51 protein-coding genes (1 of these 51 running past the window's edge) are annotated in these 57671 nt (G+C 43.3%); 33 read left to right on the top strand and 18 right to left on the bottom strand.

Going from position 1 to position 57671, the window contains the following annotated elements:
- The 3 genes from BMX95_RS28575 to BMX95_RS28565 all read left to right on the top strand — a co-directional run.
- Positions 1–2047, top strand: the 3' portion of a protein-coding gene (locus BMX95_RS28575; RefSeq protein WP_081200121.1) for a B12-binding domain-containing radical SAM protein. Its footprint begins 152 nt before the window's first position; only the last 2047 of its 2199 coding nucleotides appear in the window; its start codon lies off the left edge, out of view; it ends in the stop codon at positions 2045–2047.
- A 384-nt stretch (positions 2048–2431) separates the two neighbouring features.
- The gene (locus BMX95_RS28570; protein ID WP_081200123.1) at positions 2432–4393 is read left to right on the top strand and encodes a T9SS type A sorting domain-containing protein; all 1962 of its coding nucleotides are present in this window, start codon (positions 2432–2434) and stop codon (positions 4391–4393) included.
- Positions 4394–4457: 64 nt separating this feature from the next.
- Positions 4458–8195, top strand: coding sequence for a T9SS type B sorting domain-containing protein (locus BMX95_RS28565; RefSeq protein WP_081200125.1), 3738 nt, complete (start codon positions 4458–4460; stop codon positions 8193–8195).
- A 64-nt stretch (positions 8196–8259) separates the two neighbouring features.
- Here the strand turns inward: BMX95_RS28565 and BMX95_RS28560 are convergent, their stop codons facing one another.
- Together BMX95_RS28560 and BMX95_RS28555 are read right to left on the bottom strand one after the other, a co-directional pair.
- Positions 8260–10773: a glycoside hydrolase family 95 protein gene (locus tag BMX95_RS28560; protein WP_081200127.1), complete on the bottom strand. Its 2514-nt coding sequence runs from the start codon at positions 10771–10773 to the stop codon at positions 8260–8262.
- Between the two features lie 108 nt (positions 10774–10881).
- Positions 10882–11814, bottom strand: coding sequence for an SMI1/KNR4 family protein (locus BMX95_RS28555; protein ID WP_081200129.1), 933 nt, complete (start codon positions 11812–11814; stop codon positions 10882–10884).
- A gap of 120 nt (positions 11815–11934) precedes the next feature.
- Here BMX95_RS28555 and BMX95_RS28550 point away from each other — a divergent pair, with 120 nt between their 5' ends.
- A complete protein-coding gene (locus BMX95_RS28550) occupies positions 11935–13116 on the top strand; it encodes a hypothetical protein (RefSeq protein ID WP_081200131.1) in 1182 nt (393 codons plus the stop codon).
- A gap of 18 nt (positions 13117–13134) precedes the next feature.
- On the opposite strand, the gene BMX95_RS28545 is transcribed toward BMX95_RS28550, so the two are convergent.
- Positions 13135–13461 carry a hypothetical protein gene (locus BMX95_RS28545; protein WP_081200133.1) on the bottom strand — a complete coding sequence of 109 codons (327 nt, stop codon included), beginning with the start codon at positions 13459–13461 and terminating at the stop codon, positions 13135–13137.
- 29 nt (positions 13462–13490) lie between these two features.
- Here BMX95_RS28545 and BMX95_RS28540 point away from each other — a divergent pair, with 29 nt between their 5' ends.
- The 6 genes from BMX95_RS28540 (at position 13491) to BMX95_RS28515 (ending at position 20688) form a co-directional block, all read left to right on the top strand.
- Positions 13491–14222, top strand: a complete 732-nt coding sequence (locus BMX95_RS28540) for an Imm49 family immunity protein (protein WP_081200135.1) — start codon at positions 13491–13493, stop codon at positions 14220–14222.
- 65 nt (positions 14223–14287) lie between these two features.
- Positions 14288–14656 carry a DUF2200 domain-containing protein gene (locus tag BMX95_RS28535; RefSeq protein ID WP_081200137.1) on the top strand — a complete coding sequence of 123 codons (369 nt, stop codon included), beginning with the start codon at positions 14288–14290 and terminating at the stop codon, positions 14654–14656.
- A 98-nt stretch (positions 14657–14754) separates the two neighbouring features.
- A complete protein-coding gene (locus BMX95_RS28530) occupies positions 14755–17133 on the top strand; it encodes a TonB-dependent receptor (protein WP_165758906.1) in 2379 nt (792 codons plus the stop codon).
- Between the two features lie 4 nt (positions 17134–17137).
- On the top strand, positions 17138–18058 hold the full coding sequence (locus BMX95_RS28525) for a DUF4249 domain-containing protein (RefSeq protein WP_165758907.1): 921 nt from the start codon (positions 17138–17140) through the stop codon (positions 18056–18058).
- Positions 18059–18160: 102 nt separating this feature from the next.
- Entirely contained in the window at positions 18161–19465 is a 1305-nt protein-coding gene (locus BMX95_RS28520) for a BamA/TamA family outer membrane protein (RefSeq protein WP_081200143.1), read from the top strand.
- Positions 19466–19476: 11 nt separating this feature from the next.
- Positions 19477–20688, top strand: a complete 1212-nt coding sequence (locus BMX95_RS28515) for a BamA/TamA family outer membrane protein (RefSeq protein ID WP_081200145.1) — start codon at positions 19477–19479, stop codon at positions 20686–20688.
- Positions 20689–20699: 11 nt separating this feature from the next.
- On the opposite strand, the gene BMX95_RS28510 is transcribed toward BMX95_RS28515, so the two are convergent.
- Together BMX95_RS28510 and rluF are read right to left on the bottom strand one after the other, a co-directional pair.
- Positions 20700–21833 carry a DUF4932 domain-containing protein gene (locus BMX95_RS28510; protein WP_081200147.1) on the bottom strand — a complete coding sequence of 378 codons (1134 nt, stop codon included), beginning with the start codon at positions 21831–21833 and terminating at the stop codon, positions 20700–20702.
- Between the two features lie 224 nt (positions 21834–22057).
- On the bottom strand, positions 22058–23119 hold the full coding sequence (rluF, locus tag BMX95_RS28505; protein ID WP_081200149.1) for a 23S rRNA pseudouridine(2604) synthase RluF: 1062 nt from the start codon (positions 23117–23119) through the stop codon (positions 22058–22060).
- A 141-nt stretch (positions 23120–23260) separates the two neighbouring features.
- Between rluF and BMX95_RS35575 the strand changes: the two genes are divergently transcribed.
- Positions 23261–23452, top strand: coding sequence for an NAD-dependent epimerase/dehydratase family protein (locus tag BMX95_RS35575; protein ID WP_081200151.1), 192 nt, complete (start codon positions 23261–23263; stop codon positions 23450–23452).
- A gap of 374 nt (positions 23453–23826) precedes the next feature.
- Positions 23827–24261, top strand: coding sequence for a hypothetical protein (locus BMX95_RS28495; RefSeq protein ID WP_081200153.1), 435 nt, complete (start codon positions 23827–23829; stop codon positions 24259–24261).
- Position 24262: 1 nt separating this feature from the next.
- On the opposite strand, the gene BMX95_RS28490 is transcribed toward BMX95_RS28495, so the two are convergent.
- Complete coding sequence (locus BMX95_RS28490) at positions 24263–25651, bottom strand: alpha/beta fold hydrolase (RefSeq protein ID WP_143067621.1); 1389 nt, start codon at positions 25649–25651, stop codon at positions 24263–24265.
- Between the two features lie 80 nt (positions 25652–25731).
- Between BMX95_RS28490 and BMX95_RS28485 the strand changes: the two genes are divergently transcribed.
- Positions 25732–26406 (top strand): ArsR/SmtB family transcription factor, encoded by a 675-nt coding sequence (locus BMX95_RS28485; protein WP_081200225.1) that lies wholly within the window; start codon positions 25732–25734, stop codon positions 26404–26406.
- Here BMX95_RS28485 and BMX95_RS28480 read toward each other — a convergent pair.
- Positions 26403–27068, bottom strand: a complete 666-nt coding sequence (locus BMX95_RS28480) for a Type 1 glutamine amidotransferase-like domain-containing protein (RefSeq protein ID WP_081200155.1) — start codon at positions 27066–27068, stop codon at positions 26403–26405. The two genes, BMX95_RS28485 and BMX95_RS28480, sit on opposite strands and share 4 nt — an antisense overlap.
- A 111-nt stretch (positions 27069–27179) precedes the next feature.
- Here BMX95_RS28480 and BMX95_RS28475 point away from each other — a divergent pair, with 111 nt between their 5' ends.
- Positions 27180–28352, top strand: a complete 1173-nt coding sequence (locus BMX95_RS28475) for a hypothetical protein (RefSeq protein WP_081200157.1) — start codon at positions 27180–27182, stop codon at positions 28350–28352.
- Positions 28353–28374: 22 nt separating this feature from the next.
- Here the strand turns inward: BMX95_RS28475 and BMX95_RS28470 are convergent, their stop codons facing one another.
- Positions 28375–28920, bottom strand: a complete 546-nt coding sequence (locus BMX95_RS28470; protein WP_081200227.1) for a dihydrofolate reductase family protein — start codon at positions 28918–28920, stop codon at positions 28375–28377.
- A 353-nt stretch (positions 28921–29273) separates the two neighbouring features.
- On the opposite strand from BMX95_RS28470, the gene BMX95_RS28465 reads away from it, so the two are divergent.
- Both BMX95_RS28465 and BMX95_RS28460 read left to right on the top strand, forming a co-directional pair.
- Positions 29274–29969, top strand: coding sequence for a tetratricopeptide repeat protein (locus tag BMX95_RS28465; protein WP_081200159.1), 696 nt, complete (start codon positions 29274–29276; stop codon positions 29967–29969).
- Between the two features lie 281 nt (positions 29970–30250).
- A complete protein-coding gene (locus tag BMX95_RS28460) occupies positions 30251–30814 on the top strand; it encodes an RNA ligase 1 family protein (RefSeq protein ID WP_081200161.1) in 564 nt (187 codons plus the stop codon).
- Positions 30815–30911: 97 nt separating this feature from the next.
- On the opposite strand, the gene BMX95_RS28455 is transcribed toward BMX95_RS28460, so the two are convergent.
- On the bottom strand, positions 30912–31469 hold the full coding sequence (locus tag BMX95_RS28455) for a carboxymuconolactone decarboxylase family protein (protein WP_081200163.1): 558 nt from the start codon (positions 31467–31469) through the stop codon (positions 30912–30914).
- A 341-nt stretch (positions 31470–31810) separates the two neighbouring features.
- Here BMX95_RS28455 and BMX95_RS28450 point away from each other — a divergent pair, with 341 nt between their 5' ends.
- From BMX95_RS28450 to BMX95_RS28420, 7 genes are all read left to right on the top strand, one after another.
- A complete protein-coding gene (locus BMX95_RS28450; protein ID WP_165758908.1) occupies positions 31811–34327 on the top strand; it encodes a tetratricopeptide repeat-containing sensor histidine kinase in 2517 nt (838 codons plus the stop codon).
- Between the two features lie 13 nt (positions 34328–34340).
- Positions 34341–36302: a sigma 54-interacting response regulator gene (locus BMX95_RS28445; protein WP_081200167.1), complete on the top strand. Its 1962-nt coding sequence runs from the start codon at positions 34341–34343 to the stop codon at positions 36300–36302.
- A 195-nt stretch (positions 36303–36497) separates the two neighbouring features.
- Positions 36498–36719, top strand: a complete 222-nt coding sequence (locus tag BMX95_RS28440; RefSeq protein WP_081200171.1) for a 2TM domain-containing protein — start codon at positions 36498–36500, stop codon at positions 36717–36719.
- A 9-nt stretch (positions 36720–36728) separates the two neighbouring features.
- Positions 36729–37286, top strand: coding sequence for a cupin domain-containing protein (locus BMX95_RS28435; RefSeq protein ID WP_081200173.1), 558 nt, complete (start codon positions 36729–36731; stop codon positions 37284–37286).
- 25 nt (positions 37287–37311) lie between these two features.
- Entirely contained in the window at positions 37312–37869 is a 558-nt protein-coding gene (locus tag BMX95_RS28430) for a carboxymuconolactone decarboxylase family protein (RefSeq protein ID WP_081200175.1), read from the top strand.
- A gap of 68 nt (positions 37870–37937) precedes the next feature.
- Entirely contained in the window at positions 37938–38672 is a 735-nt protein-coding gene (locus tag BMX95_RS28425; RefSeq protein ID WP_081200177.1) for a putative quinol monooxygenase, read from the top strand.
- A gap of 18 nt (positions 38673–38690) precedes the next feature.
- Positions 38691–39500, top strand: coding sequence for a DJ-1/PfpI/YhbO family deglycase/protease (locus BMX95_RS28420; protein WP_081200179.1), 810 nt, complete (start codon positions 38691–38693; stop codon positions 39498–39500).
- Positions 39501–39575: 75 nt separating this feature from the next.
- Here the strand turns inward: BMX95_RS28420 and xseB are convergent, their stop codons facing one another.
- Both xseB and xseA read right to left on the bottom strand, forming a co-directional pair.
- Positions 39576–39785, bottom strand: a complete 210-nt coding sequence (gene xseB, locus BMX95_RS28415; RefSeq protein WP_081200181.1) for an exodeoxyribonuclease VII small subunit — start codon at positions 39783–39785, stop codon at positions 39576–39578.
- Positions 39763–41205 carry an exodeoxyribonuclease VII large subunit gene (gene xseA / locus BMX95_RS28410; RefSeq protein WP_090519650.1) on the bottom strand — a complete coding sequence of 481 codons (1443 nt, stop codon included), beginning with the start codon at positions 41203–41205 and terminating at the stop codon, positions 39763–39765. The genes xseB and xseA overlap by 23 nt, the downstream gene beginning before the upstream one ends.
- Positions 41206–41353: 148 nt before the next feature.
- On the opposite strand from xseA, the gene BMX95_RS28405 reads away from it, so the two are divergent.
- The gene (locus tag BMX95_RS28405) at positions 41354–42397 is read left to right on the top strand and encodes a zinc-dependent alcohol dehydrogenase family protein (RefSeq protein ID WP_081200183.1); all 1044 of its coding nucleotides are present in this window, start codon (positions 41354–41356) and stop codon (positions 42395–42397) included.
- 56 nt (positions 42398–42453) lie between these two features.
- Entirely contained in the window at positions 42454–43122 is a 669-nt protein-coding gene (locus BMX95_RS28400) for a BON domain-containing protein (protein ID WP_081200185.1), read from the top strand.
- Between the two features lie 102 nt (positions 43123–43224).
- Here BMX95_RS28400 and BMX95_RS35735 read toward each other — a convergent pair whose 3' ends face one another.
- Positions 43225–43359, bottom strand: coding sequence for a hypothetical protein (locus BMX95_RS35735; RefSeq protein ID WP_262493577.1), 135 nt, complete (start codon positions 43357–43359; stop codon positions 43225–43227).
- Positions 43360–43510: 151 nt separating this feature from the next.
- Here BMX95_RS35735 and BMX95_RS28395 point away from each other — a divergent pair, with 151 nt between their 5' ends.
- Both BMX95_RS28395 and ppsA read left to right on the top strand, forming a co-directional pair.
- The gene (locus BMX95_RS28395) at positions 43511–44329 is read left to right on the top strand and encodes a universal stress protein (protein ID WP_081200187.1); all 819 of its coding nucleotides are present in this window, start codon (positions 43511–43513) and stop codon (positions 44327–44329) included.
- A 15-nt stretch (positions 44330–44344) separates the two neighbouring features.
- Positions 44345–46741, top strand: a complete 2397-nt coding sequence (ppsA, locus tag BMX95_RS28390; protein WP_081200189.1) for a phosphoenolpyruvate synthase — start codon at positions 44345–44347, stop codon at positions 46739–46741.
- Positions 46742–46752: 11 nt separating this feature from the next.
- Here the strand turns inward: ppsA and BMX95_RS28385 are convergent, their stop codons facing one another.
- The 6 genes from BMX95_RS28385 to BMX95_RS28360 form a co-directional block, all read right to left on the bottom strand.
- Positions 46753–47931, bottom strand: coding sequence for an HAD-IC family P-type ATPase (locus tag BMX95_RS28385; protein WP_081200191.1), 1179 nt, complete (start codon positions 47929–47931; stop codon positions 46753–46755).
- Between the two features lie 66 nt (positions 47932–47997).
- Positions 47998–49179, bottom strand: a complete 1182-nt coding sequence (locus BMX95_RS28380) for a DUF3570 domain-containing protein (protein WP_081200193.1) — start codon at positions 49177–49179, stop codon at positions 47998–48000.
- 22 nt (positions 49180–49201) lie between these two features.
- Positions 49202–49420 (bottom strand): DUF4266 domain-containing protein, encoded by a 219-nt coding sequence (locus tag BMX95_RS28375; RefSeq protein WP_081200195.1) that lies wholly within the window; start codon positions 49418–49420, stop codon positions 49202–49204.
- Complete coding sequence (locus BMX95_RS28370) at positions 49417–50364, bottom strand: FAD:protein FMN transferase (RefSeq protein WP_081200197.1); 948 nt, start codon at positions 50362–50364, stop codon at positions 49417–49419. The genes BMX95_RS28375 and BMX95_RS28370 overlap by 4 nt, the downstream gene beginning before the upstream one ends.
- Entirely contained in the window at positions 50348–50791 is a 444-nt protein-coding gene (locus BMX95_RS28365) for a thioredoxin family protein (protein WP_081200199.1), read from the bottom strand. The genes BMX95_RS28370 and BMX95_RS28365 overlap by 17 nt, the downstream gene beginning before the upstream one ends.
- Positions 50792–50923: 132 nt before the next feature.
- A complete protein-coding gene (locus BMX95_RS28360; protein WP_133053903.1) occupies positions 50924–51304 on the bottom strand; it encodes a hypothetical protein in 381 nt (126 codons plus the stop codon).
- A gap of 172 nt (positions 51305–51476) precedes the next feature.
- On the opposite strand from BMX95_RS28360, the gene BMX95_RS28355 reads away from it, so the two are divergent.
- The 6 genes from BMX95_RS28355 to BMX95_RS28330 all read left to right on the top strand — a co-directional run bounded on the left by BMX95_RS28355 (position 51477) and on the right by BMX95_RS28330 (position 57375).
- Complete coding sequence (locus BMX95_RS28355) at positions 51477–52589, top strand: efflux RND transporter periplasmic adaptor subunit (RefSeq protein ID WP_081200203.1); 1113 nt, start codon at positions 51477–51479, stop codon at positions 52587–52589.
- On the top strand, positions 52586–53848 hold the full coding sequence (locus BMX95_RS28350) for an ABC transporter permease (RefSeq protein WP_081200205.1): 1263 nt from the start codon (positions 52586–52588) through the stop codon (positions 53846–53848). The genes BMX95_RS28355 and BMX95_RS28350 overlap by 4 nt, the downstream gene beginning before the upstream one ends.
- A 10-nt stretch (positions 53849–53858) precedes the next feature.
- Complete coding sequence (locus BMX95_RS28345; protein ID WP_081200207.1) at positions 53859–54539, top strand: ABC transporter ATP-binding protein; 681 nt, start codon at positions 53859–53861, stop codon at positions 54537–54539.
- Positions 54540–54676: 137 nt separating this feature from the next.
- On the top strand, positions 54677–55741 hold the full coding sequence (locus tag BMX95_RS28340; protein WP_081200209.1) for a hypothetical protein: 1065 nt from the start codon (positions 54677–54679) through the stop codon (positions 55739–55741).
- 7 nt (positions 55742–55748) lie between these two features.
- On the top strand, positions 55749–56843 hold the full coding sequence (locus BMX95_RS28335; protein ID WP_133053904.1) for an RHS repeat-associated core domain-containing protein: 1095 nt from the start codon (positions 55749–55751) through the stop codon (positions 56841–56843).
- The gene (locus BMX95_RS28330; RefSeq protein ID WP_090519648.1) at positions 56812–57375 is read left to right on the top strand and encodes a hypothetical protein; all 564 of its coding nucleotides are present in this window, start codon (positions 56812–56814) and stop codon (positions 57373–57375) included. The genes BMX95_RS28335 and BMX95_RS28330 overlap by 32 nt, the downstream gene beginning before the upstream one ends.
- The last annotated feature ends 296 nt before the right edge of the window (positions 57376–57671 follow it).

Here is a 57671-nt window from a genome sequence, read left to right as displayed (position 1 = left end):
CCAGGAAGGGCTGCAGGAACTGTTCAACCGTATCAACCAGTCCGGAAAACCATTGTCTGAAAATGCCGCCCGGATGGTGGCCCTGGAGGATGATTATATTCATACCATCAATGATGTAGTGCTTTTTTTACAGGGGCACAACCCAACCCTGGCACATCGTATTTGCAAACGGGACTTTTTGCCCGAAGCCAGTCGTTTTGCACAGTTGGAAGACCTTGACTGGGCATTTGGCTCCATGGGTACGCAGGACAAAGGCAAACACTTTGCCACCATGTACCTGGAAGACCTGAGTGACCTGATCGGCGAATGTGTGGATGAACATTTTGGGTTCAGCCGCTATGCCGAAAAACTGGGTCGTTCTGCCAACAGCTTCGATGAACTGTACAATGCCCTGCAACAGGAGTACACCTTTGTAGATGAATTGCTGATCAGGCTGTTGAAGGCACACATGGAAAGGCTGCAACCCAAACTGGTGGCTATTTCTGTTCCTTTTCCCGGTAACCTGTACAGCTCTCTTCGTTGCGGCCAGTGGATCAAACAAAATTACCCCGGCGTAAAAGTGGCCATGGGCGGTGGTTTCGCCAATACCGAATTGCGTTCGCTTTCAGACCCGCGCGTATTCGAGTTCTACGATTATATCACCCTCGATGATGGCGAAGCGCCGCTTGAACAACTGGTGCAGCTGGTGGAAGGCCACCGTTCAACAGAAGAACTGAAAAGAACATTTACGCTGCAGGGTGGGGCGGTGCAATACATCAACAACAACAGCTGTACCGATTACAAACAGGCGCAGGTGGGCACACCCGATTACAGCGATTTCCTCCTGGATAAATACATCTCGGCCATTGAAGTGGTAAACCCCATGCACCGCATGTGGAGCGATGGCCGGTGGAACAAACTCACGATGGCGCACGGTTGCTATTGGGGCAAATGCACCTTTTGCGATGTCTCGCTCGACTATATCAAACTATATGAACCCATAGCAGCTTCGCTGCTGGCAGACCGCATGGAGGAGATGATGAAACAGACCGGGCAGAATGGTTTTCACTTTGTAGATGAAGCCGCGCCGCCCGCCATGATGCGTGCTTTGGCGCTGGAGATCATCCGCCGTAAATTAACGGTGAGCTGGTGGGCCAATGTGCGTTTTGAAAAAAGCTTTACCCGCGACCTCTGTCTGCTGTTGAAACGCTCCGGTTGTATTGCCGTTTCCGGCGGACTGGAAGTGGCCAGCGACCGCCTGCTGGAATTGATCCAGAAAGGCATTACGGTGGCACAGGTAGCGCAGGTGAACAAACATTTTACCGAGGCAGACATTATGGTACATGCTTACCTGATGTATGGCTTTCCCACCCAAACCGAACAGGAAACGATCGACTCGCTCGAAATGGTGCGGCAACTATTCGCCGCCGGTATATTGCAATCGGCCTTCTGGCATTTGTTTACCATGACGGTACACAGTCCGGTAGGTATGCAACCGGAGAAATTCAAAGTAAAAAGAGAATCGGAACTGGTAGGCGCTTTTGCCAATAACGACCTCGTACACATCGATGAAACAGGCGCCGAACACGAAGAATTTGCATTCGGACTGAAGAAATCACTGTTCAATTATATGCATGGAATTGGGCTCAACGATCCGCTGTCAAAGTGGTTCGAGTTTAAAGTGCCTAAAACCAAAATCGCCCCCGACTATATTCAGAAAGTGCTGGAACAGGATGTTTATGCGGCAGCCAAACCTACCAGCCGCATCGTATACCTGGGCAAACCTCCAATCGTTGAACACTTCACCAAAAGTAAAAAGGGCAGTAGCTGGGAAGTAACGTCTCTTACCTTTCAGGACAAACGCACAAAGTTCAGCATCAGCGTGAGCCGCGAACAGGGCGAATGGCTGGCCGGTATGCTGCAGGCGCTGGCTATCACCAATCTCAAAATGCTGACGTTACAGGATGTAATGGACAGTTACCAGGCCGCCGGGCTTGAAGATTTTGAACTGTTTTGGGACAATAAACCCGTGAATACCCTTCATAAGGTTGGGTTGTTGCGATTGTAACCGGCTTCCAATTTGTTACTTTCTTCAGAATCCCTTCAGGATCACTTCAGAATTCCTTCAGAATAATCTGAAGGTGTATGTGTATACACTTATAAAAAAAGAAAGATATATCTTAGATCATATATAATTAACTTTATGTATGACGTTAATTTATATATTTGTCCCGGGCTTACAATACCCAAATGCCTTAAAAGGCCTGCAGTAAGTGAAGTTGATAAATACGTGAAAGCCATCGGCAGCCCGACCCAGAAGTTAGTCTAAACCATTCTCATTATATGCGATAACAGTCAGCAGGATGATCTGCTGGCATTGAAACCTAACGGGTTTGTCTATATCCTGTTATTGACAATGGATTTAGTGCGATTACTATATTAATCCGTATTTATGAAAAAAACTGTACTCATCCTAATTATGTCAATCTGTGCCTGTGCAGGTAATTCACAGGTATTTACCCCTACTGTTCAGGGAAGGTTCGGTATCGATGCCGATGCGGAAGGTGACATTTTTGGTGATCCATTCACCCCGTGTACCGACTGCGACGACTGGTACTTTCCTCAAAGCCCCAATGGTGGGAACAGCCTGTATGTAATTGATACAACAGGCGCAGGTGCGATCGTTGCCGGTTATGCGAATCCCGCTAACAGGAACATACCCCTTTACCGGAAGATGTCATATCCCGCCTTTTCTAAATTAAGTGAAAGAACCTTAATTGATGCCATATTTGTAAGGGATTACCACAATACTGATGAAACAACATTCGTTGCCGGGTCTAATAAAAATGGTGACAGCCCTGCTACCTGGGTGGGTGCGACGACTAATAACGTGCTTCAGAAAAATGACATTCTCGATACTTATCTTCATTTAAGACGGCAAGGTCCCAATTATAATCAGTCAGACCCATTGTGGCTGTATGGCGCCGTTGCGTTGGAAGCTACCAATGGAAACCGGTATTTCGATTTTGAATTGTACCAGACGGATATCTTTTATACACGTAGTACTACTAAATTTACCGGTTATGGTCCTGACGCAGGGCATACCTCCTGGAAATTTGATGCGGCCGGGAATGTAACGCAAGCCGGCGATATGGTTTTTTCAGCTAATTACAGTGGATCATTGGATTACATTGAAGCGCGCATTTGGGTAGACAGAAGTGCATTGCTTACACCGCCGGCCAATTTTTCCTGGACGGGCGATTTTGATGGCGCCAGTATGGGCGCTCAATACGGGTATGCAGTCATTGTACCGAAAGGCACCGACCCATTTTACTTCGGTCTTGAAAACACCACCACTGCATGGGCAGGCCCTTTCGCGCTGCCACGCGCCAGTGGTGTGGTTGCGACCCGATTTGGAGCAGGCCAGTTTATGGAATTCGGGATCAATCTTACCGTGCTTGGCCTCGATCCTGTTAGTTTGATGGGAAAAACGCCCTGTGGCATTCCTTTCAGTAAAGTAATGGTAAAAACCAGAACGTCAGAATCATTTACCTCAGAATTGAAGGACTTTATTTCACCATTCGATTTCTTTTTACCACCAAGTGTGGATGTGGCGACTGATATGCCTATCCTTTGCGGTAATCATGGTATTTCACACGTTACGGTTACCAATCCCTTCTCTACGTCAACCTATACCTGGTCTACTCCGGATGGAAACATTGTAGTAAACAACGGTACAGATATAACAGTTGATAAGCCTGGTACTTATAAAGTAGTTCAAACGCTGGCAACCGGTTGTCCGCTCTATGCGGCAGACAGTGCCTCCATAACCTTTGATCCATCCTGTGTGATCCTGGCCAGCAACAAAATAAATCTGAGCGGGGTGCTCAATAATGGGTTGGCTAATCTCGACTGGTCGGTGACGGCAAATAACGACGTAAAATATTTTGAAATAGAAAGAAGTACCGATGGGGTTCATTATACATTGGCCGGAACGGTGAATGCAACTGATACCCGTTCCCCTAATGCGGCTTATAAGGCGAATGATGGGGTGTTTGGATTAAAAGTTCCGAAGGTGTATTATCGAATAAGAGTAACCGGTACCGATGGTGCGGTTACATACAGTAAAGTAATTGAGTTGTCACTGGCTGTAAATAAATTAGCGGTAACGCTGTCGCCCAATCCGGTAAACAATGCGGTATCGGTAAATATCGCTTCTGATGTGGAGAAAGAGGTGCAGGTATTTGTTTACGATGTTAGCGGTAGATTGATGAGAACAACGATCGCCCATGTACAAAAAGGATATTCGATGATCAAAATGAATGATCTTGGTTCCTGGGCAAATGGAGTGTATTCGGTAAAAGTGGTGTCGGGTAATGAGGTCTTCGTGGAAAGGATGCTTATAACCAAATAGTTTATAAAAGAGGGATGGGCTTTTAGCGGTCCATCCCTTTAGTTTTAAAATCCATTAATCAGCTATGAGAAACGCATTGCACGTGCTTTGCCTTTGCCTGTTATTTCTATTTACTTATGTGGCACATGCGCAGGTATCAGGTACCTACACCATTAATTCCACCCTGCCCACCAGCGGTACCAATTTCCAATCATTTACTGACGCGGTCGCTTACATGCAAAACGGGCTGAACGGTGCTATCACATTTAACGTAGCGGCCGGTTCGGGACCTTATAATGAACAGATCACTCTTGATAACAGGATAGGGGCCACCGCTATGAACACCGTAACTTTCAATTGCAATGGGGTAACGCTGTCATTTACTTCGAATAATACCAATAGCCGGTCTGGCGTAAAGCTTAATAATATCAGTTATGTAACTTTCGACAAGCTTCGTATTACTCCGCAGGCGGCCGGGAAGTATGGATATGGGTTCCACTTACTGAATAACTCAGATAATAATAATATCCGGAATTGCAGGATTGTACTACCTACCAGCATTACTTCTCCCGGAAATAACGAAGGGATCGTAATTAATGGTAATGACAGTACTGCCACCGCTGCCGGCACCAGTAATTGCGATAACAACCTTATTCAAAACGATACCATTTCCGGCGGAAATACGGGCATTACATTGAACAGTGCACCGGTTTCCGGTGCTGCTGTACTAATGCTGGGCAATAAGATCCTGAACAATTTTATTTCCGACTCGTACACCAGTTGTATTCAATTGAATTATAACGATGGGGCCATCGTTGATGGCAATGATCTGCAGGGTGGCCCACACGCCACCAGGAAGGTATATGGCGTTTACCTGAACTTTCTTGACCAGAATGTAAAAGTTACCAATAATAAAATTCACAATTTTCATATCGTTGCTGGTGGCAGCCTTATTTATGGCATTTTGAATTCTGCACAGTGTGTGGCCGGAAAAGAAAACCTGTTTGCCAATAACCTTATTTGCGATTTCAGCTCCGATAATGTACAATATGGCATCGCGGCACGCTTTGCGGCCACTTCTTATTTCAATATTTACAATAATACCATTTCACTCGACGATCAGAATGTGTTTGGCGCGGAGAGCAACGGAATATATTTTGAAAATGTCAGTAATGTGAATGTGTCGAATAATATTATCAGTGTAACGAGGGCATCCATCAACTGGAATTATGCCATTTTCTTTGAGCGAGTGATGTCGCAGATCACCTTTAGCCGGAATGTTTATTATGTGACAGGCTCTTTTATTACCAATGCGGTGGGATCGGTGGCCTTTGTAGACCAGCTAACGTTGGCTGACTGGCAAAAGGTAACGGGGCTTGATTATTCATCTGTAAACCTGGACCCGGAATTTACCGATCCGACCACTTTCAATTTTGTACCTACAGCCCAGCCCATCGATAACATGGCGCTGTATAAAAATATAAATACCGACATTACAGGCGCTGCGCGAAGTCCCCTCAATCCTGATCCGGGTTGCTATGAATTCGTAACGCCTGCCTGTCAAACGCCGGTTGTTCCGGGTAGCACTACTGTATTGCCGGATTCTATTTTATGTTATGGTCCGCAGATAACGTTGGGTTTACAAGGCAATTCCTGGGGCGATGGGCAAACCTATACCTGGCAGAGTTCTTCCTCCGCAACCGGAACGTATAGCAATATCAGCAGTGCGCTTGCCTATCCGTCGGTGGATCTGTTGCCCAATACTACCTTATTTTACCGCGCAGCAGTTACCTGTTTGGGTAATACCCTGTATTCTGCCCCCTTGCGGGTGATCGTGAATACCAGGTTAACCGGCGGCACGTACACCATCAATTCAGCACAGCCAACTGGTGGCATCAACTTTCAATCATTCAATGATGCGGTGTTGGCCATGGAATGTGGCATTACAGGGTCAGTTGTATTTAATGTAACGCCGGGTTCCGGCCCCTATAATGAGCAGGTGATCGTACCTGCCCTCAGTACCTCGGCGTCACAAACGATCACCTTTAGGGGCAACGGGAACACGCTTGCCTATGCACCCGACATCAACCCCGACGAAAGAGCCGTATTAAAACTGAATGGTGTCGATTATGTTACCATCGACAGTTTAAATATAAAAGTAAACGGCCCCTCATTTGGTTTTGGCATACAATTGATGGGCGATGCAGATCATAACACCATAAAGCGCTGCTCCGTATCCTTGAGCACAACTGCCCAAACTAACGGTTATGCAGGTATCGTGCTCAACAACAGCGGGAATGACCCGATAAATACCGGAAATATATCTTTTTGCGATAGTAATACTATTGCCAACAATACCATCACCGGCGGATATTACGGCATTACCTGTACCTCTAAAACGTTGGGAGCCACCGCTATTCCATCAGGCAATATCATAAGTGCGAATACAATAACTGATGCTTATGGGTTTGGCGTTTATCTTAATGGTATTGCCAATACCCTGGTAGACAGCAACAACATCAGCCAGCAGGCCCGCACCGGTTTTACCAGCTTCAGCGGCGTTTATCTTAAACAGGCCAACGCCTTTGGGTTGGCGCCTTATGGCAATCAAATTTCAAGAAACAGGATCCATGATCTGCAGACAAACGGCGCAACGGCAACTATTGATGTGCATGGTATTCATATGGAAGCGGTGCTTGGTAAGGCAGCCGCACCCAACATCATTTCCAATAACCTCCTTTATAACTTCAGGGGAGTTGCACCGCAATATGGTATTTTTTCCAACAGTTCAAATTACGTGAAGATCTATCACAATACCATTTCTTTGGAAGATTCAATGGCCGCTACCACCGCTACCATTGTTACAGCCGGAATTGGTTTCCAGGGCAATCTGAGTGTTGGCGCAGAAGTGAAGAACAACAACATAGTGATAAAAAGAGGCGGGCTTGGAAAAAGTATCGGGTTCTCCATTGCAGGGAAGGACAGCGCCCTGAAGGCTGACAACAACAATTATTTTATTACGGGCTTAACCGGCGTTGCTTATACCGGTTCTATGGGTGGTATAAACTATGCTAAATTAACCGACTGGCTGGCAGTTCGAAAAGATTCTAATTCCATTAGTCTTTATCCCTTGTATAAAGATTCACTGAATGCTGATTTCACACCCACATACATCCCCTTCGATGATAAAGGTGCTGTAGTAAATGTTACCAATGATATCAATAATACTACGCGCAGTACCACTAAACCTGATATAGGGGCCATCGAATTCACTATATGTTACCCACTCAGTGAGCCGGTACTTACCGTAGATTCGCTGGGCGGTTTTGTGATGAAATTTTCCTGGACACCTTCACCCAATGCAACCGGTTATCGTGTGTCGCGGGATGGCATAACCTGGACAGATCCTTCAACCGGCCATACAGGTACTTCGCATTACATCGCCGGGTTACTGGGCCGCGATACCGTAGGATTGATGGTTGAAGCGCTTGGTACCAGATGGGATTGTCCGTCGGCATTCTCAAAAAGGGTAGTGGGGCAAACCCTCAGCGACCAGGTCTTTTTTCCAAACACGTTTTCACCAAACAACGATGGTAATAATGATGTGTTCCAGGTGTACAGTAATGTTATTCAAACCATGCGTTTGATCATCTTCAACCAGTGGGGAGAAAAGATATTTGAGACAAACGATATCAATGGAAAATGGAACGGTATTTATAAGGGTAAACCGCAGCCGATAGGCGTATATGTTTATGCGGCCCAATTAGTGCTCACTGATGGAACCAGTGTTGTTAAAAAAGGCAGCTTTAATTTGTTGCGGTAGCCTAACGCGTTTTTACAGAAATCGAGTTATGGGATAAAATAAAAAAGGGGATTTCTCCCCTTTTTTATTTTACGAACTTTATCTCATAAACCTGTCCTTTCTGCGTGGGCAGATCATACGTCCAGGTTTTTTTCAATTCTAATTGTTGCAACGGTGCATTGGGCGCAATAACCGCCTCCGGCATTTCAATAGGGGCAAAAAGCGGATTGGGATTGGCGCCGCTGGCCGGTTTGATGCCAGGAACAGCCTGTACGGCTACTTCATTGGGTACCTGCAATCGAAGATTGCCTCCCAGTTTCGATTGTATTTTCAAACCCGTTATCCGATTGTTTTTCCAGTCAAGCCGGGTGATCTCAAAACCACCCTGGGCACAAAGACCACTCAGCGAACCTTCGCTCCACTGATCGGGCAGTGCCGGCAGTAAATGAACCGAACCGGCATGGCTTTGCAACAGCATTTCGGTAATGCCCGAGGTGCCGCCAAAATTACCATCCAGCTGAATATGTGGTTTGTCGAATAAATTCTGTTCCGTTTTTGTACTGATCAATGCATTTACCAGCTTAAAGCAATTGGCAGGGTCCTGCAGGCGTGCCCAAAGGTTCAGGCGCCATGCCTGGCCCCAGCCCATTCCCTGGCCGGAAAAGCCACGCATTTCCGTTAGTTTGTGGGCAGCAGCAAACAGGGCTGTTTTATCAGGCGTTATTTCATAACCGGGAAACAAACCATACAGGGGCGACATATGCCGGTGCTCGTAATTGTCGTTTTCCATATCTATGTCTTTCAACCATTCCTGCAACTGACCGCCTTTACCTATTTGGTCCGGTGCCAGTTTAAGGGCCATATCCTTGCATGCCTGCGCAAAGCCTGCATCTGTTTTTAAGATGGCGGCTGCTGATGCACAATGGTTAAACAACTCCCGGAGGATCTGCATATCCATCGTGGGGCCGGGTGAACTGGAAGTTCCTTTTGCCACGCCATTTTCAGGCGACATGGACGGGCAGGTTACAAACCAGCCATGTTGTGGTTCCTGCACCAGCGTGTCGAAAAAGAATTGGGCGGAACCCTTCATCAGTGGATATAACTCCTTCAAATAAGCGGCATCACCGCTGTACAGATAATGTTGGTATAGATGGTTACATAACCAGGCGCCGCCTGTTGGCCATTGTCCGGAGAAAGCCGAATCAATAGGCGCAGTAGCCCGCCACAGATCCGTATTGTGATGGCAAACCCAGCCGTTTGCCTGGTAGATTTTTTTTGCCGTTACCTGACCTGTTACAGCAAGATCTTTTACCAGCTGCAACAAGGGCAATTCACAGGGGGCCAGGTTGGTTTTCTGCGCTGGCCAGTAATTCATTTCCGTATTGATATTGACCGTGTATTTACCGCCCCAGGAGGCTGATAAACTATCGTTCCACCTGCCTTGCAAATTAGCGGGTTGTGAACCTGGCCGCGAAGAAGACAGCAACAGGTACCTGCCAACCTGAAAATAAAGCGCGGCGAGTGAAGGATCATTCCCCGTGGCAAAATTCTTTATTCTTTCATTGGTGGGCATGTTGGCAGCAGGTTGACTCGTAAGGGAAAGCTGCACCCGGTTAAAGAGTTGCTGGTAATCTGCCACATGTTTTGCGCGCAATGCGTTGTAAGATTGCCCAATACATTTATCGATAACGGCGGCGCACAATTGTGCTGGTTTGCCGCTGACATCATTAAAACTTATATAACTGGTAGCTGCGGTTGTAAATACTGTAACCTCGTTTGCGCCGCTAACCTGTATGCCATTATCAACTGCGGTTTGTTTTCCGCCGGTTGCCTGTACCGCTACCCGGCATTGCCAGGTCAATGCTGATGGAATGGTTACGTCGTTTTCAACTATGAGGTCCCCATTTTTACCATCCATGATAAGTCCGTTGTTACCAGAGGTAACCAGTTTTTTGCTGGGATGTAACGACGTGCAGGTGCAGGTCAGGTTTATTTGTCCGGGCTTGCTGGCGGTGATGCGCGTTACAATAACATGGTTCGGATAGCTGGCAAATGTTTCCCGTTTATATTGAATTCCATTGGCGGTAAAAGTTACTGTTACAATACCTGTATTCAGGTCCAGTTCACGGCGGTAATCGGTGGTTTCCGTGAAATTGGAAAAGTTGAGCTGCAGTTCACCTACTGTTTGATAGGCCGCCTGCCGGTGCGGTTTGCCCTGTAATTGTTTTACCAGTTCCTGTGCTTCTGTGTATTTTCCTTCAAAAGAAAGCTTTTTGATGCTGGCCATCGTTTCGGGCGACACATCTACTGCAGGCTGATACGGTCCGCCTGTCCAAAGGGTATCTTCACTGATGCTGATACGCTCCTGGGCAGCGCCGCCAAATACCATTCCGCCTAATTTCCCATTTCCAATGGGCAATGCTTCCAGCCATTTTTCTGCCGGTTTCCGGTACCACAGCAACAGATCGCTGGCTGCTGTAGCCGTTTTGGGAGATGCTGAATTGCCAAATGCTTTATTTAAACCGGATACAAGGGGACTAAAACTAATTGCTGCAAGGGTGCCTGATTTGATAATGGAACGGCGCGAATGTTTTTTCATACGAGTATGTTGCCCTGATTATTTTTTGCTAATATACGGCTTGCGGCAACAGATTAATTGTTTATTCGACAGTTTACTTAAATATTAATCCCGCAAAAGCTCACCTCATTAAGGGAAACCATAAAAAGGGGCATCCCGCTTCAAAAGCGTTCCGTTAATGACCTCGTCCAGCCAGCCTTCATACCAGTCCAGGAAGGTGGCGGTAGGTGCAAAAAGGGGTGGTACAATGTAGTTGTAGTCCAGGTTTACCACACGTCCCGCATAAGGCCCTTTAACAACCAGGGCGTGTATATAGGAGCAACCTTGTGAACCCAGCGGTAAAACACCGCCAAATACTTTGTGGGCTTCCTGTCTGTATGCTTCCGGGGAAATTTTACCCTGCTTATTTTTAAATTGCGCTAACAACTCCCACTGCTCTATTGTCATGTCCGGATCGATCACGCAATCGTATTTCAAATAATCTTTGGATTTGTCGTTTTCATAGTCCAATGGATAAAGGCCGTTATAAGGCCCCGCGCCTAAGATCCCGTATGATTCTTCGAATTCAACGCCGCCGTTCCCCACCACCAGTAAAAATGCCCGGTAGTCGGCTGGCAGTTGAATGGAATACCTGCGCTCGAATGCAGCTGCCTCTTCTTCTGTGACAGGCACGCTCAACATGTACTCATGCAGTTCTGCTCCGTATGCCATGCAATTTTTGTCTGCTTGTGCTGCCGTTACCAGTTTCTCTTTTATTCTTTGTAATTGTTCATCAAATGGGGTTTTGATCAAAGTGGGCCTATACCCCTGTGCGTATTTCTTTTGCACGTGTGTCCGAAATGCCAGCTCACGCTCATCGACATGTTTTCTCAATAGTTCATGCAAGCCGGGCAGTGCACCCTGGCCCTTATAACCGTAAGCGATGAGGTCCAGGTAATCATCCGGGGTCATCATTGCCTCCAGTTGGTGGTTGGCATACAACCATTCTTCAAACTCAAGTACTGGCAATTCGCCGCTCAGCGTTTTATAAAATATCTCCAGGATCTCTTTGGGTAGGGACATATATCGCGGTTATATAGCCCAAAAATAACAGTATTCCGCTATTATTATTAAAATAGGGATATTATATTTGGCGTTTTCTATTATTGAAGGAGTGAAGTAAAATATACAAAAAGTAAAATTATGTCCTGGGATATCGTAAGAATATACACCTTTCCAGAAAAAAACGTTATTGATTTTTTTAAAACCATTCCGGTAGTTGAAAGTATTTATTTAATTAATGATCTTGAAGGGGTCGATGATTATTCGCGAGAGAATATATTCGGTGATGTGCCTACCAAGTATAGTTACATGCGGCATGGGCTCCCCGACGGCGGATTATTGGCCGTGGAGCCAGAAGTTAAAACCGGTTTCTATGGAGAATGTGTGGATGAGGAAAGAATAATGGAGCCTATCACTAATGACTATGGCGTGATCAATGAGCTTACGGCAATACCTGAGCTAAATACCAGTCATTTTAATTTGTTTTATTATTTAAAGCAATTAAACGATCAAACCGGGGTGCCAATACTATATTTCCAGGATTTTATGTGGGGCGGACCAAGTGGTGACGATCTGGCTGTTGTTTTTGATGGAGATATCATTGTGTACCGGGGTCATGGAAAAATAGAAAATGGCTTTCAGGTAGTTAAGAACCTGGACGTTGAAGCACAAACTACCATTCTTCAAAAAGGCCTCGAACACGTAGGGCTTATCTTGCCTGATGAATATTTTGCTTTACATGTCAGGGAATTTGACTGGGGACGTTATGGTATTCACAGTAGATGGCAAAGTTTCAACATGCTATTGAAAATAACGTTTTCGTTTTGGAATGAGAAAAAATCAAGTGAAGAATTGCTTTCCATCTATCGCGACAGTGTATCGAGCACTGATCTAAAAGTTTGTTTAGAAATGGCTAACCGGCACAAAAGCAGCAAAATGCTGGAAGACTCATTTTTTGTCGGGTTTTTATTTGGTCTTTTTGATGCGCAGGTAGAGAATATTTTATTGAAGATAATATTAGGGGATTGGCATAGAAGGCATGAAGAAATAGCCCACATTTTTGAGTTGATATTCAATACAAACAAAGCAAATGTCCCTTTTTTATTGGCCGCAATAAATACAATACCAGTGTATTTGCATCAGGAAGATTTTAAAGGTTCCTACATTCATCAACTCATTAATGCTATTGTGGTTCAGCCTGAACCTGATAACCTTGAAGCATTAAAAAAATTGACTCAATCAGAAGATGAAGTGATAAAACGATGGGCGTTAAATAAACTTGAAAAAAAAGAACCCGGTAAATGGGAAAAGGATAGCGAATGATTATTAAGCTTCATGTGCTTACTCTTTTCCGGCGAAGTGGCTTACGAGACTTTGGACCTTGTCTGCATTGTTCCCGCTTGCGGAAAATAACATAGACCCGTTAAGGTTCCACATGCTTGTTTCGTTAACCGGATTTAAATGTTCAATACCAAACGAGTTGGCTTCGTCGTATGAATCAAAGAATATCAGTTCCAGTTTTGTTTGAGAAATAGCAGAGTGAAAAATGAACTTGTTTGTTCCTTTTTCCTGGAGTAGAAAAGGTTCCTCCCAGGAATTTAAAAATGCTTCTGCATTCCTGGAATTAGGGTGGGAGAGGCCGATGGTAATACGAGGTTGGTTTAACATGCAGGTAAAAATAAAACATTATTTAATTCATGGCAACTATTGAATTTTTAGACCAACTACTCAGCGACAATAAAGCGAGAGAGGCAAAGAAGTTAGCATTGATTATGGATCCGGCCAAAAAGCCTTTTCATATTCTATCTTTTATAGGCATCAATGAGGTTTATTTTATTTATAAAGCATTTGTAGAAGGCGATTTTAAAGCCGCCAGGCAGCATCTGTATAATATGGGCATGACAAATGCCTGGTACTATGAAAAAATAAATGGAGAGATTTTCGATGTTTTGGCAACATTTACTTACCCGCTTTTAAGCGACAGCAGTTTTTTGATAGAACGATATTTAACGTATACGAGAATGGATTCCCCCGGTTCATTTGCAGCTTGTTTTGGCAAGGCCATTCAAAATGTGTTAAAGAATGATATAGATGGGCTCTCTTTAAATATTGAAGGTTTGAAAAAGCGAAGTGGCCAAGGCTGGGAAAAAAACTATAATGGGGTTATTCCCGTATTTGAAGGCTTTATTGATAACGACAAAGCAAAAATTGAGGAAGGTTTGATGAGCTTACTGGCCAAACACAATAAACAGAATCAACCACCTGTATTAAAAGACTTCATGAACCTGGAAGCAACTGCACTCGCTAAATTGGCATGGCGAAAAGGGATATCAGTTGATGTGAAAAGCCATTTGATCCCTATAGTGCTATTGCCGGTTCAGGAACCTGATCAATATTCTGGCTATGAATTCTTTAATGAAGTGAGCTGATAAATGATCACTCCGGAGATCATTCTGGAAATTTATAATCGTATCTTAACAGTAAAATACGACGTATGGGCAATTCAGCCACACACCATGAGCGTATCGCAAAAATGATCTTTGGGTCAGTTTATCCGTTATACCTGCAGAAAGTGGAGAAGAAGGGCAGAACAAAGGAAGAGCTGGACCAGGTGATACAGTGGTTAACAGGTTTCAATAAAAAGACCATACAGGAGCTGATAAAAGAAAAAGTAACTTTTGAAACATTCTTCCGGCGGGCCACACTAAATCCCAATGCCTCCCTGATCACCGGAGTGATCTGTGGTTACCGGGTGGAAGAGATTGAAGAACCTTTGACGCAAAAGGCCAGGTATTTGGATAAGTTGGTCGATGAACTGGCCAAAGGCAGGAAAATGGAAAAGATCCTGCGCGGTTCGGAATAACGATTGCTCAATTTTCTTAAACAGTATATTTTCTCCGTTTTCCATCAACAGTCAGTTTTATTCTTTGCGGGATTAGTAGTAATTTAATATTGATGAAAATGGAGAAGACTGATAGCAAAATAACTGCTTTTATAGTATTTGTGTTGTTGGTACTGATGAGCCAAAACATATACTCCCAAAGTCGTACCCTTATCATAAAAGTCATCGACAGTGTTCAGTTACCGGTAAGCAATGCCACTATCAGGATCAATCAAAAGGAACGGCTGGCCGATACTACCGGCATTATCTCGACAATTTTACCCAATGGAAGGTACCGGATCACAGTAACCGCTGTGGGATACCATAACATTACCAAATTCCTGTTAGTAAATAATGATACGTCGATTACGGTGAACTTACGATCGCGGGAAAGCCTGCTGCAAAACGTAATTGTCACCGGTAGCCGTAACATCCTGCGCAATCAGATGAGCGTTCACAGCCTGGATATGGAACAGATCCAGAAACTGCCGGTAGTACTGGGCGAGGTGGACCCGTTGAAAATAATAACCCTGTTACCGGGCGTTAAAAATGGGGGCGAAGCGAGTGCCGGTATTTACGTTCGTGGTGGCGGCCCCGATCAAAACCTGGTTTTGCTCGATGGCATACCGGTGTACAATCCCAATCATCTGCTTGGTTTTTTCAGCGTTTTCAACGGGGATGCAGTGAAAAATATAGAAGTAATAAAGGGTGGAATACCTGCCGAATATGGCGGCCGTTTAAGCAGTGTCATTTCAGTAAATACCCGCGATGGCAACAGGGATTCTGTAAAATTTAGTGGAGGTATTGGCCTGATCTCCTCCCGGCTTTCGCTGGAAGGGCCATTGATAAAAAAGCGAGCCTCCTTTGTGATCAGCGCGCGCCGCACCTACATTGACCAGGTAGCCCGGGTAATAGCCCCCGACAGCATCGGTCGCAATGGGTATTTCTTTTACGACATAAACGCCAAAGCCGACTTTGCCATCAACAGTAAAAATGCCCTGTATCTGACCTTCTATATTGGAAAAGACGACTTCACTTTTACCGACAATGACAATGATGGCCCCCACCGGCAGTTCAATGCCATCTGGGGCAATACCATAGTTGGCCTCACCTGGAAACAACAATTGAGCAGAAAGTGGCGGCATGAATTATCGTTGGTACGGAATGATTTTAATTTAAACAGCCAGATAGCTTTTTCTACTAACGGATTTATTTTTTCATCAGGTCTAACCGATCACACGGTAAAAGACGATTGGGTATATACGCCGGCAACCTGGTTAAGATGGAAGGGCGGTCTTCAATATACCTGGCATAAATTCAAACCGGGTGCGGGCAGTGCCAACGCCGGCTTCCAGGAATTCCAGTCGCAGATCAATGACCAGTATGCACGCGAAGCGGCGGGGTATGTAAGTGCCGATGTCGATCTTACCACCCGGCTGAACCTGGTAGCTGGCATGCGCTACAGTTATTTTAACCAGGTGGGTCCTACGGAGCATGTAATATACGGGCCCGATGGGGCGCCTACCGGCCAGACAACCTATTATAAAAGAGGGCAAAGCATTGCCCGTTATCATTATCCAGAACCCCGGATCAGTCTATTATACAAACTGCCCAATGCAGCCAGTGTAAAATTATCATATACACGCACCATTCAATACCTGCACCTGGCAACTACCAGTGCGGCTACTTTCCCCAGCGATCTTTGGGTGCCTGTGAGCCGGCTTATTAAACCTGGCAAAGCAGAACAGGTGGCAGCCGGTTTTTTCAAAGGCTTTGGTAATGGGCGTTATGAAGCCAGTGTGGAAACCTATTATAAAACCCTGGGCAATCAACTGGAGTTTAAACCGGGCGCACAATTATTATTAAATCAGAACCTGGAAGGGGAGATGATCTTTGGCAGCGGCCGGGCGTACGGACTGGAACTGTTTATACAAAAGAAAACCGGAAAATTTACCGGCTGGATCGGTTACACGCTGAGCCGGGCTGAACGCACATTTGCCGATATGAATGAAGGCAAACCATTTCCATACCGGTACGATCGTACCCATGATATAAGCGTTGTAGCGAATTATAAACTCGGCAGGCACTGGGAGGCTTCCGCCGTTTTTGTATATGGAACCGGCAATGCCCTGACCATGCCTACAGGCCGGTTTGTTTACAATGTGGGTTATAGTTCCCGCGACCAGCAACCCATATTTACGAATATCAGTCAGTACGATAAGATCAACGACTACCGCATGCCGGCTTACAACCGGTTAGATCTGGCCTTTACACTTACGCCGCGCCCCCGGGCCAAACGTTTTAAAAGCAACTGGGTATTCAGTTTGTACAATGTATACAACCGGCGCAATCCGTATTTCATTTATATCAATGCCAATGAAGATGAACGGACCATCCAGGGAAAACAGGTTTTTCTGTTTCCCATTTTACCCGGTATTACCTGGAATTTTAAATTTTAAACGAATGAGAAAAGCAATCACTTATATCCTGCTATTGACGATGGTGACATTCGTTTCGTGTGAGCGGAATTTTGATATAAAATTAAAGGACAATCAGCCTCAGCTGATCGTAGAAGGTTATATAAACAATCAATTGCCTGAGTATAATTATGTGGTGTTGGGCCGCAGCCAGAGTTATTTTGAACCGGGGTTTGAAAACATTCCGGTGACCGGCGCTGTGGTAACAGTTACCGAAGGGACCCTGCTTGCCAATAATACCTATAACTGGGACCTGGCTTCAAAAAGAATACTGAAGGAAGGCCGGTTTCCCCAGTTCAATGACCAGGAGTTGCCCGGTGTTTATTTTGATCCTATGCTGAAAGCCGATCCAACAAGAGCATTGATAGGAAAACCTGGCAAACATTATTTACTGGAGATTGAAGCAGAGGGAAAGCAATATTCAGCCATCACTACATTGCTGCCCCTTATTCCCATAGACAGTGTAACCAGCGGCTTTCATTTCCTCGATGAAGATGAAGATGAAGATACCGTACAAACCAAGGCGCGGCTGACCGTTCATTACAAAGACCCCGATACCATTGGCAATACCCAGTTGTATTATTGGAGCACCATCGGCTCCAGGAACGATTTTGGATGGGGCGGCATGGGCACCAATCGTTTTACGCCGGGCACCGATGACCTGGTAAACGGCCAGTATATTCACTTAACGCTTTCCAATGGTTTTGCCATTGGCGACTCCGTAAATTATTACCTGGTCAGTGTGGAAAGGAAGGTGTACAATTTCTGGGACAGCTTTAATAAAGCCAGATCAAACGCCGGGCCATTTGCTACGCCCGTCAGTCTAATGAATACAATCAGTGGAAACAATGTGATCGGGTGCTTCAGTGGTTTTAGCATGAGCACCAAAAGTCTGGTTGTTCAATGAGCTGTTGACCCGTTTAACCGTTAAATACCTACGTCAATTGACCGTATAACACTTAGCTGCACTACCTAAACACACTAATATTGTGTTATTATTTAATAAGGTATGGCAGGAAAAGTGTTTGAATTGTTTGGGAAACCAGTGGTGTTGTTCGTGTTGAGCATGCTTCTTTATTATGGCAGCCATGCACAAAATGATTCAACGGTCCATCGCGATACAACCTGTGTTCAAAAAGATGTTGCTGACCTGATCCGGGCAGCATTGAAAATGCCTCCCAAAAAGGATACAGGCAAGAAAGGGTCTATTATCCTGGTACCTATTATCGGCTCCAATCCCGCAACTGGTTTTATGATTGGCGTTGGCGGCCAGTACGGTTTTAAATTGAAAGGCGAGAAAACCAATTATTCGTTGATCTCAGGCAGTGTTCAACTCACTACCAAAGGACAGAAACTCTTATTGATAAAGAACACTATTTTCTCAAAGAATAACAAGTTCATTCTAACAGGCGACTGGCGCTTCCAGGAATATTCACAATCTACCTATGGCTTAGGGACCAATGCGCCTGAAGAGGGGGGGCTGAATTATCATTTCAACCTGCTGGGATTAGAAACAACAGACGATTCGCTGGCCCAGCCTTTACGGTTTAATTTCTTCCGGTTTTATCAGTCCATCTCTTTTCATATAAAGAAATCATTTTACATTGGCACCGGGTACTACCTCGATTCCTATTCAAAAATTGTAGATGAAAAACTTCGGCTGGAACCAGGCAATACATTACTTACCAGTCATTACGTGTATAACAAACACTACGGATTCGATACGGCAAAATATACTGTCTCTACATTAAACTTTAACATTGTATCAGATACCCGGGACAATCTGATCAATGCATACAAAGGGCATTACTTCTTTTTCAACTGGCGCACCTCGCTGAAATTGTTTGGCACTAATTCAAATACCAGTCTCTTTTATGGGGAGTGGCGGAGTTTTCATTCATTGTCGAAAAGGAATCCGCGGCACCTTATTGGCTTTTGGCTGATGGGGGATTTCTCATCAAAAGGAGAATTGCCTTACCTGATCTTACCAGCCACCGCCTACGACCAACGAAGCAGAAGTGCACGCGGTTATACCCAGGGCCGGTTTCGCGGAAACAACCTGGTATATGGAGAAACAGAATATCGTTTTCCAATATCACCCTGTACGGGAGTGCTGGGTGGCGTTTTGTTTGCAAATGCCACCACTGCCAGCAACCCGCAGGAGACCGTAAAACTATTTCAATCCATACAACCAGGTTATGGGTTGGGATTGCGCATTATGGTTGATAAAAAAACAAGAACCAACCTGGCCGTTGATTTCGCGTTCGGCAATAAATCATCCGGCTTTTACCTGGCTGCGTCAGAAACATTCTAATGTAACCTGACTTGAAAAATAAAGTGAGTATACAGGTGCTGATGCTGTCCTGCTTTATGGGATTATATCCGGTATCGATACAGGCGCAGGTTGATACCTCCCGGTTAGCCAGCCAGAAAGACCTGATCGATATCCTGAAAAAACTCTTCAAAGTCGATCAGCAAAAAATTGATTCCACCCGTTTGAAAAAGAAATTTCAATTTTCACTGATCCCTGTTGCCGGAAGTGTAGCCGGTGGCGGAAAAGCCGTGGCTACAGCGTTCAACGCCTCTTTCTATACAGACGATGAATCCACCACGTCCTTATCGACCATTACCTTTACTCCCTGGTTTACCCTGGATGGAAAGTTTGTACTGCCATTCAGGGATCTGATCTGGCTGCCAAACGATGCCCTGTTATTAAAAGGGGATACGCGATTTATGATCTACCCGCAATATACATGGGGGTTAGGTGGCAATACAAATGAAGGTGACAAGGCATTGCTTCAGTACAATTACCTCCGGTTATACCACAGCTGTTTGAAAAAAATAGGACGAAAATTATATATCGGGGCGGGCTATGACCTTGACTTTCACTTCAACAACAGCTTAAAAAATGATTCTGTTTTGGCAACCATCCCTTTTTATGATTACATAAAGGATTATAACCAGCAAACTACCTCTTCAGGCCCGGTGATTAACTTTTCGATCGACACCCGGCGAAATTCCGCCAATCCGCCACGTGGCGTTTACTTCGCCGTTGACTACCGGTTTAACCTGAAAAGTCTGGGAAGTACCTACGACTGGCAGTCCCTGTTAATAGATGCCCGTAAATATTTTTCTTTTAGTAAACGTCAGCAAAATATCCTCGCATGCTGGAGTTATTATTGGGCTGTTACAAATGGGCATGCCCCTTACCTGGATTTGCCCAGCATTGGCTGGGATTATTATAACCGGTCAGGTCGGGGTTTTGAACAAAACAGGTACCGGGGCAGGCAGCTATTGTATTTTGAAACGGAATACAGAAGGGACCTCACCCGCAATGGTTTCTGGGGTTTTGTAATATTTACCAACGTACATACAGTATCCGAATACGAAGGAAATGGTTTCGTTTACTGGCACCCGGCAGCCGGAACAGGCCTGCGGATAAAATTCAATAAGATCTCCAGGACCAATATCGGGATCGATATCGGTTTTAGTAAAGGTTTTACCGGAGTTTATTTGTCATTGGGCGAGGCGTTTTAGTAATAGTGAAATTATTGTTTGGCGCACCATTGCACCAATGCGGGATACAGCGCTTCGATTTTTTTATTTTTATTGGCGTTACGAAGAGTGACCAGGTAATCGGCAAACGCTTTCATTTTTATAAAACCCCGCTGTTTTACCATTACGCCATTTACATCCTCGTATGTGGCTTTCAATGTTTCGGGATCTTTTTTGAACACCTCTTCGCAATACAACAAAAAGACGGCAAATGTCATGTATTCGTTAAAAACGTGCAGGGGGGTATGATAATACTCGGTCCCATATACCTTTACATTTACCCACTTTTCACGGTCCTTCAACGCTTCATTTATTTCCTTTTCATATTTTTCGCCCGGCTTTCTTACATAGTTATGGTCTATCTCGGTAAACATGCCTCTTGTGTTAAAAGCCTCGGTGAATGCAGCCGTCCATTTTTCATTGTGAATAATAGGCGGCAATATCATCTGGATCAGTTTAAAATCGCCGTCGGTAAAAGCCCCGGTGTAGTTCAAACCATTGATTAACGGCGAACAAAGGATCTGATAGCTGTTGACACGGGTGGTAAAGTTTCGCTCCAGCCATTTCCATTGTCTTCCGAGATTGGCATTTTTTTCGTAATCCGAAATAACGTTGTTGTAAACAGGCTGGTGTAATGCATAGAATTGCCGGAAGGACGATTTCTTTGCAAAATTCTCGATGGCTGTCTTGTAAGTGGTAATAGGATTTTCAGTGATCCTGATCTTATTTACTTCATCGGCAGGTATTGAATATATATCGTTGGCCAGCAGGGTATCGTTGTTAAAATCATAACTGATGGCGTTGCCTGTTAGGAATACATAGTTGAGGGGGCTTTTTTGCAGCAGCGAATCGAATGTTATAAGAATGGGTTCGTTTTGAAAGGGTTTGAATTGTTTCAACACATCCTGGTAGTAATCGCCTTGTTGCTGCACCATATCATCGTTGCCTAAGCCGAATTTGGTAACGGCGATCATAATGTGCACCAGCTCTTTGACCTCGTTGATCTCGATCCAGGATTTACCGTTGTTTTGTTGCTGAAAGGCTTTTGTGAAATTGGCTTTTCCATCCTGGGCAAATGAGAAGGCAGTACTGTATACAAGGGAAACGGCTACAATGATTTTTTTCATACTAGATTCTGACAGTTTGGTTTTGGTTGGTTGCGCGTATGGCAGCTAGTTACCTGTACGGTTATACTGTCAAAATACTTATTAATCTCTTTTGAGAAAACTTTATACAGCCATCATGATACGTTCATTGGAAATTTTCCTATGTATGGTAAGATAGTGTTATATGGATAAAAAAATAATCCTCCCGTTTTAACGGGAGGATTAAACAAACTGTCTATATTTCTTTAGCGACGGCCCTTGCTTCGGTAGTTTTTGAAAGAACCTTCAGCGCCTTGCCGCCTTTCCTTTTTGTTCTCGTGGTTTTTCTTTTCTTTACCCGTGTTTTTGCCGGGGCGGGTGTGTTGCCCTTTGCGGTCCTGGGTAGATTTCTTCGCCGGTTTTTCCCGCTTCCACGACTTCTCTTCCTTTTTACCTGTTTGGGGTTTGCCCTCTTTAACAGGCGGCTTTGTTGCTTTAGAAGCAGGCTTTGTTGCTTTGGTAGCCGGCTTTGCTGCTTTACTCTTATCAACCTGCTCCCTGTTTTCAGCGCCTTTACGCTGGCGTGGGGCTGGTTTAGCCGGGCTTTGGACCTTGGTTGAATCGGAGATGCTTTCCATCAATGCCGATAACTCCGCATCGCTGAGGTAACGCCATTTGCCCAGTGCCAGTTTGTCGAGCCTGATGTTCATTACGCGTACCCGTTGCAGCCCCACAACCGCATAACCCAGGTGTTCGCACATCCGCCTGATCTGGCGGTTGAGGCCTTGTGTAAGCGTAATACGAAAGGTTTGGCGGCCCATCGGCTGTACTTTACAGGGAAGGGTGCGGGTGTCCAGAATGGGCACTCCGCTCGACATTTGATGGATGAATGCATTGTCGATGGGTTTGTTAACCCGTACGATGTATTCTTTTTCGTGGTTGTTATCGGCTCGCAGGATCTTGTTTATGATGTCGCCGTCATTGGTGAGCAGGATCAGGCCTTCAGAATCTTTATCGAGACGGCCAATAGGGAAGATCCTTTTGGGGTAGTTTACGAAACTGATGATATTGTCCTTGATGTGTAATTCGGTGGTGGTGGTGATCCCAGGTGGCTTATTAAGGGCCAGGTATACCCGTTTTTCCTTTTTGGCGGCGGTGATGATGCTGCCATCCACTTCCACCGTATCACCGGGTTTATACCGGTTGCCCAAAGCGGCTGGCCGGTTGTTCAACATTACCCGGCCGGTGGAAATGAGGTTGTCCGCTTCCCGGCGCGAGCAGTAACCCGTGTCACTGATAAACTTATTTAAACTGATCGAATTGTCCAAGGAGATATCGTTTTAGTGTGGTTGGCATATGCTTCCCGGTGCAAATGTAAGCGAATTTACACCGCCTTTTCAGCAAAGTAAAAACGCCTTTCCAACAAAGTTCGCCGGGTACATTCCCTATAATTTTACCTAAAATATTATATGGAAAACGTAAAAGAAACCGTGCTGGTTACCGGCGGTTCCGGTTTTATAGCCAGCTATTGTATCATCGCGTTACTGAAAAAGGGATATAAAGTGAAGGCAAGTCTGCGGTCGCTTAGCAGGGGTAAGACCTGGAGCGGGCGCACTGCCAGATCGTTGTTCAAAAACAAAAGCCGGTTGACGTATATCTAGACGCAGGTTTTGAGAACCTGGCACACTTCTCCTTTGCTTTTAAAAAGCAATATGGTTACAATGTTTCGCAGCTCAATTAATTACTTCGTCTTTTGGCTATGTTAACTGTTAAATTAATAGCTATTGATGCAGATGTTATTGATAACAGAATGTTTTTTTCGAAGTTATAACCGGTAATGGCTACAAACAGAATAAGTACTATGATGGCTAAAATTAAATTGATCAAACGCCAGGCTTTCATTACCATAAATGTTGCTCAGTTACTATCACTTAAAAGTAGGGAACTTTAAAACAGCAACAATGATTTTTTTTTGGACAAATTGATAAGGGCATCGGCTTTCGTTGTAAATAATTATATTCGCAATTATTTAAATATGAAAGACCGACTTAAAGAATATTCTCCTTATCAAAGAATACTACTAATTTCCAGTTTAGCGATCTATATGCTTTCGTTTGTACTTCCTGCTTTTACGATGCTGGATTACGATGGTAAAAAATCAATAGCAGGATTTGAAGCTTTCCTTACGGGTGGGCTTGTCATTCTTGGCGGTGGTTTATTGGAATGGATAATATGGGTTGCAAACCCGTTGTTCATGCTCTCCATTTTTTTGAGACTCCGCGGAGACCGCCGAGCCATCGTGCCCGGCATAGCATCAGTATTGCTTGCTTTATCTTTTTTATTTTGGAAAGACATTTTAGCAGCAGAAAACGGACGTACAGCGGTAATTGCATCAAGGAATGCAGGCTATTTTCTTTGGCTTATCAGCTTTGTGGCCTGGATATTTAGTTTTAAGGGAAATGGAGAGTAAGTTAATGATGGGCAATCCCGGTTTCATAGCGCGCTTTACTATCCGCCGGTGCTTCCTTTCTGTCGAACATTCCATAGTCTCTGATCACCTGGGCTATTCGCAGATGATAATCTTTAAAAATATATTCCCTGCCTTTTAACTGGGCATTTCTGTGTGCCTCCAAATTTCTCCATTGTTGGATCGCCTGTTCATCTGACCAGAATGATAAAGACAATATTTTTTCAGGGTGATAAATACTTTGAAATCGTTCAATTGAAATAAAACCGGTTATTTTTTCCAGTTCGGGTTTCAGACTGGCCGCTATATTCAAATATACCTGTTTGCGGGAATCATCGGCCGGGATGACTTCAAAAATTACAGCAATAGCATGGGTGTTAGCTGACTGGATGTTTCTTTTGTATTGCAGAAAATGTAGCACCTCATCATATAACTGAAATCGATTTTTTTCCAAATGCATTACGTGGGTGCCTGATGCAATGACAACATATTTTTTCTCAGTTGCGTTTGTCAATGATCTGAACAACGTTTCCGCATCGTCGTTATCCGGATAATTATCCCACTCACCCCGAATGATCAATGTAGGTACTTTTATTTCGGCAGGGTTATAATAAGACTTTCCATGAAGCAGGTCTTCTATATCCTGTGTGGGTCCGGCGGGAAAGCGAACGCTGTCAGTAGTAAACCTGCCAGCCAGCGGATCTGATTGTAACCATTCATTGCCCCAGGTTTCAAAAACTTCTTTTGTCAGCTGGCAGGTTTGTCCGGCAGGAGTAAGGCTTTTCATGGCTGCTATTCTCTGCGAAGGTGTCATTGCTTCATATGCGTACTCAATTTTGGGGGCTACAGTAGCCTCTTGTTTTACAGTAACAGGTGCAAACAAAACTAACTTAGCTATTTTTTGGGGAAACTTTGTGGCATATAACGCGGCAACCGAGCTGCCCCAGGAATGGGCAATTAAATAGACTTTATCTTTTCCGGTTTTTTGAATGATAAAATCTATAGCCTTGTCAACATCTTTGTAAATATCCACGGCCCTTCCAATGGGTTTTCCGGTTGCTGAGGTATGTTGCATTTCCGGATAACGGTCGGAGTTGCCGTATCCAGGAAAATCAAGGGCATAAACATTGTATCCGTTTTCAGATAGATTGTCCAGCCATGAATAATTATCCATTTTAAAATTAAAAGCCAGCGCAGCGGGGAAAGAGCTGCCATGAAGGAAAAGGACCGGATAATCGTTCGATAGCGTATTAGGTGCCTGGTGAGCGATAGCGATCTGTAAACCGGGAATCCGGCTTTCCGTTTTCAGTATTTCAGTTTTATTCATAGTTTGTCCATATGTTTTTAATAGCAGCAGGTTGTATAGAAACGTAAAGAGCGTGGCAAATTTCATTGCATTGAATTTTTTGTACAGCAAAGCTAAATCCACGCTATCTTTAATACTTCATTTAACACTTAACAATGGTTGTAAGCATGGATAGTCAATTTGGTAACATAACTTCTCTGATTGGAGATCCCATACGTTCCATTGTACTCTGGACGCTGCTCGATGGCCGGGCTTATACGGCCACAGAATTGGCAATTTGTGCAGATACCTCAGCACAAAACATAAGTATGCATTTAAGTAAACTGGTGCGGGCTGATTTACTGACAGTAGAAAGTCAGGGCAGGCACCGGTATTACAGATTTTCAAGACAGGAAGTTGCCTATGCCATTGAAGCCCTTGCCAATCTTATCTCCCATAAAGATCAGGTGAAAGAAACAGCTATTGATATTTCGGATATAAAGTATTGCAGAACATGTTATGATCACTTAGCCGGTAGAGTAGGTGTGCTGGTAACTGAAAAATTGATAGCACAAAAAATTATTGAGCTACAAAATAAGGTCTATACACTTACAACCAAAGGGGATAAATTCTTCAGGGACTTTGGAATTGATGTAAATGAATTAAAAAACAAAAGACGGCTTTTTGCCAGACCCTGTCTGGACTGGAGCGAACGAAAATATCATCTTTCTGGTTCCCTGGGTGCTGCGTTGCTTAATGAAATGCTGCAGGCAGACTGGTTAAGAAGAAAGAAAAATTCGCGCGCTATTGTTATTACCTCAAAAGGACAAGCCGGGCTTTACAGTAAGTTTAAAATTTCTTAAGGGGTAAACAACTTCCAGTTGCCTTCGGAAACAACTTCAATGGTGCTACCAGTCACTTTAATGGCGGTTTGATCGTCAATTGCGTATGAAGGCATTGGCAGCGTGGCAGCCAGTTTTTCCAGGTTGGACAGGGAATTCTTCGGGAACCATTCATGGTCAAGATGAGGATGTAGTGCAAAATCAAATAATCCCAGTGATTTATCGCTTTCGGCAGGCAGGGTATGATGACCATAAGTGGTTCCAAAGCGCGTCATCACCATGCTCCCTGCACTCAGACCCACATAAACTGTTTTGCGCAGTAACGAGGGCAACAGGTCTGCCAGTCCGGTCTGCTGCATCCAGTAGCTCAGATACTGGCAATCACCGCCTCCAACCAGCAAGGCATCGGTCTCCTGAAGTTTGGGAAGCCAGAGCTCCTGTTTTACACTGAGCAACGCGGTGAGTTCCAGCACGCCCAACGACTTCCAGCCTAATTCGCAGAAGGGGTCACCTAATGATCCGTTGATCACCCTGCGCGCTATGTCAGTGCCGTTAGGCAAAGCGTATATCGCGGTGGGGATGAAAAGAGCATTCGCCTCAGAAACCGGTTTACCCAAAAGGTCAACGAGTGCCTGGTGAATGGTAGGGTTGCTAATGCCGGCGGAAGTGAGAAGTAGCTTCATAATAATTGCTTTGGGAATTACAAATTAATAAAAAATTTAGATGCTGCGTGATAGCTTCTTCTAAATGGGGAGTTTGTCTTATTTTGGACTGGATTTTGTGGATAGCTGCGCATGAAAAAGTTAACCTGCCTGTTGGCAGCCTGTTTTATGATCCTACTCCATACCTGCGCCCAGGAAACCGATGTACGCCGGAAGGCTAATGCTTTCATGAAAGCGCATCAGGCAGCGTGGGAAGATCTGTCCCTTCAATTTTTTGATACTACCATGATAAAGCGCTTTCGGGAACATCCTTTCTACATAGCCTATAGCCGGTTCCTGAAAGATAACGGAAATGAATATTTGGCATTACGCACTGCCAGGTTCCGTCAATATAACCCACCACCGGCTGCATTAAAGGCATTTGCCTGGAGAAATCCGCGTGGCATGGAAGAGATCGGGGAAAATGCAGACCTGATGTCACTCGCTTTTCTTCGTTCATTTGATCCCGGAATGCCTGCGCAAATAGTAATGAATACAATGGTCCCTTTCATCACGGCCGACAATTATCTTCCAATTGACGATGTAATGAAATACTATCGGAAACGGGCAGCTTTCGGTACCCTGTTATATACAGAGCCTGTTGCCGGAGATGTATGGCAGGTTTGGTGTGCAGATCGTTCATATGTATTCCATTTTACATTTGATCTGCGGGATGGCAGGCTGGGAAAGATGCAGTACGCAGTTGTGCAGCCGATAGAATGGCCGGCATCGGTGGTAAAACCGCTCGATGAAGCCACCGGGTTATGGGCTGATGGAATGAGGACATTGTGGGACCATTACCAATCCTACGATCTGGAAAAGGAAACGCGGTACATGACGCACCGGAGCGAAATAGCAGGCATATTTTATCAGCAGAACCAGGCGCGGTTTGTTGCAGCCAGAACGGCACAATTAAAAACCTTCCTGAAACCCAGGCCTGCACTTGATAGCGGTTTTAAAGAGACCACCCAACCCGGGGACAATATCCTGCAGAACGTTGATACCGTATTTAACGCCTGTTCTTTTATATATCCCGAACAATGGGAGAGTGCTATTGAAGTGGCTGCAGGCGGGTATTTAAATTTGCCCGTAAAAGACCGGGCCATGCGGTTACAGCATAAAGGCATGTTTGGCATAGAGCGCTATGTGCAGCAGGCAGGTGACGACCAGTACGAAATATGGACGGTCAGCGACAACGATGTGGTCCATTATGTGTGGGACCTGAGAACAGGCCGGGTGAACAACGTTCGTTACTGGATCAAATAGCTAGAATAAACAATTATGAATTTCACCTGGTTTTGGGTGCATAGATCAGTTGCACCACGCCCGATTTGAATACTTTGGTATCGGTCAGTTGCAGGTCAAACCTGGCTGCGTTTTCAAACAAGGGTTTGCCGGCTCCTAATACAGTTGGGTGAACGGAGATCATATATTCATCAACCAGGCCGTTTTCTATAAAGGTGGTGATCAGTTTGGCGCCGCCGTAGAGCCAGATATCTTTGCCGGGCTGGTTCCTGATCCTTTCTACTTCGGCTACTACGTCAGTACTGATAAAGGTAGCCTTCTCATCTGCTCTTGACTGGCTGGAGAAAACGATTTTTTTCATAGACTGAATGAGGGAAGAGAACCGCTTTTCCATATCCGATGCAGCTGCGTCAGACTGGTAATTACCCCATAGATCATAACTTACGCGTCCATAGAAGATAGTGTCAACAGATTCCAGAAATTTATCGAAATGCATATCTTCCTCCAGTATGCACCAGTCCAGTTCCCCATTGGCTCCTTCGATAAACCCATCTAGTGTAGTGGCTAAATTCAATATTATCTTTCGCATGGGGCAAAGGTAATAATTCGGCAGGGTGAAGGTATTGGTAGTAGCACCAATCAGTGATAAAAAAATAACCACCACCGCGGGTATCGAGATCGGATGCCAGTATCACCGCCAGCTATGGCTTTTCAGGCCTTAGCGCATTGCTGGGCATATTTGTCGGGTTTCCATTCTTATGCCAAAGGTGATCCAATGCCAATTCCAGACTGGATATATATTACATTGGTGGTAGTAGCAGTATGTTAGCCTTATATAGGTACAGAAAATTAAGTAAAACGTAACGTTGGGATAGTTAAACTTAGCCAATAACAATAAAACGAACAGGCTGTCGTTTCGGGGATTCTTAACAACCTGAAACTATGAGCAACTTAAACGAGCAGGCTGCCAGCCAAAGTTACTTTTCTGAAGGGGATATATTTTATACGCAAGACCACAAACAATACTACCTCTATAAGCTGTTGGCTTTCGATAAAGATTTTGACTGTTATCATGTTTTAAGGTATGAGCCGGTGAACGCCTTACCCAATAACGAGACACTTTCCGATTTGGAAGTTCAGGTTTATCATTCGCCGATTGACAGGAATGGGTTCAAGGATGCTAAATTGCTTACCGCTTCAAAAATAGTTGCCGACGACCTGATCGGTTATCATGAATATTTAAGAGGAACCCAAGACCCGGAAGAGTACATCCCAATTGCAACGGGTTATTATCAGGCCGGATATACTTTGACCGACGAGAAAAAGTACTATGAAGCCATTGACGCCTATTCAAAAGCGATAGACCTGATTCCCACTTTTTATGAAGCAATCGACAACATGGCATTTTGTAAAATGGACTTAGGGCTTTGGGCTGACGCAATTGAAGACTTTCAGGAGTCGTTGGAAGTGAGCCCGAATAGTATGCTTGCCGTATTTTCGATTGGTGAGTGCTATTTTAAGATGGGTGATTATAGAAAAGCAAAGGAACAGTTCGAGCAGGCAATCGACATTGACCCAACTCATCAGCTGCCACGGGACTTTTTGAATAAAGTAAATATCTTGTTGGGAGAAGCTTAAGTAAGTCCTCGTATAAATTTATTTCAAAATAAATTTTGTTCCTTTAGAATTGTTTCTAATTTTGCATCCATGAAACAAATGGCATCATATCAATATCTCCTCGGCGGTTATCCATTGGATACCGGGTTGGCAATGGTATGATGTGAAATATAAAACATTATAAAAGCCCCCACGGTATCGTCGGGGGCTTTTTTTGTGCCTGTAACAACAGGTTCTATATTAAATATGAGTGATCACCATAGGTAACAACCAATTTTTAAATCACGAACAATCAATGGTAGATGAAGAAAATTCCAACGCTTTTCAAAAGAGAGAATAGCCTGCCGAACAACCCTGCAAAAAATGAAGTAACACCCGGTTGCGAATGGGTGTTAGAAGGGGCAGGTATTGCAACCCATAAGTGGGATGGGACCTGTTGCCTTATAAAAGAAGGTGTATTATTTAAAAGATACGATGCCAAACAAGGTAAAACGCCGCCAGATGGTTTTATTCCGGCACAAGACCCGGATCCAATTACAGGTCACTGGCCCGGATGGTTAAAAGTAACTGCTGCAAAAGAAGATAAATACTTTATGGAAGGGTGGCGCAATAGCTTTGCCACGTTAGGCAATCCGGTTCCGGATGGAACATACGAATTAATTGGTCCCAAGATCAATAACAACAAAGACGGCGCCACCGAACATATACTGGTACCTCATGGGAAAAACGATTACCCCGAATTCCCAAGAACCTTTGAAACGATAAAAGACTTCCTGGAATCATTCAAAGGAGAAGGGGTGGTATTCCATCATCCTGACGGCCGGATGTGTAAGATCAAACGGCGTGATTTTGGATTTAAATGGTAATTGATGTACAATAAATCCCGGCGTAGCGTCGGGGTTGTTTTTTCCCTTGACGTTTGTCAATCCGCTTTTGTTTTTGGATCTTTAGAAAGGCCGTTAATTAAACAAGCCCGGCATACCTGTCCTCAGATGGTAAATAGCCTTTTTTCTGTAAAATGCTGCCAAGCCGGTTATAGAACGCCGGATCTTCGGGCGTGACGGTGGCTAGTCCATCCACATAACGGTTATAGAAACTGAAGAGCGCCGCTATAAGTACTGTATCGTGTAACTCCCGGTCTGTTGCGCCCTGGTCGCGGGCCGTCTGAACCATTTCAGGTGTTACAAGACGCCCGCTTTTACCAACGGTTTTTGCGATAGTCAACAGTGCTTTCATTTTTTCGCTTATTGCAGCAGTAGTTATATCTGTTTTCACTTGCTCTGCAATTAAGGGATCAGACAGGAACGCATTAGCTGCGGCGGTATGGGCGGCAGTACAAAATGAACAGTTATTGCCATGGCTGACAACGGTAGCGACAAGCTCGCGTTCTCCCTCGGTGAGCGTTGATTCTCCACGAAGCAGCATTTGGGTGAGTTGGCGAATGGGTAGCGCAGTATCGAGCCGGTAGTCAAGCAAACCGGTAATACCCGGCAGATTTTCATTTAATTGAATATATGGCATGCTATCTTGTTTACCTACAAGGTAGAGAAAAAATCGTGACTATCTTCTCTGACTCTTCAAACGCATAAAACATATAGTTTATATTTCGTGTACCATGTGTCAGCCTGGCCTCATCCATGTGTGAACCATGTGTCAAATATGTTCCCTCCCTAATGAGGCACACATGTTTCACACATGGTTGACACATGGTTTAGGCTTTTTTCATACCTGTACTTATCACCCGTCCCGGGTATATGGCTGTTTATCCCAGGTTTGGGACAAGCCCGTTCCATTTTCCGGCAACCAGCCCTTTTGAATCTTACCTTTGTTAAATGCAGCACTTCAGCAAAGTATTCCACTATATGCGTACCGCCATTTTTATAATGGTGGTTTTCCCGCTTATATCCTTTGCTCAGATAAAAGATAATATTCATACACAATTGGCAGTTCAACTTCAGCAAAGTAAAGCAGATACAAACCGGGTGTCTCTTTTGCTAAAGCTGGGTCAATATTACATACGAAGAGAATATTATTTGTATAAAACTGGTAATCCTTTTACCCAGCTCGACAGTGCCTGCTTCTTCGCAGAAGAAGCGCTCCATTTAAGCCAGGCTTTAAAATATAAAAGTGGCATAAATGAAGCGACTTTAGTAAAGGGAGATGCGCTTATCAGAAAAAGAGAAATACGTTCTGCGCTTGCCTTGTTGGGTACCCTGGATGATTCAACCCGCTTTCGTTTGCTGATCATATTAGGCCGGCATTATCTTTTTCATACCGAAAGAACTAAAAAAGACCTGGATAGCTCGCTGCTTTATTTAGAACAGGCAAATAATATTACCGTGGTCCGTGTAGCAAAAAAATGGCAGCCTGATTATTTACATCTCAAAGCAATGCATTCCTTTATTACGGAAGGCTTGCAGCAAAGTAAAAAGCTATACCAGGAAACGATAGATAAAACAAGCGCGCCCGGTAATGAAGAAAGGGAAGCGCTTTTATGGCATGAATTGGCAACGCTTATCCCATTACGGGAGAAGACCGGTATTACCAGGTTGTATTGTTTTGAAAAAATGTATTCGCTTTATCAAAAAAGCGGTAATCAGGAAAGGCAGGCATGGGCCTTAAAGTCAATTGCAGATATACATCTGGTAAATGGAAGGCTGGATCTTGCTGAAACGGAGTTGTTGGATGTACTTGAACAGTATAAAGCCATGGGATACCGCGACCTGCACTATATTTATGATCTGCTGGCGGTAATCTACCGCTATAAAGGCGATTTTAGTAAGTGTATTTTTTATGGCTCAAAATCAATAGAAAGTGTGGAAGCTACGCACGATTCGGCTTCGGCAATTACTTTTTACAGTCGCCTGGCAAATATGTACCGGGAATCTGGCCAGCCAGACAAAAGCGTAGAGTGGTTTTCGAAAGCCCTCAGGGACCGGGTATTTAAAGGGGATAACAATGGTTTTATCTTCAGAGATGCATTTTTCTTTGCAAGGGAGCTGATAAAAGTAAATAGAGCAAAGGAAGCACTGGAGTATATCCTGGATATTTATGCAAAAAATAAACCCATTGGTGTTCATGCAGAAGCATGCCTGCTCGGTTCATTGGCCTTTTGTTATCATGCGTTGAAGCTGGAACGGCAGGCTGAAAAATATTATCTTGAACTTATAAAGCTGTCCGGGCAGCTGCAAAAGGACAATGAAATTACAACCGATATTCATTACGAGTTAGGCCAGTATTTCATCGGTAAAACGCAATATGTAAAAGCTGCTGTCTATTTGCAAAAGGCCCTGAATACTGCAGAAGCTACTAACTCGCTTCCTGAAGCTAAAGATATTCACCTGATGCTTTTCAGGGCAGATTCCGGCATGGGTAATTATCCTTCCGCCATGAAACATTTACTAAGGCACAAGTTATTGAACGACTCCATCTTCAATGAGACCAAAAGCTGGCAATTGGAAGAATTAAGGGTCCAGTACGAAACGGCAAAAAAGGAAAAAGATATTGAAGCACTCAACAGTCAGAACCAGTTGCAGCGCATTGGCGTTGAGCAGGCCAACAGAACAAAGAATATTACCCTGGCTTGTGTGGCATTATTGATAATCATTGTGGGATTGCTATTCAATCGTTATCTGCTAAAACATAGAACCAATCACAAGCTGCAGGTCCATCAAAAGGAATTGGACCAGAAAAATATTTATTTAGAAACGCTAAATACAAAACAGCAGGTATTATTGAAGGAAAAAGAGTGGCTGATCAAAGAGGTCCATCACCGTGTAAAGAACAATCTTCAAATGGTGACCAGTCTGTTAAATTCACAGTCCGCTTACCTCGATAACGACGTAGCGGTGCTGGCGATAAAAGACAGTTTGCGGCGAATGCAGGCTATGTCGCTTATTCATCAAAAGCTTTATTTGTCCGGAAATATTTCGACCATTACCATGCCTGAATACATCAAGGACCTCATGTGTTACCTGCATGATAGTTTCGATACCGGCAACCGGATCATTTTTCAACAAACCATAGCGCCCATAGCGCTTGATGTCTCGCAGGCAATTCCGCTCGGATTGATCATCAATGAATGTGTTGTGAATGCAATCAAATATGCATTTCCCGGCGATCGCAAGGGGACTGTCGGTATCGATTTGCAACCCGTTAATGACGATCACGTATTACTCACTATTTCAGATAATGGGGTTGGCCTGCCGAAGGGTTTTGACGTAAGGGGGCATAATTCACTGGGGCTTGACCTGGTACAAGGGCTTACAAAGCAATTAAACGGTACTGTTAATATGATAAGCGATAACGGGCTGCGTGTAATAATCCGGTTTGTTGTGATGAGTAAGCCAATTTCGGACGAACCATTTGTAAATTCTTAACCAGCGGCTTTAAATGAATAAAAAATTACTTATAGTAGAAGATGAATTCGTAGTGGCCAATGACCTGCGATTGATATTAACGCAGGCTGGATATAATGTATTGGGAATTGCCGCTTCAGTAGAAGAAGCTGAGGCGTATCTGCAACAGCAAACGCCTGACCTCGTTATTTTGGATATCCGGTTAAATGGAAAACGTTCCGGGATCGCCCTGGCGAGAAAGCTAAAGGATGAAAATATCGCATTCATTTATGTGTCTGCCAACGCTGACCAAAAAGTACTGGAAGAAGCGAAGACAACGGAGCCTTACGGATTTTTGATTAAACCCTTTAGGGAGAAAGACCTGCTGGTTACCCTGGATATTGCCTGGTATCGTCATACCCACAGCCTTGAATCAAAATTGCGGCGGGAAGAGCGTTTGCAAAAACTGCTGACTGAAATAATTAATGAAGATGCTGATGTACAGTTAAAAATATTAAAATTGGCCGGGGCTATTCAATCTTTTATCCCGTTCGATTTTATGGCAACAGGAGTAAGACCCCTGAATGGAGAACGCTTCAGTGATATAGGTTATTTGCGCCTTGGTTTTGATGAATACCAATATATTGGTGAAAAAGAATTACTCACCATAACGGGTTTGAATAATGGCGCCTTTTACGCCGCCATTGAAAATGGTCATCTCGACAGTGAGGGGAAAGTTTATTCCAGCGAAGATCCAGGCGATTGCTCCATGAACAATTCACTGCAAAGACTGGTGTTAGATAGTTTGCGAATGGAGTCATATCTGGTATTCCCTGTTTCGCTTGGATATGGGTTGTCGGTGCATTACTTTTTTTACAGCCGTCAGACTGGTATTTACAGTAAAAACCATCTTACTTTTCTAAACCGGATAAAACAGTGGCTGACAGACCTCGCAGAAAAGATCATTTATTATGAGACCTCCTCCTCTGTAGAAAAGAATTGGCCTGTTTCTCCGGATAAGAACCAACATAAGGCGGAGTTTTATCCCGGATTCAAAAGTATAGTTGGAAATCATCATCTTTTATTGTCAGCATTAGACCTTGCCACACAGGTGGCCCCTTATAATACATCTGTGCTGATATTGGGCGAGAGCGGTACAGGCAAAGAAAAAGTAGCTCAATCCATTCATGAATTGTCAACGAGGAAAAAGGGGCCATTTATTAAAGTCAATTGCGCTGCAATTCCTGTAACATTGGTGGAATCTGAGTTGTTCGGCCATGAAAAAGGTGCATTTACGGGTGCTATTGAAAAAAGGAAAGGAAAGTTCGAACAGGCAGATGGCGGAACCATTTTTTTGGATGAGATAGGAGAGCTGCCGCTCGCCATACAAACGAAATTATTACGTGTTTTACAGGAAAGGGAAATCGAATATGTTGGCGGCAACTCACGGGTAAAAGTTAATGTGCGCGTTGTTGCTGCCACTAACCGAAACCTGGAACAGGAAGTGGCCGAAGGAAGGTTCCGGCTTGACCTGTATTATCGCCTGAACGTTTTCCCTATTACCCTGCCGCCTTTGCGGGAGCGTAGAACTGACATAGAAATGCTGGCAGCCTTTTTTGGGAATAAATTTTGTAAGGCATTCGATAAGCCTTTTCATGGAATTGCAGATTCGATGATCCAAAAAATAAACGGCTATAACTGGCCTGGAAATATTCGCGAACTGGAGAATGTGGTAGAACAATCTGTTGTTCTTAATGACGGCCGGTCGAAATTACAATTAATGCGAGACCTGTCAACGCCGGCTTTTAACCATATCGAAAAAACAGGCATTAATACATTTGATGAAGTAAAACATATTCAGCAGGCAACAGAACGGGAATATATTACGTCCATCCTCAAAAAAACAAAAGGGCGGATACGGGGAGCGAATGGTGCCGCAGAACTATTGAATATAAAACCGACCACCCTCGAATCGAAAATGGCTAAGCTAAATATCAGAAAGCAGGATTTTGACTAAACTCCAATATTTTCGGAGTTCGGTTAATTAAACTCCGAAAATATCGGAGAGCCCTGTCTGTATTTTTTCCCGCTCTGTATTACCAATTATTAGTATTGATCTTACTTACAGCTTACTACAAAATAGCTTTTCCCTGAATGTTAGCCGGGTAGCAGAATGGCATACAAATAGTCGATATAGATCAAAACTAATTGTATGGCATATCCCAATCAATGGAGCGAAGGCTCCGTCAACCCCAGAAAGGGTTTCAGAATTCATCTCCTCGTTTTTGTGCTTTCCATTCCTGGTATGTGGATTGTATGGTACTTCACCGATAGAAGCTACCCCTGGCCGCTATGGTCAACCATTGCATGGGGTATCGGCGTGCTATTCCATTACCTGGGCGCATTCGTTTTCAGAAAATCAAAGAATAATTAAAACAGATTTATGAACCAGCAACAAAAAACATTCAGACGTATTATAACAGGTCATAACAGTGATGGTAAAGCTATTGTTGTTTCCGATGCACCACCAACGCATACCCAGCTTGTCGGCGGCCCCGGTGGTCCTACTTTTTTTGAAGTGTGGCATACGTTGGAGACCCCGGTCCTGATTCACGGGCAGCCGGCGGAACCTGATGAAAAGGGATTGATATTACCCCCTCCTAAAAATGGTACCCGTTTGCGGGTGATTGAATTTCCGCCGGAAGGTGAAGAAATACGAAAACTGACCGGTGCAGATGCCGCGGCCAAATTCAAATCTATGGGCGATGAAAAAGCTTCCACCTCAAATGAAGCAGCCCCTCATCCGTTGATGCACCGCACAAAAACGGTTGATTATGGAATTGTGCTGGAAGGCGAAATAACGTTGGTGCTCGATCAGGAGGAGACCCTCATTCAGGCGGGTGATATCATTATTCAAAACGGCACCAATCATGCCTGGGCCAACCGTTCGGGCAAAACATGCCGTATGGTCTTCATTTTGATCGATGGGGTTTACACCTGAAATTGTATCTCCTAAAAATTAAACCATGCGTATACAACCATTACCACCAGATTCTCTGAACGGTGAAGTCCGTTCCGTACATGATGAGATTGCCAAACTTGTTGGCCGCAGCCAAAGCCAGGTGCCTATGATGGATAAACAGGGGGCGTTATTAGGGCCTTTCCCGGCCATGTTACACCATCCGCAATTCGGCATTCCGGCGTTGAGTTTTATTAGAACGCTCGACATACATGCCACGCTAAATAAAAGTGTTCGCGAGGTGGCTATATTAACGGTAGCGGCATCCTTTGGCGCGCGCTTCGAACTGTATGCCCATGAGATCATGGCGGAAGCATTTGGGCTTTCACCCGACGTGATCGCATCGCTTGCAGCAGGCACTCATCCTGATGGATTAAACGAACAGGAAGCTATTGCGCATAGTATTGCCCATGTGCTGGTTAACGGCCACGTTGTACCAGATTCAACTTATAACCGGGCTGTTCAGTTGCTTGGACAGGATGCGGTGGCAGAACTCTTCTTTCTTGTCGGCGGCTACTGCTTTATCGCAATTATTTTAAACGGATTTGATATGCCGGTAAATTGACACATTTGTGTCAGGTAAGGCTTTTATTTTCTCCTCAGATTTGCATTATCAAATCAATACAATTTACCATGACAAAAGAAATAATGCTGGCCATGTATATGCTGCTGGGCGGCATATATGTAAATGCACAAAAAACAAATAGGATGGAGGAAGTAGTAGTGTTAACGCGGTATGATGTAAAAAATGAACACGGTAAAGAATTCCACGAATTACTTAGTAAGTATGTGAAACAGGCTGTTAGTAATAAAGCTAACATTATGGCGGAAGCGTATTATGAAATCGAAGACCCTGCTGTAATGTGGCTCATTGAAAGATGGAGCAATCAACCCGTGTTGGAGAAAATGAGAAGCGGTGAAATATTCAAACAGATAGGAATATTTGCTGAAAGGAAACTGGCGCAGCCTGTGAAAACGATCAATGTAAAAGACCTGGAGCCGCTTTCAAAAGAAGCATGGCGAAGAGAACCCATGAAGGAAGATACGCCCATTACTATTATGTTATTTGTGGATAGCAAGGCCGGCACCGAAGGTCGGTTTAAAGAAGTATACCATACTGCAATGCCACAATTCAGGAGCGAACCTGGTGTTATCAATTACCAGCTTTCACAATTGGAGGAAGACAGTACGCAGTTTGTAACTTATGAAAAATTCAGGAATGAAGACGCCTTCCGGTACCACCTGAATTTTCCTCCTATTCAGCCGGTGATTGACTATTTAAACAGCAGTATCAAGAAACAACCTTTCCAGGCCGGACTTCACAGGCTGATAAGATTTGCCCCCTTTAGTAATGGGAAATATATGTAACAATTAAAATTTAATGAGATGAAATTTTTAAATCAGCCTATGCTGGCCGGTATAGTAAGCGTTTTTACTGTATTTAACGCTGCCGCACAGGTAAAAACAACAGAAATGAACAGTCATGAACTTTCGGTCCTGAATCAATTGGGATCTCCTTCAGTCGTTGTGAGTATGCCTGTATCGCAATTGCTGAACGCGCCCGGAAACGAGGCCTTAAGAGCTTTTTTCTTTACGCCTGTAAAAGATCAGACCGTATTAAAGGATAAAAAAATAGCAGTTATTGCCGCCGATGGTTTCGAGGAAATTGAATTACTCGGTCCTGTATGGTATTTCAAACAACTTGGCGCCAAAGTGGATATCGTAGCTCCCAAATACAATCCTGCACCCGAGCGGTATGGACTAACGTACCCGGAAATGGCAAAGACACATATCATGGCCATTCAGTATTTGCAGCCTGTTGGCTGGATAAAATTTGATCGTACTGCAGACCAAATCAAAGTGAGTGATTATGATGCCGTTTTTATACCCGGCGGTGCATGGAACCCTGATAACCTGCGCAATGATAAAGATGTGATAAAGTTTATTCAGGATTTCAATAAGTCGGGGAAATTGATTGCAGCTATTTGTCACGCACCGGTTGTATTGGCTTCAGCTGATATTTTAAAAGGTAAAAAGCTGACAGGTTACTGGAATATACAGGTTGATTTGAAGAACGCCGGCGGAACAGTATTGGAACAACCCGTGGTAACAGACGGCAACCTGATCACCAGCAGGCATCCTATAGATGTAGCCGAATTTTCCAGGGCAGTCGAAACCTGGTTAGTTAAAAAGTAAACTAACGCTGGCTGATATTTAAAAGGCTTATAAAACGTATGTTTTATAAGCCTTTTAAATATTCATGATTCATTACTACTTTGGCTTTGAACCTTCCATTTGCGCAATGATCTTGTTCACTTCCGTTTCGGTAGATTTAAGCTTTGTCTGGCAAAACACAATTAGCTCGGAAGCTCTTTTTACTTTTTCTGCCAGTACATCTACGGAAACGCTTTCATTTTCAATTTCCCTGGCTATTTGAGCAAGCTCGTTATAAGCCGCTTCATACGTTAAAATCGTTTCCATTATATGTTGTTTTGTCTTTTACGGTTGATGTTATTTGGGTTTCGGCTAAAATAATATCAATTTCGTTGCCTACTTTGATGCCGTCCGGATTACTGATAATCTCATTGTTTACTTTGATGATCGCGAACCCCTTTTTTAGTATGTTTTTGGGCGACATTAAATTTATAAGGGAAACATAATGACCAAGATAGCTTCGTTGATTTTTAAGATACTGGGCATTGAAGGTTTTAATATTCTCAGCAATATTTTTTATGTCTGCAAGCCTGTTATATACAATGATCTTTGGTTTGCTTGCCAACTGACTGGCCATGGCAGTCAACTCACTCCGCCGATTAAAAATAATTGACTTTGATGTGTTGATGGTGATTTGATTGATCTCAACCAACCCGTCTTTATTATGGGCGATAATATTTCTTGAATTGTTTACAATGAGGCTGTTCAGTGAGGCGAGTTTTTGAAAATAATAAGAGAAGAATTGCTGCGATTTGATAACAATGTTTTTTTGAAACAGCAGCAAATTTTCTTCAAACTGTTTATTGTGAGCGATAATAAACTCGGCAGCTTTAGTAGGTGTTTTTGTTGGGCTATGCGCCATCAAATCTGTAATGGTCTCATTTTTCTGGTGCCCTATACCGGTAATAATGGGGATCGGAAACCTGGCGACCGCACGCCCAACGTTATAATCATCAAAAAGTAAGAAGTCAGTCTGGGCGCCTCCACCTCTTATGATCACCACTGCGTCATATGGTATTTGGGAGTTGAACACCTCGATGATCTTTGCGACCAGGAGTTCTGCATTGTTTTCCCCCTGAACAACTGTAAAATAATCATCAATTTGAAACTTGTAACCATGTGGATTGCTGTCAAGAGTATGCCTGAAATCTTCGCCGCCTGCAGAAGTCTGCGACGTGATAAGCGCAATTCTTTGTATGACGATTTTATGGTTTAGGCGATTGTTTTTGGTGTAATATTGGTCGCCTGCTTTTTGTATGAAACCCGGATTTTCAGCCACCAGTCTAGATAGCGTTGCCTGGCGTTGTTGCTCCAGAACCCCCAATGTAAAATTTGCATCGATATCAATTACATTCAATTTGAACCCGTAGATAGAATGAAACTGTACCGATACCAGCAGCAGCACATTAATATTATTGGTAAATTTTTGTCCGGTTACCGTTTCGAAATTGTATATTTTTTCTGAGCCAATACCCCAGGCACTTGCAGAAATTTTCGCAATAATACCGTTTGAATAAGGGTCTTTTTCGACGAAATCGAAATAATGGTAATTTTTTTCGTGCTTATGGGTGTGATTGGTTACATCACCAACCACCCAAAACATACGACCACCAAAGTTTTGGGTGATAATTTCTTCAATCTGCCGGTTAAGGTCAGAAAGCTTAATGTAGTTTAAATCAGGCATCATATTCAACCAGGTACCAGTTCGGTTATGCCAAAAATACGAAGTCCTGACGAAGATCATGGCAGCTATTGACCGTCCTTATCATTCTTTTTCGGGATTTATAACACCTTTGGTTTGTAATCACTAATTATTCAAGATCAAACTGATTGAAATGAAAGCATTAGTTTATCATGGACCTGGCAAAAAAAGCTGGGAAGAAAAGCCAAAACCATCCCTTATTAAACCTACCGATGCAATAGTGAAAATCAATAGAACCACCATTTGCGGTACCGATTTGCATATTCTGAAAGGTGATGTGCCTGAGGTAACAGATGGCAGAATATTGGGGCATGAAGGTATTGGCACTATCGGGGAGGTAGGCCCTGCAGTAACCGGTTTTAAGAAAGGCGACCGGGTATTGATCTCCTGCATTACCTCCTGTGGCAGGTGCGAATATTGCAAAAAGGGCATGTATTCACATTGTGAAGATGGTGGTTGGATCCTGGGCCACCTCATTGATGGAACGCAGGCAGAATATGTACGGATCCCCTATGCGGACAATAGTCTTTATCACATTCCTGACAATACTGCTGATGAAGAAGCGCTTGTAATGTTAAGCGATATTTTGCCTACTGGTTTTGAATGCGGGGTGCTCAACGGCAAGGTAAAGCCGGGCGATTCTGTAGTGATAGTAGGGGCTGGCCCCATTGGGCTGGCTGCATTGCTTACAGCTCAGTTTTATACTCCGGCAGATATTATTATGATAGATATGGATGATAACCGGTTGGAAGTGTCTAAAAAATTTGGCGCCACTCAGGTTGTCAATAACCGGAACGAGGATGCTGTAAAACGAATTTATGAACTTACGGGAAATAAAGGCGCTGATGTGGTTATTGAAGCAGTGGGAGTGCCTGCTACATTCGAATTATGCGAATCGATTGTTGCCCCTGGCGGCCATATTGCCAATATTGGCGTGCATGGTAAAAGCGCCACCCTGCATTTGGAAAAACTGTGGTCGCACAATATTACTATTACCACCAGGCTTGTAGATACAGTCACAACCCCCATGTTATTAAAAACGGTATGCTCCCATAAGCTCGATCCAGGTAAACTTATAACCCATCGATTCCCGATTGCCAACGTGTTGGAGGCATATGATACATTTCAACATGCCAGTGTGGAGAAAACGCTGAAAGTGATTCTTATAAATGAGTAGGGATGCTCCGATAAATTTGAACAGAGTGCTATTTTGATAACTTTAAAATTGATTGTATGAAAAGTGATATTGAGATCCAAAAAGATGTAATGGATCAATTGATGTGGGAACCGATTTTAAATGGTACAGAAATAGGCGTGTCAGTGAAACGTGGCGTTGTTACATTGTCCGGCAGGGTAGACAACTACTCAAAAAAAATGGCGGCAGAGCATGCCGTGAGAAAGGTAGCCGGAGTAAAAGCAGTGGCTGAAGAAATTATGGTAGGTATTTTACCGGACTTTCGCAGATCAGATACTGAAATAGCAGAAGCAGTTTTATGTTCGCTAAAATGGAATCCATTTGTGCCGGAGGAAGAGATCAAGGTTAAAGTTGAAGATGGATATGTGTCGTTGGAAGGGGAAGTAACGTGGGATTACCAACGCAATTTTGCAAAAAAATGCATTGACCATCTTCCGGGAATAAAGATGGTTTATAATTTCCTGACTGTTAAACCGGTGATATCGCCTGTAAATGTAAAAGAAAAGATTGCTGCTGCATTTGAACGAAGCGCTACCATTGATGCGGAAAAAATTAACGTGGAAGTGTCGGGTGGAAAAGTTACCCTGGAGGGGAAAGTCCGGTCGTTTGCTGAACAGGAAGATGCCGTTGATGCTGCCTGGTCAGCTCCCGGCGTAACTGAGGTGGTAAACAGGCTGGAATTGGAAGATATTATCTTTGCCTGGTAATAAAAAAGCCTCCCCGGTTTAATGTGAAGCCGGAGGGGGCTTATATACCCAAAATAAATAATCCCAGCACACTACCAAAGGTAAGATTTACGAGCGGGCCAGCTATGCTTCGTAACAGGCAACAGTGCAATACTCAATACGGTCGTACAGTTTATCAAAATGTTCAAACTTTTTATAAATAAGCGTTTCCGGTATTTCCAGGCCATCTTTATGCGGCGATTCTATATTTAAGTTCATCTGATTACCTGTTGTGGCGGTATTCACAGTGGGGTTTACTGTTCCTCAACACGATTTGAAAAACCGGAGTATTAGGATCAGTAAACATGAAATGACATTGCAGTAAGTTCATGTTTACAAAAAGAGGTTCATAAAAATTAAAAATTCTTTTATGGAAAAGATTCTAGTGGCGATTGATGCTAATCAAATAAATGCAAATGCATTGGATTTTGCCTGTTATATGGCAAAAATGACCAACTCAAAAATTATCGGTGTTTTTCTGGAAGACGGAACAACTGCAAAGGCGCCGGTCAGAGTATCAGTAAATGCGGGTGGCACTGGTACGTTGCCCGCAAAGGAATCCTTAAATCAATATGATAAAAACATACATCTTTTTACAGAATTGTGCAGGCAAAAACAGACAAACAGTTCCATTCATGTTGATCAGGGATTACCGGTTACCGGAATAATTAAGGAAAGCCGTTTTGCCGACCTCCTTATTGTTGATCCTGAAATGTCGTTGAGATCTAAAAAAGAAGGATCGCCCACCGCTTTTATAAAAGAAGTTTTGGCAAAAAGCGAATGCCCTGTTTTGATTGCTCCATTCAGTTTCACCGGCATCGATGAGATACTGTTCGCCTATGATGGCAGCCAGTCGGCTGTGTTTGCAATTAAACAATTTACCTATCTCTTTCCTGAGCTTACCGACAAAAAGCTCACCATTCTACAGGTAAATGAAAATGATAACGAACCGATCATTGAAAAGGAAAGGATAGGGGAATTGCTTCAAATGCATTATTCTGCTATTGGATATCACCGGCTTTACGGAAATGCCGGGAATGAGCTGTATCGATACCTGCGACCAAGGAAAAATGTTTTTGTTGTAATGGGCGCCTTTGGCCGTAATATGCTTTCTGATTTCTTCAAACACAGTACGGCTGAACTGGTTTTGGAAACCATAAACCTGCCAGTATTTATTGCTCATCATTAAGTTAAAATATTTTTTATGCAACCATTGGTAATGAAGTATAAGGACATCAGTATTAATGATGTAGCCAGGGTAGGTGGCAAAAATGCTTCCCTGGGTGAGTTGTTTAATCAACTGGCAGATAAAAAAGTGGCCATACCACCTGGCTTTGCAACCACAGCTGAAGCGTTCTGGCTATTTATTGATGGCAATCAGATCCGTGGTAAGTTAAATGAGTTAATGGGGTTTTTAGACAAAGCTGATTATTCAAATCTAGCCTATATAGGGAAGCAGGCCAGGTGTCTTATAATGAATGCTTCTCTGCCGGAAGCATTAACTAAAGATGTTATGCAGGAATATAATCACTTGTGTGGAGGAACTTACTTTGAAGTAGCGGTTCGGTCGAGTGCCACGGCGGAAGACCTTCCCGAAGCCAGCTTTGCAGGCCAGCATGAATCATATCTTAATGTTTTAGGTGAAGAGCGATTGTTGCTGGTCGTTCAAAAATGTTTTGCTTCCCTGTATACCGACCGGGCTATCAAATACAGGGAAGACAATCATTTTTCACACGATAAGGTTGCATTGTCTGTTGGTATACAAAAAATGGTGCGGTCTGACAAAGCCTGCGCCGGCGTATGTTTTACGTTGGAACCAGAGTCGGGATTCAGAAATGTTATTCATATAGGCGGTGTATGGGGGCTGGGCGAAAATATTGTGCAGGGTTCGGTAACACCTGACGAATTCCTGGTGTTTAAACCAACGTTGCAGCAGGGAAAACGCGCCATCATTCAAAAAAAGTTGGGTGAAAAATCAAAGACCATGGTTTATTCAACCAGTGAATATTCAAACCTGAATACAGTTAATATAGATACACCACCCGATAAAAAAGAACAGTTTGTATTGACTGATGAAGAAATCACCCGTATAGCCAAATGGGCCCAATTAATTGAAGATCATTATCAACGGCCCATGGATATAGAATGGGCTAAAGATGGAATTACTGGTGAACTGTATATTGTTCAGGCGCGGCCTGAAACAATCCATGCCCAGAAAGATCCTGCATTGGTAAAAGAATATCAGTTGGAAAAAAAAGGGGTATTATTAGCAGAGGGCGAAGCCGTTGGTTCAAAAATAACCACCGGCATCGCCAGACTATTACGCACACCCGCTGATGCAGATAAATTACAAAAAGACGAGATCGTAGTAACTGAAATTACCAGCCCCGACTGGGACCCCATCCTTAAAAAGGCGGCAGCTATTATTACAGATAAAGGCGGCCGCACCAGCCATGCATCCATTGTAGCCCGTGAACTGGGTGTTCCTGCGGTAGTGGGAACGGGCAATGCCACACAGATGATAAATGATGGCGAACAAATTACCGTTTCTTGCTGCGAAGGTAAAACAGGGTTTATTTATAAGGGAGAATTAAAATATAGAGAAATTACACACGATTTCAGCAATATGAAAATGCCCGCCAAAACACAGGCAATGCTTATTGTTGGCGATCCTGAAAAAGCATTCTCCCTCTCGTTTTATCCTAATAATGGCGTTGGACTGATGCGTATTGAATTTATCATAACACATTTTGTACAGGTACATCCTATGGCGCTTGTAAAATTTAATGAGTTGAATGACCAGGCAGCAAAGGACGCTATTGAATTGCTGACACATCATTATCCGGATAAGGAACAATATTTCGTTGATAAACTTGCCCAGGGAATTGCCACTATTGCCGCCGCTTTTTATCCCAAAGATGTGATTGTTCGCATGAGTGATTTCAAGACCAATGAATATGCAAACCTGATTGGCGGAGCGCAATTCGAACCGGAAGAAGAAAACCCCATGCTGGGATTCAGGGGAGCTTCCCGTTATTATAACGACCGGTACCGGCAAGGCTTCCGGCTGGAATGTGAAGCAATAAAAACAGTAAGAAATGTAATGGGGCTTACCAATGTAATAGTAATGATTCCATTCTGCAGAACGGTAGAAGAAGGCAGGCAGGTGATTGAAGTAATGAAAGCAAACGGATTGAACCGGGAAATGGACCCTTCACTTGAAGTTTATGTAATGGCGGAGATTCCCAGCAATGTGTTACTAGCCGAACAATTTGCCGAAATCTTCGATGGTTTTTCTATCGGCTCTAACGACCTTACCCAGCTTACGCTGGGCATAGACCGCGACTCTGCTATTGTGAGTAGCTTATTCAGCGAACAGAATGATGCAGCAAAACAAATGATGGCCATGGTGATAAAAAAAGCCAGGGCCGCCGGCAAAAAGATTGGATTATGTGGACAGGCGCCAAGCGATTTTCCAGAATTTGCGCAGTTCCTCGTTCAACAGGGTATCGATAGCATTTCTTTTAATGCCGATGCTTTGCTGAAAGGCATCGAGAACATTATAAAGGCAGAGGTGAAACCTATGGCCATGGTTCCATGAACTGCGGCTATTTACCATCTTTTTCTTATAACCGGCTGCTCAGGTTTATACAGGTTGGTCTTATATATTTCAAACCAGAAAACAGCTATAAAAGCGACTCCTGTGCATAATAGAAAATCCGTTAAAGTAATGGTTGACAACCCAAAAATTGATTGAATAAGGGGAACGAAATATATAACGGCCAGAAACAGGATTGAGATCAATAATATCCAGGGTGCCAGCCTGTTTTTATAATGTATTGTTTTGACGAAGTTTTCGGTAAATGACCGGTTGGCAAACGTTAAGAATATATTGCTGATGACAAGTGTAGTATAAACCAGGGTGCGGGTGTGATAGAAGGAAGCACCGTTGTTCATTGAAAAATGATACAGCCATAATACCCCGATCGTTATAATAAGTCCCTGTACAATGCTGATGAGTAATTCATCCTGTTCAAACAGGCTGATGCTTCTTTTGCGTGGTGGCAGTACCATGATATTATCCTCAACCGGTTCCCGTTCAAAGAAAATAGAACAGGTAGGCCCCATGATCAGTTCAAGAAATATAATGTGAATGGGAGTGAAGATATGGGGATATTTCCAGCCCAGTAAAACGGGCACAGCGGCAGTAAGAATAATTGGGATGTGGATGGATATGATATAGCGGATGGCTTTTTTCAGATTACTGAAAATTTTTCTGCCTTGCCTTATGGCCTCCACCACCTTTCCCAGGTCATCATCCGTTATGATAAGATCTGCAGCCTGTTTGGCCATTTCTGTTCCTTTTTTACCCAATGCAATACCAATGTCTGAAGCCTTTAGAGCCGGCGCATCGTTCACGCCATCGCCCGTCATGGCTACTATATACCCGTTACTTTTCAGCGCGTTTATAACCTGTTGTTTTGCCTCCGGGAACATTCGTACAAACAGGCTTACGGCTTCCACCGTATTCTTCAATTCTTCCTCTTTCATCAGCAACACCTGGTCGCCGGTTACATGTTTCATATAAGCTTTGATACCTGTTTGCTTACAAATATTTACTGCTGTTTCGGCGTAATCACCGGTTAACAGTTTTACATCGATACGTGCCTCGTAAAATTGTTTTATTACCTGGGCAATGTTATGTCTGGGCAATGTTTCATAAACGTAATTTAATTTATGAACATGGCTGTTCCGCTGACCAGGATCAAATCCATGTACGATTAATATCATTGCCTGGTAATAAAAAAGCCTCCCCTGTTTAATGAAACCGGAGGAGGCTTTTACCTGAAAAAACTGTCACTTGTATTTAATATTCAGCGATACAATATTGGCATTCATATTTATATTCTTGGTATAGTGCCCATACCGGATCTCTAACATATTCCAGTGCTTAACGCCAAATACGCCATTGGGCGGCGCCAGCCGGATGCCTGCCCCCAGGAAATTACTGTTGAATTTTGACAGATCATAGTTGCTGGTATAAAATTCATTTTGTGCCGTATGCTGCTCATAAGGCGCGAAATATTTTACGGCCGATTGGTTATAGAACCGGTAAAAAGGACTCACAGAGAAAAAGGAAGTGATCTTTACCGGTACTTCAATGTTTACAGTGTGTGAGCTAATGCCCCAGTCATCTTTATAATACCGGTACCAGGTCCTGATGATGAATCTGTCGCCCAGAAAGTAGTTGGCCCTGAAGCCTAATGGTACTTTAAAGCGGCTATCGGGCAGTTTTTCCTGGTGAACACTGCCATCGGTAAAGTACACGCGATAAAACGGCAGGCTTAGGAAGCCTTGCTGGTGTACTATATCGGCGAGGAATGCCACCTGCAGATTCTTATTGATAACCTGTGTCCACGACAAAGACCCGGCTATGGTATTCCGGTTGGCAGACCCATAACTTTTATCCTCGGGGTTACTTCTTAATTCTACCGGAGTAACCAGTTTAACCTGGTCAAAGAAGGCCTGAATCTTTACCGATAACTCGCCACTCCTGTCTTTTGTTTTTTTAGAGAACCCCGCATTAACGCCAAAGGACGTATAATCGAATTCTGAAGAGGAGGATACACCTGCCGTTATTGTACTGCCTTTTTGCTCATTCTCCATACTCCAGGTAAGCGATGGATAGATCCTGGTATTTGCATGCGAAGCGGAGGAATTGGCTTTCAGATCAATTTTGTCGGAAGAGGCCGAGGTGTAATGATCGATCCCCAATTCCAGGTCGAAAGCATGTTTCCTTAGTTTGCGGTCGTATTTGGTGAGCTTTATATCAAACACATTGGCAAGATCTGTCAATTGCTGGGTACCAATACCACCCGTTACGGCCGCGTGGTCCCCATTCTGGTTATAGTAACTCGATACCAGGTTTATTTCATCTACTTTTAGTTTTCTGCTTTGAAAGCTGCTGTCGGGCAATTGTTGCGCAAAAGATTTTACCAATGCAGCAATACCTAACACAGTCAGGAATATTCTTTTCATGCATGTTGGTTAAAACAGTTAATTAATTACAGCCACAACCGCCGCCGCTTTTACCGGCATTGGCGCCGGAAGCACCTTCGCGGTACGACTGAAAACTCATTTCAGTCTTTTCCACTTTGCGGTTCGACAGGCTCATTTCCGAATCGTTCAGTTTGTTTTTCTGGTATTCTTTAACTGTTTTGCAGGAGGTGGCCAGCGTGGTAAGTACAGCCAACGCAACCAGGTATTTTTTGATGCTCATTTTAATTGGATGTTTTTAGTGGTGTAGATATTGTTGTCGTCATCTACAAGAATGCAGCCGAGATGCTGGATCTGGTTGATCAGATGCAGGCCTGCTTTTACGCCCATCACCATAACCGGGGTGGCCATAGCGTCGGCTATTTCAGCATACGGACTTATGATGGTTACACTTTTTATACCGGTTACCGGCATGCCTGTTTTAGGATTGATAGTATGGGAATATTTCTTACCGTCAATCATTACATACTTTTCATAATTACCCGAAGTAGCAATGGCCAGATCGGAAATGTTAAGCCAGGAAAAAGCCGATCGGGCATTGTCAGGATGCGCAATACCGATAGTCCACGGTGCTCCATTGGCCTGATTGCCCCAGGCTACCAGGTCGCCCGATGCATTTACAATGCCGCTTTGTACGCCTTCTTTAACCAGCAGGTTCCGGGCCATATCCGCAGCATAGCCTTTGCCTATGCCGCCAAAACCGATGCGCATGCCTTTTTCTTTCAACATCACCGTGCATGCCTGTTCATTCAGCAACACATTGTGATAATTGATCAGCCGCACCGATTGCCTGGCCGTTTCCCCATCGGGTAAACTGGTCATGGTGCGATCGAAATTCCACAATCGTTTATCTATGGAACCATAAGTGATATCAAATGCTCCGTCGGTAACTCCGGAGATCTTTAACGACCGTTTGATGAGCCCGAATACTTCCCGGTCAACCGGCACTGCCTCCATGCCAGCCATGCTGTTTACCTGGTTTGTCTGGCTGTTTTCATCAAACGTGGTGAGTAGTTTTTCAATTCTTCTGATCTCATTTACCGCAAGGCCAATTTTTTCATAGGCCCAGGTTTCATCATTGGCCACTACGGTAATTTCAAACGTGTTACCCATCAGTTTACACGTGTGCTTGTATTCAAACAACGGTTGTTTAAGGACGTTTGACATCACAAACCGATTTTAGCTGGTCAATAAACAGGGCGCTGTTATTATCGGGGTAACCTTCCCATGCCTTTACTACCTTACCATCGGCGGTAAGTATTACTGTATAAGGGAACTTTCCCAGGGGATTGTATTTTTCAGCCAGGGCATCATTGCTTTCCTGCAATTCTTTCGACAGCTGGTTCTTCTTTTTACGGGGAAAATCGGCATCGTATAATTCCAGGGAATTATGTGCCAGTTGTTCAAAGTCCTTACTGTCAAAAACCTCCTGGCGTAGCTTGATACAGGGCGCACACCAGTCTGACCCCGAAAAATTCAATAAAATATACTTACCATTTTCTTTGGCCAGCTTTCTGGCACTTTCAAAATCAGGGTGCCAGTCTGCAAATAGCAGGTTGCTCCCTGCCAGTATAAACAGGAATAATAACTTCATTGGATGATTTTTACAAACCTTTGAATGTAATAAGAATTTCAGGAGATGTGGCTGCTACAGGACATGCCTGGCCATGTGAATAATTCACAGACTTTCAAATCACATACCAGCTCCTGATCTCAATATCTGGAACTATGCCCTGGGCGGTTGAAAAATGGTATAAGTAAGTAGCAGGGGAGAGATATTATCGTTCAAAGCCACGGGCAATCCGGTGTTTTTAACCGGTGCCCTGAAATTGATGTGGGGTATTATTGTGAGATCGGTAGGCAAATTTCGACCGTAAACATTTAAAACGGTCTTGAATGGTAACCGCATATCCTGTTTGTAATCGTTATCGAAGGGCTGAGGATCAATGTAATGCATCTTGAAAAAGGAACCCAGCGTCATGTAGGGGCTTTCACTTTTATGCTTCACATAATGACCTGCCAGCAGCGGCAATTTCAGCAGCTGATACGCGTCGGTTGATCCGAACAGGTAAATCACTAACAGCAATATGGCCAGTTTCTCTTTCACGTGTTGAAGGTATCTAAAATAATAATTAAACAAAAAGACACTTGAAAAGTTTAACAAGCTGGTAAACATTCCAGCAACTATTAATTTGATCAGTATCATTCCCACGCCTGTTTAAAGTCAGGCCTTTTGCCTGGTATTTGAAATAACTTCATTTGGCAAACCGGTAATCTGTATGAACAATTTAATGCCATGGTTAGGTTATGGGGGTATCTTACTATTCAGTCTATGCTGTAATAATACCCCGGTTGTATTTCCCGAAAGGAAAGATATAGTGGAGGCTGTATACGCAGCCGGTAAAATTATACCTGAAAATGAATATAAACTGTCTTCGTTAAGCAATGGCACTATTATTAAAAAATTGGTTAAAGATGGAGATACTGTGCAAAAAGGGCAGTTGTTGTATATAATCAACAACGAAGCAGCCAAGGAACAGTTTAAAGCAGCTTCAAAGAATTTTCATATGGCCACTGAAAACCTTTCCGGACAGTCTCCATTGTTGAACGACCTAAAGCTATCCATGCAGAATGCCGAAGTGAAATGCGACAATGATTCAAGCATTTATTATCGTTATAAAGCATTATGGTCGCAAAATATAGGTACGAGGAATAACCTCGATAATGCGTTTGCCAATTACCAGGTATCCCTGAATCAGAAAAATATGGCTGAGCAAAAGTATTATGCCGCTGTCAATGAATTAGAGGTGTCTGCAGGTAATGCCCGTAGCCAGCTGGCTTCAGCAGGTAAAGACCTGCAGGAGTATTTTATCAGGAGCGACCGGGACGGAGTAGTTTACCAGACATTTAAAGAAACCGGGGAAACGGTGTTCACGAATGAAGTAGTAGCATTAATTGGCAATGCCGGCCATCAGCTGATCCGGCTGTCGGTAGATCAGGAGGACATCGGCAGCGTTCAAACGGGCCAGCAGGTATTGTTACAGACTGATGTTACCGGAAATACGATATACGAAGCCATAGTCTCCTGTATATATCCGGTAATGAATGAGCAGGATCAAACCTTTCGGGTGGATGCTACATTTAGCAATCTGTCAGCGCCAGCATTCATCCATAGTTCAGTAGAAGCAAATATTATTATCCAAAAGAAGAATAAAGCGCTGGTTTTGCCCCGTACTGCATTAGCCGCGAACGATAGTGTTTGGGTACAGGTAAATGGAGATAAAACCAAAAAGCATATACAAACTGGTATAACAACCCTGGAAAATGTAGAAATCATAGCCGGGCTTGATGAAACAACGCCCGTATTGCTCACAAATAAGGAAGAGCCATGATGCTGCCGGTAAACTGGAAGATCATGAAGGTGCATTTGCTATCACGCAAACGCCAAACGATAGTGGCTATGTTAGGGGTTACTTTTGGGATAGGTATGTTTATTCTGATGATGAGCTTTATGAAAGGAATGAACGACTTCTTTGAGGATATCATGCTGTCAGTTACTCCGGATATTCGCATTTATAATGATTATAAAACAGATTATTCTTCCTCAGTTACCGGACAATACCTTGGCGCCCGGCCAAAGAACTGGATCATTGTTCGCCATCCCCGCCCCAGGCAAATAAATTTAAATCTTAAAAATGCCCCGGGTATCATTGAAGACCTTAGGAAGCAAAACGAAATACAAGTTGTTTCGCCCCTGGTATCTGCCCAGGTGCTTTTTAATTATGGACCTGTTCAGTTGAGCGCCCTGTTGGATGGCGTAGATATCAGGGAAGAGGACCGGCTGTTTGGTTTGTCGGACAAGATGGCCAGCGGCCGCCCCGAAAACCTGCTGACGTCAGACAATGGCATTTTACTCGGCTATAAGCTGGCTAAAAAATTAAATGTACGTACAGGCGACCTGGTAACCGCTACAGCGCCATCAGGAATACAACTGCGCTTCAGGGTGGTAGGTTTGTATAAATTCGGTATTGCCACTATGGATGAATTCAAAGCATACGTCAGTTTGACCGATATGCAACAGTTATTAGGTAAAAGCAGGGACTATATCACCGATATTCGTTTAAAGCTGAAAGATATGAAGCAGGCGGCCGTGAAGGCACCTGCATTGGCAAAAAGATATGGGTATAAGGCAGATGACTGGGAAACGGTAAATGCATCTATAAAAGCGGGTAACCTGATCAGGGACACGTTTACTTATGTGTTAAACTTTACCCTGTTACTAATAGCCGGATTTGGCATTTATAACATAATGAATATGGTGATCCTTGGTAAGCTAAAAGACATTGCCATCCTAAAGGCAGAGGGTTTTGCCAGAAAAGACATTGTGCAGATCTTTTTATCCCAGTCATTGATCATCGGGTTGATAGGTTCTGTGGCTGGTCTTTTATTGGGCTTTCTGCTGTCGTATAGTTTGTCGAAAGTACCCTGGCCCGAAGATGAGTACATTGTGATCAAACGTTTCCCGGTAAACTTTGATACACTTTATTACATGGTAGGTTTGATATTTGGCCTGTTGACTACCGGAATTGCCGGTTTGCTGCCAGCACTGAAAGCATCGAGGGTCGATCCGGTGGCAATTTTAAGAGGATAAAACAGCGTATATGTCGCAACAAGTATTGAAAGCGGAAAAACTCAATAAGTATTTTCATGAACCGGACACGATCCATGTATTGCATGATATTTCAATGTCGGTAGAGGAGGGAGAATTTGTTTCCATCATGGGAAAATCAGGCAGCGGTAAATCAACTTTATTATACCTGTTGTCAACTTTAGATACGCAATATGAAGGAACCGTCGATATAAATGGAACCAGGGTAACTGGCTTGCCGGAAAATGCAATGGCACGTTTCCGGAATGAATACATCGGTTTTGTGTTTCAATTCCATTTTCTGCTTCCGGAGTTCACCGCCCTTGAAAATGTAATGTTACCCGCTTTGAAATTGGGAAAACGTGATCATGGTGCCATTGAACAGCAGGCAATGGAAAAGTTACGGAAGATGGATCTGCATCAGTACGCGCATAAATTGTCTGGTAAATTGTCGGGAGGCCAGCAGCAGCGGGTAGCCATTGCCCGCGCATTGATCAACGATCCCAGGATTATCATGGCTGATGAACCAACCGGGAATCTTGATTCAGCCAACACTGCCAACATCTTCGATATTTTTAACGGGTTGGTGCAAGACGGCAATACAATCATTGTAGTTACACATGATCACGATTTTGCCAGAAAATCAACCCGTATTCTTGAAATGGCCGATGGAAGGATTTGCACAAATGGGTAAATGAAAATTTTGTTGACTTTGCTCAATATCTTGACGTGAAAAACACCCTTTTTTAAGGGTGGGGCGGCGGGAAATACCATACATATTGTAATTTCCTTTACTTAAAAAACTCCAAGTAATTCACCCCTTGCCCGCTTATGAACAACTTTATAACTTCAGCCGTCAGGACTGGTAAGGCTTCCAGTAAAATGATTGCTTTTGCTTTTGTATTACTCTATAACAGCGTGTTTGCTCAATCTCAAAACTTAAATGGGCATAAGCTATTATACCACGATGCCTATTCTGAAATATCGCAGATGCTGGAAGATAAACAGCCATTGAATTTTAAGCGTGCCATTTTTTTAATGGAAAATGCATTCCTTAACGGAAGCTGGAAATATGAACAATTTAGCGAACAGATACAAAGCATCACTAATAAGCTGCAACTGCTAATTAAAGAGCGCCATTTTGAAAAGTTTAAAACGGCAGGTAATTGGGCGGCTTTTACATATATGGTAGATTCAATTTCGCAAAACGATTTCAAACCTTATAAATATGATTTTGACAATTTCCTACCCACTAAAGACCCTACGGTTGGCTTTGTAACAAAACTTATAACAACGGGTAAAGGTAATTGCGTTTCATTGCCGGAACTGTATAAAATACTCACGAATGAACTTCAGTGTACTGCCTACTTAGCATTAGCGCCGATGCACTGCTACATAAAACATAAAGACGAAAATGGTAAATGGGTGAATCTTGAAATGACAAGCGGCAGTTTTGCCAGGGATGAATGGATTATGCAAGAATCAGGGGTAACAGTTGAACAAATAAAAACGGGTATTTATATGAACGCCCTTACTGAAAAAGAAACTTTAGCAAGCGTCTTAAATGACCTGGCAGCAAATTATCAATTTCAATTCGGGTGCGATGGCTTTGATTTACTAGTTGCTGAAACTGCACTAAAATACTATCCTAAAGGTGTACACATTTATATGGTGAAATTTGAGCATTACAGGAAAATGCTATTACAAGCAAGGCAGCAAAACAATAGCGTATCAGTAGATCACTACAATCGAATACTTTTTGGCATAGATCAAAAATTGGCTGAATTGGCATATAAAGAACCATCAAAACAAGATTATGAAGAATGGGTAAGGGATAATGAAAAGAACAGGTTATTACAGGAATCCAAAACACAAATAAAATCAAATAATAAATAATTATACAATGAAGCTATTTATTTGCACTATAATTGTATATAGTCTGACTTTTTGTTGTCATGGGCAAACCCTTAATCCATACGAGGGCTTTGGTTATGAACCACAGTACAAGTATGTAATGACAAATCGCGGATTAACTGTTAATAATACAGATGGAACAAGCAAGGTTTCTAAAATAATAGTTGATGCAGCTAATAAAGTTGCATATATATACGGTAAAGATTCATTATTAATTAGTCAAATAATACTTAGCGAAAAAGAGGTAATGCGGTTCCTTTCGGTTGATCCGCTAACTAAACAATACCCTATGCTTACGCCTTACCAGTTTGCCAGTAATCAACCGATATGGGCAATTGATTTAGACGGCCTTGAAGCAAAGGTCAAAGTAACTACGGAAGTAACCGGGTATACAGTACAAAGATTAACGGGCATTGTTCCGTCTGGAACAAATACAATGGTTGTAGTTCCTACATATAAGGTAATATTGACAGATGCACAAAAACCAGATAGAGCTATTGCAACTGGTAGTGTAACCAGGGATTCCTGGTATTCAAGGGGAAGCAATTCGTCTGGCGAATACGAGTTAATTAATAGGCACTTTGAACCTGCCGATGGAAATAAAAACCTATATACGGGGGAACGCAGGCGATTCCCGCCAGACACCGATTTACGTGGTTATAGATTAAACCAAAAAGGCAGTGCCACTCTTAATGCACAGCCTCATACAAAAGAACAGGAAACTTATTTGGGCGGTAGCCCAATTGATGAAGCAAGAACAAATTATAAACAAGCAACTAACGTATATTTACACATCGGCGGCTTATACCAACATACACCGGGAGCCGATCAAAGTTTAGCAGCCTCCTATGGTTGTTTTGGTTTTGTAAGCAGCCCTCAAATTTACACTACAGTTCAACAAGCGAATGATGCAATTAAAAATGGAACGTGGGACGATAAAGGAACAACAAATGCAGATTATCAAAGTTTCATGGATAAGATAAAACAGGTAAGAGATCGCTATAACGGAACACCTAATGATAAAGTTCTTATTGAGGTAATTAAACGAGATAATGTTAAAGAAAAAAGTAACAAAAAACTTTAGAATCAGTTTACTGTTAGGAATAGGGATATTTTTAACTACTTACTCATTGGCTCAGGAAAATTTCAAAAAAGATAAGTGTTATTTATTGGCTGATGGTAAAAAAGTTCAATTATTCAGTAATCTGGCAACTATAAGAAAAATTATTTTAGTATCAAGGAATATTGAATATCTGGATACTAAAATTTTTGCATACTGGTATGATGCAAAAATTAAAAATTTCAACAAATACCTAATCACACCGCAGATTGTGTTCTTTGTAGATACGGCAACAAAGAAAACAATAAAGGAGGAACTTTTTTATAGTATTGAACGAGATAAAGTAGATGGTAATATTAAAAAGGCGAGTTTGAAAAATATTATCGAATTAATAAAAAGGCAAAATATTCCATTTCTTGAAATAATTAAAAACCCTGATTTTGGGACTTCATATAAATTTGACTCTACCTGTCATCCATATGAAGTTGAAATTTCAAAAATTTCAAACGAGCATGGAGGCCAAGAGTTTACAATAAAAATATTACTGTATAAATAAAAGCCACTGTTAATGTAAAACAGTGGCTTTTTTATGCTACGAATAGTATTAGTAGTCTTTTCTGTGTAGCATTTTTATGCAGCAAATTTGTTACCGCACTTTCTGACATTTTTTTTGTCAATTGTACGCATACGGTGTATATATTATATATTTTTAACTCCGCAAATTACATTGATATCAGAACCTCAACCCTTACGGGTGGAGGCTGTCTCAAAAGTAATTTGAGGCGGCCTTTTTTCATTTTCAGTTTTTAAGGCGTGTTTATCCACAAAAGCACTGTATAACTAAAGCTTCTT

It is taken from the genome of Niastella yeongjuensis (genome assembly GCF_900110245.1).
Lineage (GTDB): Bacteria > Bacteroidota > Bacteroidia > Chitinophagales > Chitinophagaceae > Niastella > Niastella yeongjuensis.
Note: the sequence above shows the minus strand (reverse complement) of the source record. Positions and strands in the feature narration are given on the sequence as shown.

Coding starts and splice junctions, on each gene's coding strand:
- BMX95_RS28570 (WP_081200123.1), top strand. CDS start 2,432: ATGAAAAAAACTGTACTCATCCTAATTATGTCAATCTGTGCCTGTGCA.
- BMX95_RS28565 (WP_081200125.1), top strand. CDS start 4,458: ATGAGAAACGCATTGCACGTGCTTTGCCTTTGCCTGTTATTTCTATTT.
- BMX95_RS28560 (WP_081200127.1), bottom strand. CDS start 10,773: ATGAAAAAACATTCGCGCCGTTCCATTATCAAATCAGGCACCCTTGCA.
- BMX95_RS28555 (WP_081200129.1), bottom strand. CDS start 11,814: ATGTCCCTACCCAAAGAGATCCTGGAGATATTTTATAAAACGCTGAGC.
- BMX95_RS28550 (WP_081200131.1), top strand. CDS start 11,935: ATGTCCTGGGATATCGTAAGAATATACACCTTTCCAGAAAAAAACGTT.
- BMX95_RS28545 (WP_081200133.1), bottom strand. CDS start 13,461: ATGTTAAACCAACCTCGTATTACCATCGGCCTCTCCCACCCTAATTCC.
- BMX95_RS28540 (WP_081200135.1), top strand. CDS start 13,491: ATGGCAACTATTGAATTTTTAGACCAACTACTCAGCGACAATAAAGCG.
- BMX95_RS28535 (WP_081200137.1), top strand. CDS start 14,288: ATGGGCAATTCAGCCACACACCATGAGCGTATCGCAAAAATGATCTTT.
- BMX95_RS28530 (WP_165758906.1), top strand. CDS start 14,755: ATGGAGAAGACTGATAGCAAAATAACTGCTTTTATAGTATTTGTGTTG.
- BMX95_RS28525 (WP_165758907.1), top strand. CDS start 17,138: ATGAGAAAAGCAATCACTTATATCCTGCTATTGACGATGGTGACATTC.
- BMX95_RS28520 (WP_081200143.1), top strand. CDS start 18,161: ATGGCAGGAAAAGTGTTTGAATTGTTTGGGAAACCAGTGGTGTTGTTC.
- BMX95_RS28510 (WP_081200147.1), bottom strand. CDS start 21,833: ATGAAAAAAATCATTGTAGCCGTTTCCCTTGTATACAGTACTGCCTTC.
- BMX95_RS35575 (WP_081200151.1), top strand. CDS start 23,261: ATGGAAAACGTAAAAGAAACCGTGCTGGTTACCGGCGGTTCCGGTTTT.
- BMX95_RS28495 (WP_081200153.1), top strand. CDS start 23,827: ATGAAAGACCGACTTAAAGAATATTCTCCTTATCAAAGAATACTACTA.
- BMX95_RS28490 (WP_143067621.1), bottom strand. CDS start 25,651: ATGAAATTTGCCACGCTCTTTACGTTTCTATACAACCTGCTGCTATTA.
- BMX95_RS28485 (WP_081200225.1), top strand. CDS start 25,732: ATGGATAGTCAATTTGGTAACATAACTTCTCTGATTGGAGATCCCATA.
- BMX95_RS28480 (WP_081200155.1), bottom strand. CDS start 27,068: ATGAAGCTACTTCTCACTTCCGCCGGCATTAGCAACCCTACCATTCAC.
- BMX95_RS28475 (WP_081200157.1), top strand. CDS start 27,180: ATGAAAAAGTTAACCTGCCTGTTGGCAGCCTGTTTTATGATCCTACTC.
- BMX95_RS28470 (WP_081200227.1), bottom strand. CDS start 28,920: ATGCGAAAGATAATATTGAATTTAGCCACTACACTAGATGGGTTTATC.
- BMX95_RS28465 (WP_081200159.1), top strand. CDS start 29,274: ATGAGCAACTTAAACGAGCAGGCTGCCAGCCAAAGTTACTTTTCTGAA.
- BMX95_RS28460 (WP_081200161.1), top strand. CDS start 30,251: ATGAAGAAAATTCCAACGCTTTTCAAAAGAGAGAATAGCCTGCCGAAC.
- BMX95_RS28455 (WP_081200163.1), bottom strand. CDS start 31,469: ATGCCATATATTCAATTAAATGAAAATCTGCCGGGTATTACCGGTTTG.
- BMX95_RS28450 (WP_165758908.1), top strand. CDS start 31,811: ATGCGTACCGCCATTTTTATAATGGTGGTTTTCCCGCTTATATCCTTT.
- BMX95_RS28445 (WP_081200167.1), top strand. CDS start 34,341: ATGAATAAAAAATTACTTATAGTAGAAGATGAATTCGTAGTGGCCAAT.
- BMX95_RS28440 (WP_081200171.1), top strand. CDS start 36,498: ATGGCATATCCCAATCAATGGAGCGAAGGCTCCGTCAACCCCAGAAAG.
- BMX95_RS28435 (WP_081200173.1), top strand. CDS start 36,729: ATGAACCAGCAACAAAAAACATTCAGACGTATTATAACAGGTCATAAC.
- BMX95_RS28430 (WP_081200175.1), top strand. CDS start 37,312: ATGCGTATACAACCATTACCACCAGATTCTCTGAACGGTGAAGTCCGT.
- BMX95_RS28425 (WP_081200177.1), top strand. CDS start 37,938: ATGACAAAAGAAATAATGCTGGCCATGTATATGCTGCTGGGCGGCATA.
- BMX95_RS28420 (WP_081200179.1), top strand. CDS start 38,691: ATGAAATTTTTAAATCAGCCTATGCTGGCCGGTATAGTAAGCGTTTTT.
- xseB (WP_081200181.1), bottom strand. CDS start 39,785: ATGGAAACGATTTTAACGTATGAAGCGGCTTATAACGAGCTTGCTCAA.
- xseA (WP_090519650.1), bottom strand. CDS start 41,205: ATGATGCCTGATTTAAACTACATTAAGCTTTCTGACCTTAACCGGCAG.
- BMX95_RS28405 (WP_081200183.1), top strand. CDS start 41,354: ATGAAAGCATTAGTTTATCATGGACCTGGCAAAAAAAGCTGGGAAGAA.
- BMX95_RS28400 (WP_081200185.1), top strand. CDS start 42,454: ATGAAAAGTGATATTGAGATCCAAAAAGATGTAATGGATCAATTGATG.
- BMX95_RS35735 (WP_262493577.1), bottom strand. CDS start 43,359: ATGAACTTAAATATAGAATCGCCGCATAAAGATGGCCTGGAAATACCG.
- BMX95_RS28395 (WP_081200187.1), top strand. CDS start 43,511: ATGGAAAAGATTCTAGTGGCGATTGATGCTAATCAAATAAATGCAAAT.
- ppsA (WP_081200189.1), top strand. CDS start 44,345: ATGCAACCATTGGTAATGAAGTATAAGGACATCAGTATTAATGATGTA.
- BMX95_RS28385 (WP_081200191.1), bottom strand. CDS start 47,931: ATGATATTAATCGTACATGGATTTGATCCTGGTCAGCGGAACAGCCAT.
- BMX95_RS28380 (WP_081200193.1), bottom strand. CDS start 49,179: ATGAAAAGAATATTCCTGACTGTGTTAGGTATTGCTGCATTGGTAAAA.
- BMX95_RS28375 (WP_081200195.1), bottom strand. CDS start 49,420: ATGAGCATCAAAAAATACCTGGTTGCGTTGGCTGTACTTACCACGCTG.
- BMX95_RS28370 (WP_081200197.1), bottom strand. CDS start 50,364: ATGTCAAACGTCCTTAAACAACCGTTGTTTGAATACAAGCACACGTGT.
- BMX95_RS28365 (WP_081200199.1), bottom strand. CDS start 50,791: ATGAAGTTATTATTCCTGTTTATACTGGCAGGGAGCAACCTGCTATTT.
- BMX95_RS28355 (WP_081200203.1), top strand. CDS start 51,477: ATGAACAATTTAATGCCATGGTTAGGTTATGGGGGTATCTTACTATTC.
- BMX95_RS28350 (WP_081200205.1), top strand. CDS start 52,586: ATGATGCTGCCGGTAAACTGGAAGATCATGAAGGTGCATTTGCTATCA.
- BMX95_RS28345 (WP_081200207.1), top strand. CDS start 53,859: ATGTCGCAACAAGTATTGAAAGCGGAAAAACTCAATAAGTATTTTCAT.
- BMX95_RS28340 (WP_081200209.1), top strand. CDS start 54,677: ATGAACAACTTTATAACTTCAGCCGTCAGGACTGGTAAGGCTTCCAGT.
- BMX95_RS28335 (WP_133053904.1), top strand. CDS start 55,749: ATGAAGCTATTTATTTGCACTATAATTGTATATAGTCTGACTTTTTGT.
- BMX95_RS28330 (WP_090519648.1), top strand. CDS start 56,812: ATGTTAAAGAAAAAAGTAACAAAAAACTTTAGAATCAGTTTACTGTTA.